This window comes from Geodermatophilus sp. URMC 62, assembly GCF_052931475.1.
Genome location: NZ_JBRFHY010000001.1, coordinates 1 through 57,671, shown reverse-complemented (window position 1 = coordinate 57,671; position 57,671 = coordinate 1). Strand labels below are relative to the sequence as shown.

The 57,671-nt window shown below is 75.7% G+C and carries 48 protein-coding genes, 1 tRNA gene and 1 pseudogene (1 of these 50 running past the window's edge); 24 read left to right on the top strand and 26 right to left on the bottom strand.

What is annotated here, in order from left to right; all coding sequences use genetic code 11:
* On the top strand, positions 1-543 hold the 3' end of the coding sequence (locus ACU616_RS00250) for a M23 family metallopeptidase (RefSeq protein ID WP_446756494.1). The gene continues 687 nt to the left of window position 1, outside the view; the window shows 543 of its 1,230 coding nt (coding positions 688-1,230); its start codon lies beyond the left edge, outside the window; the stop codon is at positions 541-543.
* 23 nt (positions 544-566) lie between these two features.
* Here the strand turns inward: ACU616_RS00250 and ACU616_RS00245 are convergent, their stop codons facing one another.
* On the bottom strand, positions 567-1,484 hold the full coding sequence (locus ACU616_RS00245; protein ID WP_446756493.1) for a maleylpyruvate isomerase family mycothiol-dependent enzyme: 918 nt from the start codon (positions 1,482-1,484) through the stop codon (positions 567-569).
* 579 nt (positions 1,485-2,063) lie between these two features.
* Between ACU616_RS00245 and ACU616_RS00240 the strand changes: the two genes are divergently transcribed.
* Positions 2,064-2,564 carry a DUF3145 domain-containing protein gene (locus ACU616_RS00240; protein ID WP_446756492.1) on the top strand — a complete coding sequence of 167 codons (501 nt, stop codon included), beginning with the start codon at positions 2,064-2,066 and terminating at the stop codon, positions 2,562-2,564.
* A gap of 295 nt (positions 2,565-2,859) precedes the next feature.
* On the opposite strand, the gene ACU616_RS00235 is transcribed toward ACU616_RS00240, so the two are convergent.
* The 8 genes from ACU616_RS00235 to ACU616_RS00200 all read right to left on the bottom strand — a co-directional run bounded on the left by ACU616_RS00235 (position 2,860) and on the right by ACU616_RS00200 (position 10,613).
* On the bottom strand, positions 2,860-3,453 hold the full coding sequence (locus ACU616_RS00235; protein WP_446761437.1) for an IS630 family transposase: 594 nt from the start codon (positions 3,451-3,453) through the stop codon (positions 2,860-2,862).
* The gene (locus tag ACU616_RS00230) at positions 3,450-3,842 is read right to left on the bottom strand and encodes a hypothetical protein (protein WP_446761436.1); all 393 of its coding nucleotides are present in this window, start codon (positions 3,840-3,842) and stop codon (positions 3,450-3,452) included. The genes ACU616_RS00235 and ACU616_RS00230 overlap by 4 nt, the downstream gene beginning before the upstream one ends.
* A 54-nt stretch (positions 3,843-3,896) precedes the next feature.
* A complete protein-coding gene (locus ACU616_RS00225) occupies positions 3,897-5,309 on the bottom strand; it encodes an acyl-CoA carboxylase subunit beta (RefSeq protein ID WP_446756491.1) in 1,413 nt (470 codons plus the stop codon).
* An 83-nt stretch (positions 5,310-5,392) separates the two neighbouring features.
* Complete coding sequence (locus ACU616_RS00220; RefSeq protein WP_446756490.1) at positions 5,393-6,622, bottom strand: beta-ketoacyl-[acyl-carrier-protein] synthase family protein; 1,230 nt, start codon at positions 6,620-6,622, stop codon at positions 5,393-5,395.
* A gap of 102 nt (positions 6,623-6,724) precedes the next feature.
* The gene (locus ACU616_RS00215; RefSeq protein ID WP_446756489.1) at positions 6,725-6,964 is read right to left on the bottom strand and encodes an acyl carrier protein; all 240 of its coding nucleotides are present in this window, start codon (positions 6,962-6,964) and stop codon (positions 6,725-6,727) included.
* An 87-nt stretch (positions 6,965-7,051) separates the two neighbouring features.
* Positions 7,052-8,017: a beta-ketoacyl-ACP synthase III gene (locus tag ACU616_RS00210; protein ID WP_446756488.1), complete on the bottom strand. Its 966-nt coding sequence runs from the start codon at positions 8,015-8,017 to the stop codon at positions 7,052-7,054.
* Positions 8,014-9,216 (bottom strand): acyltransferase domain-containing protein, encoded by a 1,203-nt coding sequence (locus ACU616_RS00205; RefSeq protein WP_446756487.1) that lies wholly within the window; start codon positions 9,214-9,216, stop codon positions 8,014-8,016. The genes ACU616_RS00210 and ACU616_RS00205 overlap by 4 nt, the downstream gene beginning before the upstream one ends.
* 218 nt (positions 9,217-9,434) lie before the next feature.
* Positions 9,435-10,613 carry a PucR family transcriptional regulator gene (locus tag ACU616_RS00200; protein WP_446756486.1) on the bottom strand — a complete coding sequence of 393 codons (1,179 nt, stop codon included), beginning with the start codon at positions 10,611-10,613 and terminating at the stop codon, positions 9,435-9,437.
* 44 nt (positions 10,614-10,657) lie between these two features.
* Here ACU616_RS00200 and ACU616_RS00195 point away from each other — a divergent pair, with 44 nt between their 5' ends.
* Positions 10,658-11,362: a phosphatase PAP2 family protein gene (locus tag ACU616_RS00195; RefSeq protein WP_446756485.1), complete on the top strand. Its 705-nt coding sequence runs from the start codon at positions 10,658-10,660 to the stop codon at positions 11,360-11,362.
* A complete protein-coding gene (locus ACU616_RS00190; RefSeq protein ID WP_446756484.1) occupies positions 11,359-11,871 on the top strand; it encodes a pirin family protein in 513 nt (170 codons plus the stop codon). The genes ACU616_RS00195 and ACU616_RS00190 overlap by 4 nt, the downstream gene beginning before the upstream one ends.
* On the opposite strand, the gene ACU616_RS00185 is transcribed toward ACU616_RS00190, so the two are convergent.
* The 5 genes from ACU616_RS00185 to aceE all read right to left on the bottom strand — a co-directional run bounded on the left by ACU616_RS00185 (position 11,846) and on the right by aceE (position 18,232).
* On the bottom strand, positions 11,846-12,694 hold the full coding sequence (locus ACU616_RS00185; protein ID WP_446756483.1) for a hypothetical protein: 849 nt from the start codon (positions 12,692-12,694) through the stop codon (positions 11,846-11,848). The two genes, ACU616_RS00190 and ACU616_RS00185, sit on opposite strands and share 26 nt — an antisense overlap.
* Positions 12,682-13,089 (bottom strand): hypothetical protein, encoded by a 408-nt coding sequence (locus ACU616_RS00180; RefSeq protein WP_446756482.1) that lies wholly within the window; start codon positions 13,087-13,089, stop codon positions 12,682-12,684. The genes ACU616_RS00185 and ACU616_RS00180 overlap by 13 nt, the downstream gene beginning before the upstream one ends.
* Positions 13,086-13,445 (bottom strand): helix-turn-helix domain-containing protein, encoded by a 360-nt coding sequence (locus ACU616_RS00175; RefSeq protein WP_446756481.1) that lies wholly within the window; start codon positions 13,443-13,445, stop codon positions 13,086-13,088. Before ACU616_RS00175 ends, ACU616_RS00180 begins: the two co-directional genes overlap by 4 nt.
* 42 nt (positions 13,446-13,487) lie before the next feature.
* A complete protein-coding gene (locus ACU616_RS00170) occupies positions 13,488-15,257 on the bottom strand; it encodes a multicopper oxidase domain-containing protein (RefSeq protein ID WP_446756480.1) in 1,770 nt (589 codons plus the stop codon).
* Positions 15,258-15,430: 173 nt separating this feature from the next.
* The gene (gene aceE / locus ACU616_RS00165) at positions 15,431-18,232 is read right to left on the bottom strand and encodes a pyruvate dehydrogenase (acetyl-transferring), homodimeric type (protein ID WP_446756479.1); all 2,802 of its coding nucleotides are present in this window, start codon (positions 18,230-18,232) and stop codon (positions 15,431-15,433) included.
* Positions 18,233-18,569: 337 nt separating this feature from the next.
* Between aceE and ACU616_RS00160 the strand changes: the two genes are divergently transcribed.
* From ACU616_RS00160 to ACU616_RS00150, 3 genes are all read left to right on the top strand, one after another.
* On the top strand, positions 18,570-18,995 hold the full coding sequence (locus tag ACU616_RS00160; RefSeq protein WP_204690813.1) for a DUF3052 domain-containing protein: 426 nt from the start codon (positions 18,570-18,572) through the stop codon (positions 18,993-18,995).
* Positions 18,996-19,091: 96 nt separating this feature from the next.
* The gene (locus ACU616_RS00155) at positions 19,092-19,553 is read left to right on the top strand and encodes a peroxiredoxin (RefSeq protein WP_446756478.1); all 462 of its coding nucleotides are present in this window, start codon (positions 19,092-19,094) and stop codon (positions 19,551-19,553) included.
* Positions 19,554-19,683: 130 nt separating this feature from the next.
* Positions 19,684-19,755, top strand: a tRNA-Val gene (locus ACU616_RS00150).
* A gap of 97 nt (positions 19,756-19,852) precedes the next feature.
* On the opposite strand, the gene ACU616_RS00145 is transcribed toward ACU616_RS00150, so the two are convergent.
* Complete coding sequence (locus tag ACU616_RS00145) at positions 19,853-22,621, bottom strand: LuxR C-terminal-related transcriptional regulator (RefSeq protein WP_446756477.1); 2,769 nt, start codon at positions 22,619-22,621, stop codon at positions 19,853-19,855.
* A gap of 770 nt (positions 22,622-23,391) precedes the next feature.
* Here ACU616_RS00145 and ACU616_RS00140 point away from each other — a divergent pair.
* From ACU616_RS00140 to ACU616_RS00110, 7 genes are all read left to right on the top strand, one after another.
* Entirely contained in the window at positions 23,392-23,688 is a 297-nt protein-coding gene (locus ACU616_RS00140; protein WP_446756476.1) for a hypothetical protein, read from the top strand.
* 119 nt (positions 23,689-23,807) lie between these two features.
* Positions 23,808-24,101, top strand: coding sequence for a hypothetical protein (locus ACU616_RS00135; protein WP_446756475.1), 294 nt, complete (start codon positions 23,808-23,810; stop codon positions 24,099-24,101).
* A gap of 119 nt (positions 24,102-24,220) precedes the next feature.
* The gene (locus ACU616_RS00130; protein ID WP_446756474.1) at positions 24,221-24,514 is read left to right on the top strand and encodes a hypothetical protein; all 294 of its coding nucleotides are present in this window, start codon (positions 24,221-24,223) and stop codon (positions 24,512-24,514) included.
* A 119-nt stretch (positions 24,515-24,633) separates the two neighbouring features.
* On the top strand, positions 24,634-24,927 hold the full coding sequence (locus ACU616_RS00125) for a hypothetical protein (RefSeq protein ID WP_446756474.1): 294 nt from the start codon (positions 24,634-24,636) through the stop codon (positions 24,925-24,927).
* 128 nt (positions 24,928-25,055) lie between these two features.
* Positions 25,056-25,346, top strand: coding sequence for a hypothetical protein (locus tag ACU616_RS00120; RefSeq protein WP_446756473.1), 291 nt, complete (start codon positions 25,056-25,058; stop codon positions 25,344-25,346).
* A 152-nt stretch (positions 25,347-25,498) separates the two neighbouring features.
* Positions 25,499-28,666, top strand: coding sequence for a glutaminyl-peptide cyclotransferase (locus ACU616_RS00115; RefSeq protein WP_446756472.1), 3,168 nt, complete (start codon positions 25,499-25,501; stop codon positions 28,664-28,666).
* 431 nt (positions 28,667-29,097) lie between these two features.
* Complete coding sequence (locus ACU616_RS00110; RefSeq protein ID WP_446756471.1) at positions 29,098-29,304, top strand: hypothetical protein; 207 nt, start codon at positions 29,098-29,100, stop codon at positions 29,302-29,304.
* A gap of 18 nt (positions 29,305-29,322) precedes the next feature.
* Here ACU616_RS00110 and ACU616_RS00105 read toward each other — a convergent pair whose 3' ends face one another.
* A complete protein-coding gene (locus ACU616_RS00105) occupies positions 29,323-31,788 on the bottom strand; it encodes an Hsp70 family protein (protein WP_446756470.1) in 2,466 nt (821 codons plus the stop codon).
* A gap of 544 nt (positions 31,789-32,332) precedes the next feature.
* On the opposite strand from ACU616_RS00105, the gene ACU616_RS00100 reads away from it, so the two are divergent.
* Positions 32,333-33,025 carry a hypothetical protein gene (locus tag ACU616_RS00100; RefSeq protein ID WP_446756469.1) on the top strand — a complete coding sequence of 231 codons (693 nt, stop codon included), beginning with the start codon at positions 32,333-32,335 and terminating at the stop codon, positions 33,023-33,025.
* 279 nt (positions 33,026-33,304) lie between these two features.
* Here ACU616_RS00100 and ACU616_RS00095 read toward each other — a convergent pair whose 3' ends face one another.
* Positions 33,305-34,105, bottom strand: coding sequence for an esterase/lipase family protein (locus ACU616_RS00095; protein WP_446756468.1), 801 nt, complete (start codon positions 34,103-34,105; stop codon positions 33,305-33,307).
* Positions 34,106-34,328: 223 nt separating this feature from the next.
* Here ACU616_RS00095 and ACU616_RS00090 point away from each other — a divergent pair, with 223 nt between their 5' ends.
* Positions 34,329-35,252 carry an alpha/beta fold hydrolase gene (locus ACU616_RS00090; protein ID WP_446756467.1) on the top strand — a complete coding sequence of 308 codons (924 nt, stop codon included), beginning with the start codon at positions 34,329-34,331 and terminating at the stop codon, positions 35,250-35,252.
* Positions 35,253-35,298: 46 nt separating this feature from the next.
* On the opposite strand, the gene ACU616_RS00085 is transcribed toward ACU616_RS00090, so the two are convergent.
* From ACU616_RS00085 to ACU616_RS00055, 7 genes are all read right to left on the bottom strand, one after another.
* The gene (locus tag ACU616_RS00085; RefSeq protein ID WP_446756466.1) at positions 35,299-36,831 is read right to left on the bottom strand and encodes a long-chain-fatty-acid--CoA ligase; all 1,533 of its coding nucleotides are present in this window, start codon (positions 36,829-36,831) and stop codon (positions 35,299-35,301) included.
* Between the two features lie 98 nt (positions 36,832-36,929).
* Complete coding sequence (locus tag ACU616_RS00080) at positions 36,930-39,884, bottom strand: wax ester/triacylglycerol synthase family O-acyltransferase (protein WP_446756465.1); 2,955 nt, start codon at positions 39,882-39,884, stop codon at positions 36,930-36,932.
* Positions 39,881-42,145, bottom strand: coding sequence for a glycerol-3-phosphate 1-O-acyltransferase (locus tag ACU616_RS00075; protein ID WP_446756464.1), 2,265 nt, complete (start codon positions 42,143-42,145; stop codon positions 39,881-39,883). Before ACU616_RS00075 ends, ACU616_RS00080 begins: the two co-directional genes overlap by 4 nt.
* Positions 42,146-42,275: 130 nt before the next feature.
* A complete protein-coding gene (locus tag ACU616_RS00070; protein ID WP_446756463.1) occupies positions 42,276-43,283 on the bottom strand; it encodes an NAD-dependent epimerase/dehydratase family protein in 1,008 nt (335 codons plus the stop codon).
* Positions 43,284-43,345: 62 nt separating this feature from the next.
* Positions 43,346-44,749: a WS/DGAT/MGAT family O-acyltransferase gene (locus ACU616_RS00065; protein ID WP_446756462.1), complete on the bottom strand. Its 1,404-nt coding sequence runs from the start codon at positions 44,747-44,749 to the stop codon at positions 43,346-43,348.
* A gap of 94 nt (positions 44,750-44,843) precedes the next feature.
* On the bottom strand, positions 44,844-45,821 hold the full coding sequence (locus ACU616_RS00060) for an alpha/beta fold hydrolase (RefSeq protein ID WP_446756461.1): 978 nt from the start codon (positions 45,819-45,821) through the stop codon (positions 44,844-44,846).
* Between the two features lie 93 nt (positions 45,822-45,914).
* Positions 45,915-47,867, bottom strand: coding sequence for an FUSC family protein (locus ACU616_RS00055; RefSeq protein ID WP_446756460.1), 1,953 nt, complete (start codon positions 47,865-47,867; stop codon positions 45,915-45,917).
* 226 nt (positions 47,868-48,093) lie between these two features.
* Here ACU616_RS00055 and ACU616_RS00050 point away from each other — a divergent pair, with 226 nt between their 5' ends.
* The 7 genes from ACU616_RS00050 (at position 48,094) to ACU616_RS00020 (ending at position 54,829) form a co-directional block, all read left to right on the top strand.
* A complete protein-coding gene (locus tag ACU616_RS00050; RefSeq protein ID WP_446756459.1) occupies positions 48,094-49,479 on the top strand; it encodes an FAD-dependent oxidoreductase in 1,386 nt (461 codons plus the stop codon).
* Between the two features lie 63 nt (positions 49,480-49,542).
* A complete protein-coding gene (locus tag ACU616_RS00045) occupies positions 49,543-50,019 on the top strand; it encodes a GNAT family N-acetyltransferase (RefSeq protein ID WP_446756458.1) in 477 nt (158 codons plus the stop codon).
* Between the two features lie 11 nt (positions 50,020-50,030).
* Positions 50,031-50,876 (top strand): Nif3-like dinuclear metal center hexameric protein, encoded by an 846-nt coding sequence (locus tag ACU616_RS00040; protein ID WP_446756457.1) that lies wholly within the window; start codon positions 50,031-50,033, stop codon positions 50,874-50,876.
* 90 nt (positions 50,877-50,966) lie between these two features.
* The gene (locus tag ACU616_RS00035) at positions 50,967-51,263 is read left to right on the top strand and encodes a DUF3311 domain-containing protein (protein ID WP_446756456.1); all 297 of its coding nucleotides are present in this window, start codon (positions 50,967-50,969) and stop codon (positions 51,261-51,263) included.
* 3 nt (positions 51,264-51,266) lie between these two features.
* On the top strand, positions 51,267-52,907 hold the full coding sequence (gene mctP / locus ACU616_RS00030) for a monocarboxylate uptake permease MctP (protein WP_446756455.1): 1,641 nt from the start codon (positions 51,267-51,269) through the stop codon (positions 52,905-52,907).
* Between the two features lie 90 nt (positions 52,908-52,997).
* Positions 52,998-53,738, top strand: a complete 741-nt coding sequence (locus ACU616_RS00025; RefSeq protein WP_446756454.1) for a zinc ribbon domain-containing protein — start codon at positions 52,998-53,000, stop codon at positions 53,736-53,738.
* A complete protein-coding gene (locus ACU616_RS00020) occupies positions 53,735-54,829 on the top strand; it encodes a bifunctional RNase H/acid phosphatase (protein ID WP_446756453.1) in 1,095 nt (364 codons plus the stop codon). The genes ACU616_RS00025 and ACU616_RS00020 overlap by 4 nt, the downstream gene beginning before the upstream one ends.
* Before the next feature lie 27 nt (positions 54,830-54,856).
* Here ACU616_RS00020 and ACU616_RS00015 read toward each other — a convergent pair whose 3' ends face one another.
* Entirely contained in the window at positions 54,857-56,203 is a 1,347-nt protein-coding gene (locus tag ACU616_RS00015) for an aspartate aminotransferase family protein (RefSeq protein ID WP_446756452.1), read from the bottom strand.
* 86 nt (positions 56,204-56,289) lie between these two features.
* Here ACU616_RS00015 and ACU616_RS00010 point away from each other — a divergent pair, with 86 nt between their 5' ends.
* On the top strand, positions 56,290-57,336 hold the full coding sequence (locus ACU616_RS00010; protein ID WP_446756451.1) for a phosphotransferase: 1,047 nt from the start codon (positions 56,290-56,292) through the stop codon (positions 57,334-57,336).
* A gap of 38 nt (positions 57,337-57,374) precedes the next feature.
* Here ACU616_RS00010 and ACU616_RS00005 read toward each other — a convergent pair.
* A pseudogene (locus ACU616_RS00005) lies at positions 57,375-57,671 on the bottom strand (ectoine/hydroxyectoine ABC transporter ATP-binding protein EhuA); the annotation flags it as partial.

The following is a 57,671-nucleotide window of genomic DNA, read 5'->3' as shown; positions in this document are numbered from 1 at the left end:
CAGAAGGCGGCGCTCGACGAGCGGCTGCGCGTCGCCGAGACCGAGCTGCTCCGGCTGCGCGGCATCGCCGACGCCGAGGCCGCCTGGGCCGCCCAGCAGCAGGCCGAGCAGCAGGCCGCGCTGACCGTGCAGTCCAGCGGCGGCGGCATCGCCCCGACCTCGGGCCGGGTGACCTCCTGCTACGGCGCGCGGTGGGGGACCATGCACTACGGCGTCGACATCGCCGCCCCCATCGGGACGCCGATCGTCGCCCCCGCCGGCGGCGTCGTCCTGCAGGCCGGCCCGGCCAGTGGCTTCGGCCAGGCCGTCTACCTCCAGCACGACGACGGCACGATCACCCTCTACGGCCACGTCAACCGGTTCTTCGTCTCCGCCGGGCAGGTGGTCGGCCCCGGCCAGCAGATCGCCGAGGTCGGCAACAAGGGCCAGTCCACCGGCCCGCACCTGCACTTCGAGGTGCACCAGGGCGGCCTCTACGCGAGCCGCGTGAACCCCGTGCCCTGGCTGAGCGCGTACGGCGTCTCCCTCGGCGGCGGCTGCTAGCAGCTCCCGTCCGGGCGGGCCGGTCAGCGGCGCCCGCGCAGCCGGCCGAGCAGATCGCCGGCCCCGCCGACGGTGCGTGCGGCCAGCGCCAGGATCGGCCCGCCCGGGATGCCCGGCGCCGACTCCACGATCGGCGCGAGCTGCATCAGCCCCGCGAGGTCGTGCACCCGCAGTCGCCGGCGCACGAGTGCGGCGGCCGGGTTGGTGCGCCCCGACGCGGCCTCCAGCAGCACGTCGGCGCGGGCCTCGACGGCGGCGCCGCGGGGCCGGGCGTCGCCGTCGAGCCGCCGGACGGTCCAGCCGCCGTCCGCGGCGGCGAACGCCCAGCCGCCGTCCGGGGTGACCAGCGCCGCGCCGCCGGTGATCCCCGAGGACGAGGCCAGCGCGCCGGTGACGTCGGCGAGCGCGGCCAGGCCGGCCTGCAGCACCTCCGGCGGCGGTGGGGGAGCGCCCAGCGGTACGAGGTCCAGGCCGTGGACGGCGAGCTCGTAGGCCTGCCCGAGGACCACCGACAGCATCGGCAGCCGGCCCACCGTCGACACCACCGGCGCGGTGTCGAGCCAGGCCGGCTCGTCGGCGAGGTAGCCGACGGTGGCCTCCCGGTTGCGCCGCAGGGCAGCCAGCACCTCCGCCCGCGAGGCGTCCCGGTGGGCGGCGGTCACCCGCGCGTTGGTCGCGTCGACGTCGGGCGGCGTGCCCGTGCCTCCGGCGCGCGCCGAGGCGACCAGGCCGGCCAGCGCCGCGTGGTCGGGCCAGACCCCCAGGTGCACGCAGACCTCGTGCGCCCGCCAGCCGGGCAGGCGGGTCGGCCGGTCGAGGTCGACGGCGGCGGCCTGCTCGAGGAAGGCGTCCCAGGCGCCGAGCACCATCGGCCCCACGACGTCGCGGCCGGCGTCGGCCAGCCCCTGCCGTTGGGTGTGGCTGCGGTCGTCCTCGGTCATGCCGGGCCCCTACCCACCGCAGCCGGACTCCTCGCCGCCCCACGCCCTCACCTCGCCGACCCGGGGCCGGGGCCGACGGGAGGTGCGGGCCGAGGACGAAGGTGCTGGCCGAGGACGAGCCGCCGGCCGACGACGGCGGCGGTCGGGTGCCGCGGCGGGCCCGGGCTGCCTCCCCACCGGGCCGGGACGGCGGGCGGAGAACGGGTGGGCGACCCCGCACGGTGACGACCCCGCCGGTGTGGCGATGACTCACCGTGACGCTGGAACGATCGTGTCCGGCCGCGACACGTCCTGCGGCGACCACCCGTGGCGGCAGCTCCGGTGTACGGTCAGGCCGACCCGCACCCTGGATGGACGGCTGGGTCGCCCTCATGGTATGGCGCTGACCAGCACTTCCGTGACGCCCGAGGTCCCGTCGGTCACATCCGGCACAGCTGTCTCATCCGCACTGGCGCGACGGGCACCTCATCGTGCACACTGTCACCGGAGCCCCTGGTCCGCCGCCACTGACCACAGCCTGTCACCGAATCGATCGTCCGTTGGGGAAGACGAGACCGATCGAGTCGATGGAGGTGCCTCGTGCAGCGACGGTCTACCCAGGGTGTCGTCTTCGTGCACTCCTGCCCGAAGGCGCTCTGCCAGCACGTCGAGTGGGCGCTCGAACGCGTCGTCGGCGCGCCGGTCTCCCTGTCGTGGGCCGACCAGCCCGCGGCGCACGGTGCCTACCGTGCCGAGGTCGCCTGGACCGGTGCCCCCGGGACGGGCGCCAAGCTGGTCGCCGCGCTGCGCGCGTGGCCCATGCTGCGCTTCGAGGTCACCGAGGAAGCCAGCCACGGCAACGACGGCGAGCGCATGTCCTACGTGCCCGGGTACGGCGTCTACCGCGCGCCCACGAGCGCCAACGGCGACCTCGTCGTCACCGAGCAGCAGCTGCGCCACCTGGCCGCCACGGCGACCTCCATCGAGGCGTTCCGCCACGGCGTCGACGAGCTGCTGGGTGCGGCCTGGGACGCCGATCTCGAGGTCTACCGGCACGCCGGGGACGGCAGCCCGGTCACGTGGCTGCACCAGGTCGTGTGAGCCGCCGGAATCGAATCCGCAGGTCACGATCCGGGCACACGAGATGAGGTCCTGCGGGAACTCGTCGTAGGCTCCAGACCAGGTCGGCCGGACGCCGTCGGGGAAGCGGCGTCCGGCCGGCCTCAGGACGAGAGGCCCGTCACCGCTGCAGCGGTGGCGGGCCTCTCGGTCGTCCACGTCCGTCGGGCGCGGACGTCCTCCCTCACCGGAGCGGGTCCTCCCTCACCGTCCACCGTGGGGGAGGACGCGCCACGATCAGGTCACCTGATCGTGGCGCCGCCCCTCACAGCGGTGATCAGGCTGCTTGTCGGGTCAGGTAGCCGGCATGGGCAAACCAGCCGGCGGCGTCAGCGGCGGTGACCGCCGCCAGCGCGGCGGCAATCGCCGCGTCGAGAGCCGCCCGGGTCCGGGCAGCGGCCGCCCGGATGAAGGTCTTGAGTTTGCTGAACGCCTCCTCGACCGGCGAGAGGTCGGGTGAGTAGGCCGGCAGGAACACCAGCAGGCAGCCGGCCGCCTCGACCAGCGCGCGGATCCGGTCGGGCTTGTGCGCACCGACGTTGTCCACCACCACGACCTGGCCCGGGTGCAGCGACGGCAGCAGAAAGTGTTCGAGATAGGTGGCGAACACCGCGGTGTCGGTGCCGCCTTCCACGGTCATCGCCGGGGCCATGCCGGTCAGGCTCAGCCCGGCCAGCAGGGTGGTCACCGGCCCACGGTTGCGCGGCACTCGTCCGCGGGCCCGCTGCCCACGCGCCGCTCGAGCCCGGCGGCGGGTCATCGAGGTGTGCGTGCCGCACTCATCGACGAACACCAACCGCGCCGGATCGACCGGGCTCATGTCGGTGCGCCACTGGGCGCGCGCGGTCTCATCGCGCTCGGTGGCGCTCAGGCTTTTCCCTTCAACGGCCGACCCGGCCGCCGCTGCCGGCCGCCCGCGGTCACCGCCTGCGCCGGGTCATCGGCCGGCAGGGTGGCGATCGCCCGCGACATCGTCGCCAGCGACACCGCACCGCCGACCTCGGCGGTGAAGGCGGCCGCGTGCTCGGCCAGGGTGGCATCCGCGGCCTGCCGCAGCCGGGCCGGCAGCCACGCCTGCACCCGGTCCTGCTTCGCCGGCACCGACCCGTGCCGCTGCTCGGTCGGCGCCAGACTGCCGGTGACTCGCCGCCGAGCCACATACCGCTCCACGGTCCGCACCGACACATCGAATCGGGCCGCCGCCTCCCCGGGTCTCATTCCCGCATCGACCGCGGCCACCACGCGCTCACGCAGATCCATCGAGTACGCCCGCATGCATCAGGCCTACTCCGACAAGCAAGCAGCACACCGCTGTCAGAGCGGGATGTTGCCGTGCGCGCCGCGGCCGGCCGGGGCGCCCGTCAGCGCCGCCACCAGCGCCCGCCTGGTGCGGCTGGGCTCGACCACCTCGTCGACGACGCCGATCTGCAGCGCCCGGTCGACGCCGCCGGCGATCCGCTCGTGCTCGGCCGCCAGCCGCGCGTGCAGCGCCTCGCGCTCGGCGTGCGGCACCGCGGCCAGCTGCTTGCGGTGCAGGATGCCGACGGCGGCCTTGGCGCCCATGACGGCCACCTCCGCGCCCGGCCAGGCGAAGACGGCGGTGGCGCCGAGCGAGCGGGCGTTCATGGCGATGTAGGCCCCGCCGTAGGCCTTGCGGGTCACCAGGGTCACCCGCGGGATGACGGCCTCGGCGAAGGCGTGCAGCAGCTTCGCGCCGCGCCGCACCACGCCGTCCCACTCCTGGCCGACGCCGGGCAGGTACCCGGGGACGTCGACGAGCACCACCAGCGGCACGCCGAACGCGTCGCACATCCGCACGAAGCGCGCCGCCTTCTCCGCCGAGGCGGAGTCCAGGCAGCCGCCCAGCCGCAGCGGGTTGTTGGCGACCACGCCGACCGTCCGCCCGGCGAGCCGGCCGAGGGTGGTGACGACGTTGGGGGCCCACCGCGGGTGCAGCTCCAGGCCGGGCCCGTCGAGCACGGCGGCGACCAGCGGCCGGACGTCGTAGGCGCGGTTGGCCCGCTCGGGCAGCAGCGCCCGCAGGTCGACGTCGGGCTCCTCGGCGGCGGGGGCGAACCGGCCCTGGGCGGCCAGCAGGTCGACCGCCTGGCGGGCGGTCCGCAGCGCGGCGTCCTCGGAGTCGGTGACCAGGTGCACGACCCCGCTGCGCCGGCCGTGCGTGTCGGGGCCGCCGAGGCTCTCCATGTCGACGTCCTCGCCGGTGACGGAGCGGACGACGTCGGGGCCGGTGACGAACACCCGCCCGGCCGGGCCCATCACCACCAGGTCGGTGAGCGCCGGCCCGTAGGCGGCGCCGCCGGCGGCCGGGCCGAGGACGACGGAGACCTGCGGCACCCGCCCGGAGGCGCGCACCATCGCGGCGAACACCTCGCCCACGGCGTGCAGCGCGGTGACGCCCTCGGCCAGCCGGGCGCCGCCGGAGTGCCAGACGCCGACGACCGGCACCCGCTCGCGCAGCGCCGTGTCGATGGTGTCGACGACGTGCCGGCAGCCGTCGACCCCCATGGCGCCGCCCATCACCGTCGCGTCGGTGCAGTAGGCCACCACCGGGCTGCCCGCGACCGTGCCGCGGGCCGCCACGACCCCCGAGGTGTCCCGCGGCGTCATCAGCGTCACGGAGCCGGGGTCGAACAGGCGGTGCAGGCGGTCCTCGGGGTCGCGCGGGTCCAGGGCGGGGGGAGCGGGAGCGGCGTGCAGCGTGGTCACGGGACCTCCACGGGCCGGACGTGGGCGTGCTGGGGCGGCCCGGGCGGCACGGGCCGCCCGGGCCGGGGTGCTGCGCGCGTCGCCTACGCGGTGGTGAAGACCAGGGCGATGTTGTGGCCGCCGAAGCCGAAGGAGTCGTTCACCGCGGCGGTCAGCGTGGCCTTGCGCGGCTCGCGGCGGACGATGTCGAGGGCCTGCACGGCCGCGTCGTCGTCCGGGTCGTCGAGGTTGGCCGTCGCCGGGACGACCTGGTCGCGCAGCGCGAGGATGGTGAACACCGACTCCAGCGCCCCGGCGGCGCCCAGGAGGTGGCCGGTCTGGCTCTTGGTGGCGCTGACGAGCACGTGCTCGCCGATCGAGCTGCGGATGGCCGCGGCCTCGGCGGTGTCGCCGACCGGCGTGGAGGTGGCGTGGGCGTTGACGTGGCCGATGTCGGCCGGGGTCAGCCCGGCGTCGCGGATGGCCGCGGCGATCGCCCGCCCGGCGCCCTCGCCCTCGGGGTGGGGGGCGACGAGGTCGTAGCCGTCGGCGGTGGCGCCGGCGCCGGCGACCCGGGCGTGCACGTGCGCGCCCCGCGCCCGCGCCGCGTCGGCCCGCTCGAGCACGAGCGCGGCGGCGCCCTCGCCGAGCACGAAGCCGTCGCGGGCCTTGTCGAAGGGCCGCGAGGCGCGCTCGGGCTCGTCGTTGCGGGTGCTCATCGCGCGCATCGAGGAGAACCCGGCCATGGGCAGCGGGTGGATGCAGGCCTCGGTCCCGCCGACGAGGACGACGTCCGCGCGGTCGAAGCGCAGCAGGTCCAGGCCCCAGCGGATGGCCTCCGCGCCGGAGGCGCAGGCGCTGACCGGCGCGTGCACGCCGCCCCTGGCGCCGATCGACAGGCCGACCGCGGCGGCCGGGCCGTTCGGCATGAGCATGGGGATGGTGAAGGGGGAGACCCGCTTGGGGCCCTTCTCCTCCAGGATGTCGTCCTGGCCGAGCAGGGTCAGCGCGCCGCCGATCCCCGTGCCGAAGACGACGGCGATGCGCAGCGGGTCGACCCCGGCGTCCGCCGCGCCGGACTCCGCCCAGGCCTGCTCGGCGGCGATGACCGCGACCTGCTGGCTGCGGTCGAGCCGCCGGGCGCGCACCCGGTCGAGCTGCTCGGCGGGCTCGGTGGCCAGGCGGGCGACGAGCTGGGCGGGGAACTCCTTCGCCCAGTCGTCGGTGATGCGGCTGACCCCCGACCGCCCGGCCAGCAGCGCGTCCCAGGAGCTGGCGACGTCGCTGCCGAGCGGCGTGGTGGCACCGAGGCCGGTGACGACGACATCGGTCATGACGGGTTCCTCCTGGGGACGGGTGCGGCCGGGTGGCCGGGTGCCCCCCCCCTGCAGGGTCCCGCTGCGAGCTCGCGAGCGGTGGGGCAGGGGGGTCCTTCTTCAGCCGCGGTTCTTCTGGATGTAGTCCATGGCGTCGCCGACGGTCTTGATGTTGCCCAGCTCGTCGTCGGGGATGGCCACCCCGAACTTGTCCTCGACGGCCGTGGCGATCTCGACCATCGACAGCGAGTCGACGTCGAGGTCCTCGGTGAACGACTTCTCCGGGGTGGCGTCGGCGGGGGCGACCCCGGCGACCTCCTCCAGGATCTCTGCCAGACCTGCCTGGATGTCCTCGCTCACGAGGGGTCCTCTCTCTCGGTGGAGGCGGGGCGTGCCCGCCGTCGGGCCCGGGGAGTCCGGGTGTCTGTGGGGCGCCGGCGGCCCTGCTCAGGGCAGGGTGAGCACCTGGCCGGCGAAGGTCAGGCCCGCGCCGTACCCGAGGACGAGGGCGACGTCGCCGCTCCTGGCCTCACCGGACTCCAGCAGCGCGGTGAGCGCCAGCGGGACCGACGCCGCCGAGGTGTTGCCCGAGTGCACGATGTCGCGGGCGACGACGGTGTCCTCGCCGAAGCCGAGCTTCCTGGTCATCGACTCGACGATGCGCAGGTTGGCCTGGTGCGGCGCGAAGACGTCGATGTCGGCCGGGCCGACGCCGGCGGCCTCCATCGCCTCCTCCAGCGTCTCGGTGAGCCGGGTGGTGGCCCAGCGGTAGACCGCCTGCCCGGCCATGGTCATCGTGCCGGTGCCGGCGGCGATCTCGATGGCGTTGTACTGGTCGCCGTCGCTGCCCCACACGACCGGGCCGATGCCCGGCTGCTCGGCCGCGCCCACCACCGCGGCGCCGGCGCCGTCGGCGAAGATCACCGCGGTGGAGCGGTCGGCGAGGTCGGTGACGTCGGTGAGCCGCTCGACGCCGACCACCAGGGCGTTGCGCGCCGACCCGGCCCGGATCGCGTCGGAGACGACGCCCAGGGCGTAGCAGAACCCGGCGCACCCGGCGTTGAGGTCGAACGCGCCGGGCCGCGGGATGCCCAGGCGGTGGGCGACCTGCGGGCCGATCCCGGGGATGGGGTCGCGCAGGCTGGCGCTGGCGAGGACCACCAGGTCGACCTCGTCGGGGTCCAGGCCGCTGGCGGCGAGGGCCTTGCCGCCGGCGGCGACGGCCATCTCCACCAGGGTCTCGTCCTTCTCGGCCCAGCGGCGCTCGACGATGCCGACGCGGGTCCGGATCCACTCGTCGTTGGTGTCCATGACCTGCGCGAGCTCGTCGTTGGTCACCCGGCGGCGGGGCCGGTAGGCGCCCAGGCCGAGGATCCGTGCGCCGGGGGCGCCCTGCCTGATCTGGATGCTCACGCGGAGACCTCCGGGTAGAGACGGGCCAGCGGGTCCCCGGCGTCGACGAGGTCGCCGTCCTGGACCAGCCACTCGGCGAGGACGCCGTCGTAGCCGGCGGTGACGTCGGCCTCCCCGCGGCGGCTGCGGACGCGGCCCAGGGGGGTGCCGGCGGGCAGCCGGGTGCCCTCGGCGACGTCGGCGGGGCTGACCGTCCCGCGGACGGGGGAGACGACGACCCGCCAGTCGGGCAGGTGCTGGGCCTCGGGTCGGGTGCGGGCGGCGTCGATGAGCGCGCGGGCCCGGTCGAGGTCGCCGGGGCCCGACAGCGCCAGCACCTCGACGCCGTCGTTGCTCCACTCCCGCTTGGCCAGACCGGCCAGCGCGCCGGCCGGCGGGAGCTCGAGGGCGGCGGTCACGCCGAGCTCGCGCAGGGTGGCCAGGCAGGCGTCGAAGTGCACCGGGCTGGTGACCTGGGTGACCAGGCGGGACAGCGCCTCGGCACCGGAGTCGACCGCGGCGCCGTCGGCGTTGGACAGCAGCAGGCGGCTCGGGTCGGCCGGCCGCAGCCCGCCGACGAGGCCCTCGAGCTCCTCGCGGGCGGGGGCCATGTAGGCGGTGTGGAACGCGCCGGCCACCGACAGCGGCACGACGCGCGCCTTGGCCGGCGGTGCGGCCTTCAGCGCGGCCAGGCCCTCGAGCGGCCCGGCGACGACGACCTGGCCGCCGCCGTTGAGGTTGGCCGCGCTCAGCCCGTGCTGCTCCAGCGCCGCGGCCAGCTCGTCGGGGTCGCCGCCCAGGACGGCGGACATGCCGGTCGGGGTGAGCGCGCACGCGCGGGCCATCGCCCGGCCGCGGACGGCGGTCAGCGCGATGGCGGCCTCGACGCTCAGCACGCCGGCCAGCGCGGCGGCGGTGAGCTCGCCGACGCTGTGCCCGGCGATGGCGACGTCGCGGCCGGTCTGCGGGGTGTGCGCGACCGGGCCGGGCAGGCCGTCGAGCTCGCGGGCGACGAACAGGCTCATCGCGACGACCAGCGGCTGGGTGACCGCGGTGTCCTTGATGGCCTCGGCGTCGCCGGTGGTGCCCAGGGTCAGCAGGTCGGCGTCGGCGATCGCGCCGGCCCAGCGGAAGAAGGACTCCGCGCCCGGGAGCTCCAGCCAGGGGGTGAGCATGCCGGGCTTCTGGGCACCCTGACCGGGGGCGAGGACGGCGAGCACCCATTCACCGTGCCAGGCGTTCCGGTGCCCTGCGGTGGTGTCCGGAACGAAAGGTCACCACCGCCCTTTGGAGGGTCTCCACAATCCGGAGGCCGTGGAAGGCTGCCGAGGCGCCTTTCCGTGGTGGATACCACACGGTCCGCGTGCGGTCCGCGGGGTGGCCCTCCGGCAGGGGCCCGCCGCGAGCTGGCGAGCGGTGGGGGCAGGAGGGTCCTTCCTCAGTGCCAGAGCGAGCGGCCGCCATCGAGGTCGGCGAGGGCCAGCGCGACCTGCAGCGTCCACGCGCCGCGGGGATCGGTCGCCACCTGCCCGGTCAGCTCCGCGGCCCGCTTGAGCCGGTACCGGACGGTGTTGGGGTGCACGAACAGCGCCCGGGCGCTCGCCTCCAGGTTGCCGCCGCCGGCCAGGACGGCGCGCACCGTCTCGAGCACCCCGCCGCCGGCGGTCCGCAGCGGCCGCACGACGCGCTCGGTCAGCGCCGCCCGGGCCAGCGGGTCACCGTCGAGGGCCCGCTCGGGCAGCAGGGCGTCGGAGGGAACCGGGCGCGGGGCGCCGGCCCAGGCCCGGGCGGCCCGCCACCCGGCCAGCGCGGCCGCCGCCGACCCGCCGGCGGCGCTGAGCCGGTCGACCACCGGGCCGCGCACCACCGGGCCGGGCCCGAACTCCTCGGCCACCCGGTCGGTCGCCGTCGTCACGTCATCGGCACCGCCGAGGACGACGACGAGCTGGTCGGCGTGCACCCCGACCAGCACCTCGCAGTGGTGGGCGCGCGCGGCCCGGCGGACGGCGGCGTGCGTGTCGCCGTCACCGGGGGCCGCGCCGACCAGGACGACGACGGGGCTGGTGGCCGCCCAGCCGAGGGCGGCCGCCCGGCCGGGCAGCTCCTCGGAGTGCTCGCCGCGCACCAGCGCGTCGACGACGAGCGCCTCCAGCCGGGCGTCCCACGCGCCGCGGTTCTCGGCGAAGGTGGCGTAGACGTGCGCGGTGGCGAAGGCGACCTCGCGGCTGAACTGCAGCACGGCCATGCGGAGCACGTCGGCGTCCCCGGGCTCGGCGACGGACTCGACGTGGTCGTCCATGACCTCGACGGTGACCTTGACCAGGTCGACGGTCTGCTTGAGCGGCACGGCCCGGACGAGGTCGCGGGGGGCGGCGCCGAACACCTCGCCGGTCAGCCGGGGCGGACGGTCGGGGGAGCGGCACCACTCGACCAGCGAGGCGATGCCGGCCTGCGCGACCAGCATGACCCAGGAGCGCTGGTCGGCGGGCATGGTGCGGAACCAGGGGAGGTCCTCGTCCATGCGGGCCACGGCCCGGGTCGCGATCGCCCCGGAGGCACGCTCCAGCCGCCGCAGCGTCGCCGCCGACGGCGGGCGGTCGCTCACCCGGTGGGCCACGCCGTCAGCGTGTCACGGGTGGGGGCGTCGGGGAGAGTGGGGGCGTGGAGCCCGCCCTGCACCCCGCCGTGCCGTCCTCGCCGACCCGGACGCGCCGGCGCGCGCTGACCGCCGCCGGCGCCGGCGCCGCCGTCCTCGGGGTGCTCGGCGCCGGGGTGCTCACCGGCTTCGCGCCGCAGGTCCGCCTCGACGACGCAGTGAGCCAGCAGCTCTACGCCGGCGACGACCGCTCCGCACTCGTGAGCGGGCTGCTGGAGGTCCTCACCACGCCGGGGGTCACCTGGTTCCGCGTGCTGGTCTTCCTGCCCGTGCTCGTCGGACTGGCCGGGCGCCGCGCGTGGCGGACGCTGGCCTGGGTGGCCGTGGCGATCCTCGGGATCGGCCCGCTCACCACGGCGCTCAAGGAGCTGGTCGGCCGCGCGCGCCCGGCGTTCGAGAACGGCGGCCTGGCCTACGACACGCTGAGCTACCCGAGCGGGCACTCGTCGGGCATCGCCACCCTGGTCACCGTCGCGCTGGTGCTCGCCTGGCCCCGGTTGTCCGCGCGCGGCCGCCGGGTCGCCGTCGTCGCCGGCGCCGCGCTCGCCGTGCTGGTCGGGCTGACCCGGATGTGGCTGGGCGTGCACTTCCTGTCCGACGTCGTCGGCGGGCTGTCCCTCGGGGTGGCCTGGTCGCTGACGGTGGCCCTGGTGGCCGGCGGCCTGCCCGGCGGCCCGGGGGCGCTGCCGGCCCGCGGGACGGCGACGTGACCGGTCTGGTCGGCCGCACCCTGCTCGAGCCCGGCGACGGGTCGCTGGGCCCGCTGCTGCGGATCACCGACGACCGGCTCGCGCCCGGCGCCGGCTACGGCCGCCACGAGCACCGCGCGGTCGACGTCGTCGCGGTCGTGCTGGCCGGCTCGCTCACCCACGCCTGGGGCGACGGCGCCCCGATGGCCGCCGGGGACGTCGGCGTGCTGCGCGCCGGGACCGGTCTGGCGCACGACGAGGTCGCGGGCCCGGACGGTGCGCGCGTCGTCCAGACCCACCTGCGGTCCGCCGACCCCGCCGCGGCGCCGTCGCACGCGGTGCACCGGGCCGTGCGCGGCTGGGTGGACCTGCACCGGCCCGACGCGCGGCTCTGGATCGGGGACGCCGAGGACGCCCCCGACGGCGTCGTCCTCTCCCTCGACCCGGAACCGGCCCGCGTCGGCGGGGTGCCGCGCGGGCCGGTCCTCGTGTGGCAGCCGGACCTCAGCCGGCCGGACTGGGCGGACTGAGCGAGGGCCCCGCCGCGACGCCGGCCCGGATCGCCGCGACCGCCGCGGCCGGGTCGTCGGCGGCGAACCGGACCGCCGAGACGACGTGCGCCCGGCGCCCGTCGGTCAGCTCCGTCGGCCCGGTGAGCGTGACGTCGACGGTGGTGCCGCCGCCGACGCCCATGGTCAGGACACCGTCCCCGACCGCGACGGTGCGGTCGGGGGCCGCGCGCCGCCGGACGCTCGCGCCGGTCACCCGCTCGAGCGGGACGCCGACGTCGGCCCAGGCGCCCGACCGCAGCCGCAGCGTGGTCGCCGTGACCACGTGCGGCCGGACGACGTTGCCCGCGGCGACGCCGGCCACCAGCAGCAGCGAGTAGACGCTGACGACGAGCAGCGCGATGCGGACCGCCGGCCACGGGACGGCCAGCTCGACGACGGCCAGCTCGACGACCATGAGCACCAGGAGGGTGACCGCCATCGGCCGCAGCGCCCGCTCGTAGCCGATCGGCACCGCGCCCTCGCCGACGCCGTGCCGCCGGCGCCGCAGGAGCAGGACGAGCGACCCGGCGGTGCGGGCCTCGTGCAGCAGCGCGGCGGCCACCGGGCCGGGCAGCACCGCGCGGAGCGCGGCCGCCAGCGCCTCCTCCCGGTCGGCGCCGCCGGCCCGCTCCCGGCGGAACCGGCGCGTGCCGGTCGCCAGCTGCCCAGCCACCAGCAGGGCCAGCGCCGCCTCGACGGCGACGAACACCAGCGCGGCGGAGCCGAGCGACAGCCGGCCGGTGACCACCAGCACCGCCTCGACGGCCAGCAGCACCGGCCCGGCCCACCTCAGCGCGCGCACGCCGCCCACTCCCGACCGGCCAGCTCCACGCACCGCCGCTGGGCGGGGGCGAGGCCGGCGAGGAAGGCCTCCCACGCGGTGGGGTCGCCCCCGTCCGGCCCGCCACCCGCGCCGGCGAACCACTCCCGGCCGGCGGCGGCGAGCTCGGCGGCCAGCTCGGCCACCGCGGGATCGGCCGGCCGCACGGTGGCCAGTGCCTCGAAGCGGGCCGCCCAGGCGGTCATCGCCGCGACGGCCGCGGGGTCGGCCAGCGCGGCGCGGTAGGCGTCGGCCACCGCGTCGAAGCGCTCGGGCCCGGTCGCGGCCAGCACCTCGAGGAGCTCCCGGTCACGGACGACGGCGTCGGCGGGCGCCCCGGGGGCGGCGCCGGTGAGGGCCTCCAGCAGCTCGGTCACCTGCGGGGAGCGGCCGGGTCACCGTTGCGGGCGAGCAGCCCCGCCAGCTCGCGGCGCCGGGCGCGGATCGCGTCCTCCTGCCGGGCCAGCTCCCCGTCCAGCGCCTGCAGGACCTCCCTCAGCCCGGCCGCGTCGGCAGCCGCGGTCTGCCCGAGCGCGGCTGCCACCTCGGGCAGCGACAGGCCGAGCCCGGTCAGCCGGCGGATCCGCAGCAGCCGGACGGCGTCGCCGAGGTCGTAGTCGCGGTAGCCGTTGGGCCGCCGTCGCGGCTCGGGCAGCAGGCCCACCTCGTGGTAGTGCCGGAACGCCCGCGCCGTCGTCCCCGCCAGCCGCGCCAGCGCCCCGATGCTCACCACGGGGAGAGCATCGACCCTGCCGCTGCGGCAAGGTCAAGACCGCTACCGGACGACGAAGCGCTGCATCATCTCGTTGTCCTCGTGCTCGAGCAGGTGGCAGTGCCAGACGTACTCCCCGCGGAAGGTGCTCCCCATGGCCAGGGGTGCACCCCCGGCGGCGCCGGCCCCGAAGGGCACCCGGATGCGGGTGACCTCGCCCGGCAGCGCCACCACGGTGTCCTTCCAGCCGCGCTCCTCCGCCGCCGGTGGACGCGGCCGGCCCAGCAGGTACGGCGTGGCCGGGGGCGGCGGGTAGGGGCCGGTGTCCGGCATCGGCTGGCCCGGCCCGTAGGTGTCCGCGGAGTAGGACCGCACGTCGGCCTGCTGCCGGTCGAGCACCTGGAACTGGGTGTAGTGCAGGTGGATCGGGTGGGCGACGCCGGTGCCGTTGACGAACTCCCACTGCTCGACGGTGTCCGCGGCCACCGGCGCGGTCGTGTAGTCGGCAGAGGCGAAGGTCCGGTTGTTGAGCAGCGCCATCATCGGGCCGCCGGCCATGTCCATGGCGTGCACCAGCGTCATCGTCCGCGTGGCCGCCACCGGCAGGCCCTCGAGGCGGGTGACGGGGACGGCGCGCAGCCGGGCCGGCAGCGCGGGTGCCGTGCCGACCTGCTCTCCCACGGTGAACCGCATGACCTCCGGAAGTGCCGGACCGCCGGTGTCACCGGGAGCGCCGCTGCGGTACGGCGCCGGCGCGTCGTTGCCCAGGACGACGTCGGTGCCCGGGGGCAGGTCGGAGAAGTCGACCACCAGGTCGGCGCGCTCGCCGGGGCCCAGCGTCACGACGTCCAGCGGCACGGGGGCGTCGAGCAGGCCGCCGTCGGTGCCGATCTGCCAGAAGGGCAGGGCAGCGGCGTCGCGGAGGAAGCGCAGCCGGTAGAAGCGGCTGTTCGCGGCGTTGACGATCCGGAAGCGGTACCGGCCTCGGTCGACGCCGAGCGTCGGCCAGGCGCGCCCGTTCACCGTCGAGACGTCGCCGAAGAACTCCGGCACCCAGGTGCGCGGGCTGCCCGGGACCGAGGCCACCGGGTAGGCGAGGGACCCGTCGTCGGCGAAGGACCGGTCCTGCAGCAGCAGCGGCACCTCGTAGGGCCCGCCGGGCAGCCGCGAGCCGTCGCCGGGGTCGTCGTCGTCCCGGAGCAGGTAGAGCCCGGCCAGCCCGGCGAGCACGTTGAGCCGGCCCGTCGCCATGGCGTGGTCGTGGTACCAGAGCGCCGTGGCGGCCTGGGCGTTGTCGTAGTGGTGCGTGCGGGCGCCGCCGTGCGGGACGGTGTCGAGCGGGCCGCCGTCGGAGTCCGCCGCGGTGTTGCCCCCGTGCAGGTGCAGGGCGGTCCGCGGAGCGGTGCGGTCCTGGTCGGCCGGCCCGGGCAGCAGCCCGGCGGAGATCGCGTCCTGGACCAGCGAGGTGTCGATCGCGCCGGCCAGCGGGTGGCCGGTCAGCCCGTCGACGACGGTGAGGTCGAAGGGGACGCCGCGGCGCGCGACCACGACCGGGCCCAGGCAGGTCTGCCCGCCGGCGCCCTGGTAGGCCAGCGACGGCGTGGGCGGGAGGTCGGCGTGGTAGCGGTGCAGGGTGCCGGCCGTGCGCAGGGTCGCGGCCCCCGCGGTGGCGTCGAGCACGCCCAGGTCGGCCATCGTGGGCAGCGGCTCGGTGAACCGGCTCAGCCCGGCCGGCGTGGCCGCCCGGGCCGGTGTCGTGGCCCCTGCGGGAAAGGCCAGGACCGCGGCCGAGGCCGCGCCCAGGCGGAACAGCTGTCTCCGGTTCAGCTCCACCGACGTGTCCCCCTCGGTCGTCTGCTGCGGACACCGAGCGTAGGGGGACGAGATGGTCTCGGTCACCCCCCCCGGGACGCTGGTGGAGGCCGGGTCGAACGACCCGGCCCCCACCAGCACGACCCCGGCCCCGCGCCCCGCCGCGAGCGGTGGGGCGCGGGGCCGTCCTCACCTCACGTCGCCGGGCTCGGGTCCGTCCGCTCCTCCGCCGGCGCCTTGCGGACGTCGCGGATCTGGTACTTCTCCACCGCCTCGCGGACCTTCGACCGGTCGAGCTCACCCCGGTCGGCTAACGACGCGAGCGTCCGCACCACGACCGACTCGGCGTCGACGTGGAAGTGCCGCCGCAGCGCCGGGCGGGTGTCGGACAGGCCGAACCCGTCGGTGCCCAGCGTCGACATGCCGCCCGGGACGAACGGCGCGATCAGGTCGGGCACCGCCCTCATCCAGTCCGACACCGCCACGACCGGACCGGCGGCGTCCTGCAGCCGCTGCGTCACGTAGGGCACCCGCGGCTCGTCCTCCGGGTACAGCAGGTTGTGCTCGCTGACCTCGTCGGCCTGCCGCCGCAGCTCGGTCCACGACGTCACCGACCACACGTCGGCCGACACACCCCAGTCCTGTGCGAGCAGCTCCTGGGCGCGCAGCGCCCACGGCACCGCCACGCCCGAGGCCAGCACCTGCGCCTTCGGCCCGCCGGTCTCCGGACCGGGCGCGTAGCGGTACATGCCGGCCAGCAGGCCCTGGACGTCGAGGCCCTCGGGCTCGGCCGGCTGGTGGAACGGCTCGTTGTAGACCGTCAGGTAGTACATGACGTCGGGGCTGCGGTGCCCGCCGAGCGGGGACCCGGGGTCCTCGCCGTACATGCGCAGCAGGGCGTCCCTGGTGATGTGCCCGACCTCGAAGGAGAAGGCCGGGTCGTAGGAGACGACCCCCGGGTTGGTGTGCGCCAGCAGCAACGAGTGGCCGTCCTCGTGCTGGAGGCCCTCGCCGTTGAGCGTCGTCCGCCCGGCGGTGGCGCCCAGCAGGAAGCCCCGCGTCATCTGGTCGGCGGCGGCCCACAGGCCGTCACCGGTCCGCTGGAACCCGAACATCGAGTAGAAGATGTAGATCGGGATCATCGGCTCGCCGTGCGTGGCGTACGACGTGCCGACGGCGGTGAACGACGCCGTGGAACCGGCCTCGTTGATGCCCTCGTGCAGGATCACGCCCTGCTCGGACTCCTTGTAGGCGAGCATGAGCTCGCGGTCGACCGAGGTGTAGCGCTGGCCGGCCGGGTTGTAGATCTTCTGCGACGGGAACAGCGAGTCCATCCCGAAGGTGCGCGCCTCGTCGGGGATGACCGGCACGAACCGCGGGCCGAGCTCCTTGTCCTTCAGCAGCTCCTTGAGCAGGCGGACGAACGCCATCGTCGTCGCCACCTCCTGCTTGCCCGAGCCGCGGCGCAGGACGTCGAGTGCCTTGTCGTCGGGCGCCTTGAGCTGCTTGAACTCCGAGCGCCTCCGCGGCACCGCCCCGCCCAGGGCCCGGCGCCGCTCGAGCATGTACTGCATCTCGTCGGAGTCCGGCTCGGGCCTGTAGTAGGGCGGCAGCGTCTTGTCGAGCTGCTCGTCGGGGATGGGCAGGTAGAGCCGGTCGCGGAAGGCGGCGAGGTCCTCGGCGGTCAGCTTCTTCATCTGGTGGGTGGAGTTGCGGCCCTCGAAGTGGCTGCCCAGCGTCCAGCCCTTGATGGTCTTGGCGAGGATGACCGTCGGCTGGCCCTTGTGCTCCACGGCCGCCTTGAACGCCGCGTAGACCTTGCGGTAGTCGTGCCCGCCGCGGGAGAGGTCCCAGACCTCCTTGTCGCTCATGTGCTCGACGAGCTTGCGGGTGCGCGGGTCACGGCCGAAGAAGTGCTCGCGGACGAAGGCGCCGTCCTCGGCCTTGTAGGTCTGGTAGTCGCCGTCGGGCGTCTGGTTCATGAGGTTGACCAGCGCGCCGTCGCGGTCGGCGGCCAGCAGCGGGTCCCACTCGCGGCCCCAGATCACCTTGATCACGTTCCAGCCGGCGCCGCGGAAGAAGGACTCCAGCTCCTGGATGACCTTGCCGTTGCCGCGGACCGGGCCGTCGAGCCGCTGCAGGTTGCAGTTGATGACGAAGGTGAGGTTGTCCAGCTCCTCGCGCGCGGCCAGGCCGATCACGCCCAGCGACTCCGGCTCGTCCATCTCGCCGTCGCCGAGGAACGCCCACACGTGCTGGTCGGAGGTGTCCTTGATGCCCCGGTCGTGCAGGTAGCGGTTGAACCGCGCCTGGTAGATCGCGTTCATCGGGCCCAGGCCCATGGAGACGCTGGGGAACTCCCAGAAGTCGGGCATCAGCCGCGGGTGCGGGTAGGACGACAGGCCGCCGCCGGGGTGGCTGACCTCCTGCCGGAACCCGTCGAGCTGCTCCTCGGTGAGCCGGCCCTCGAGGAAGGCGCGGGCGTAGATGCCGGGGGAGGCGTGGCCCTGGAACCAGATCTGGTCGCCACCGCCGGGGTGGTCCTTGCCGCGGAAGAAGTGGTTGAAGCCCACCTCGTAGAGCGAGGCGGAGCTGGCGTAGGAGGAGATGTGCCCGCCGACACCGATCCCGGGCCGCTGCGCGCGGTGGACCATGATCGCGGCGTTCCACCGGATGTAGGCGCGGATGCGCCGCTCGGTCTCCTCGTCGCCGGGGAAGTACGGCTCGCGCTCGGGCGGGATCGTGTTGATGTAGTCGGTGCTGCGGAGGGCCGGGACGCCGACCTGCTGCTCGCGGCTGCGCTGCAGCATCTTGAGCATGAGGTAGCGGGCCCGCCCGCGGCCCGCGTGCTCGACGACGCTGTCAAGCGACTCCACCCACTCCTGGGTCTCGTCGGGGTCGGTGTCGACCAGCTGGCTGGGGAGTCCGTCGGTGATGACCGCGCGGGGCTGGCCGGCGTCGCGGGTGGGGTCGCCACCCTGCTGCGGTGCGCTCATGCCCTCATCGTCGCGCGTCCGGGCGGTCCGCGTCACGCGAGGACCCCGGGGCGGTCGCGTACTCCCCGGTACCGGCTCGCCGGCGGCGGAGGAGTGCGGTCCCTCCGCGGAGCGCTTGCACCTGACCAGGCATGCCCTACGCTCCTGCCCACGCGGACCGACGCCGTCGGCACCGTGTGTCCGGGCAGGAGAGGGGTGACATGACCAGGCAGCGGGTTGCCTCCCCGCCGGTCGTGTCCGCCGTCGGCCCCCGGCACCCCCACGCGCCCGTGAGCCGGCGCGCCGTGCCCGCCGACCTCGGGTCGGGGGCCATCGAGCCTCTGGAGGAACAGCAGGGATGAGCGTCGACTCGGGCAGCGCCAGCATGGCGGCCCGGCTGGGCATCAAGCCGGGCATGGTCGTGCAGGAGCTCGGCTGGGACGAGGACGCCGACGAGGACCTGCGCGACTCCATCGCCGAGGTCTCCGGGAGCGACATGGTCGACGAGGACACCGACGAGGTGGCCGACGTCGTCCTGCTGTGGTGGCGCGAGGACGACGGCGACCTGGTCGACGCCCTGGTGGACGCGATCGCCTCGCTGGCCGACGACGGCGTCGTCTGGCTGCTGGTGCCGAAGTCCGGCCGGCCCGGCCACGTCGCCCCCGGTGACGTCACCGAGGCCGCGCCCACCGCCGGGCTGGCGCAGACCAGCAGCATCTCGGCGGCCAAGGACTGGTCGGGCATCCGGCTGGTGACCCCGAAGACGGCGCGCACCCGCCGCTGATCGACGGCCCCTCGCCCCCCACCGCTCGCAGTCTCGCGGCGGGCCCCTGCGAGGGGGCCGTTCGAGCACGTGACCGCGTGGGGCACGATCGGGTGCATGAGCCTCTCCGTCGGCGACGCCGCCCCCGAGTTCAGCCTCCCCGACCAGGACCGGCAGGTCGTCTCCCTCGCCGACCTGCGCGGGACCCCGGTGCTGGTCGTCTTCTACCCGTTCGCCTTCTCCGGGATCTGCACCGGTGAGCTGTGCCAGCTGCGCGACGAGCTGGCCACCTATACCGACGCGGGCGTGCGGGTCGTCGCGATCAGCACCGACCCGGTGTTCAGCCTCAAGGCGTTCAAGGCGCAGGAGGGCTTCGACTTCCCGCTGCTGTCGGACTTCTGGCCGCACGGCGCCACCGCGCAGGCCTACGGCGTCTTCAACGACAAGGCCGGCATGGCGGTGCGCGGCACCTTCCTCGTCGACGCCCAGGGGACGATCGCCTTCGCCGAGGTGAACGAGCCCGGCGACGCCCGCGAGCAGTCCGGCTGGAAGGACGCCGTCGCGAAGCTCGCCGCCTGAACCGGTGCGATCCGGCGTGAGGCGCCGGTCCCCGTCTCCGGGCAGGCGTCGAGGGCCCGGGGGAGGTCGGCCCGACGTTCGAGGACGCCGTGGAGGGGCCCGGGTCCCGGGGCACCTACCCTGGGCAGGCGGGCGCGTAGCTCAGCGGGAGAGCTCTCGCCTTACAAGCGAGCGGTCGCAGGTTCGATCCCTGCCGCGCCCACCCTCCGTCCGTTCGTCGGCACGCTCGGCGCGCATCGCCGTGGGGTGTGAGCGTCGTGCCCGCAGTCCGGCGTCCTGGGCGACGGCGGGACCCTCGATCAGGAGGTACGAGGACCCCAGCTGCTCCGGGTGGTCCGACCGACGGACCGGGCACCCTCGCGGGGCTGCGGGACCCATCCGCGGTCTGCCGTCACCAGCGCGACCGTGAGCGCGGCCCGGGTGCTGATGCCGAGCTTGGCGTAGGCGTTCGCGAGGTGCGTCTCGACCGTACGGACCGACAGCTGCAGCTCCTGCGCGATGCCGAGGTTGGTCAGCCCGTCGGCGGCCAGCGCCGCCACCTGTCGTTCCCGTGCGGTGAGCGGCCGGACGCCCACCCGCTGCAGGGCGGGGGAGTGCGCCCCGCCTGCCGCTCGCGCGAGCGTGCCGGCCCGCGCGGCGGAGGTCGCCGCCCGGCGTCGCCGGCCGGAGGCCGCGTGCGCCTCCGCCGCCTGCGCGGCGGCGTCGGCGGCGAGGGCGCCGGCACCCATCGACTCGAACTCGGTGGCGACCTCGTCCAGCCGGTCCCCGTGCCCGTCGGCGAGGGCGCCGGCGTGGGCGGCACAGGTGCGGACCAGTGGGCCGGCGACGAACGCCGCCAGCTCCTGCAGCCGTCCGGCTGCCGCGCCGGTCCCGCCGAGACGGACGACGACGTGCAGAGCACGGGCCTCCACCGCCGGCTGACCCATCCGCGCTGCGGACGAGGCCGCCTCCAGCGCGGCCGTGAGCGCCTCCTCGGGGCGGTTCCCGAGGGCCGCCGTCCACGCGTGGGCGAGCTGGGTCTCCGGCGCGAACGCGGCGACCGGGAGGGGGCTGGGCACCTCCAGGACCTGCCGGGCACGGACCTCGTCCCCGACGAGGGCGTGGGCCTGGGCCAGCTGCGCCCGGCACAGCGGGAGCAGGCCGATGGGGTCGCGGTCGGCCAGCCCTGCGGCCGCCTCGGCCAGCCACCGGACCGCCTCGGCCGGTCGGCCCGCCGCCAGCGTCGCCGAGCCGACGCCGAGCGCCGACACCGCGTCACCGGCCCAGGCGGGCCGGGTCAGGGACGCCTGGTGCAGCTCGTGGGCCCGTCGCACGGCCTGCCCGAACCGCCCGGACAGCTCCAGCGCGAGCACCTCGCCGTGGGTGAGCGCGGCGCGTGCGGTCGACGACTCCACCGTCGCCCCGGACTCCTCGAGTGCCGTCCACCCCTGGCCGGCGGTGGCGATCGCCTCGTCGGTGCGGCCCAGGACGGCGAGGGCAGCCGTTCGCGCTGCACACGTCCACAGCCGGGTCTGCGGATCGCTCCGGGCGCCCTCGGTCAGGTCGAGCGCCTCCCGCGGTCGTCCGGCGGCGAACAGCAGCAGGCCGCGCACCGCGGACACCAGGTCCTGCCGCGTCTCCGGGGAGGCGGCGTAGGCCTCCTCGACCGAGCCGAGGCCGTAGAAGCGGTTGAGGGTCCTCGTGACGGTGAGCTGCTCCCGCTCGGTGACCGTGACCGGTTCGGCCCGCTGCGCCGCGCTCTCGGCCTCTGCCGGGCGGCCCTGCCAGCGCAGCGCCTCCGCGAGGACCACCGAGGCCGCGGTGCCCGCCCCCCGTTCCAGGGCGACCCGTGCCAGCCGTTCGGCGGTGCGGTGGTCCGCCGACGCGCCGGCCTGCCGGGCGGCGCGGACCAGCACGTCGGCCGGAACGGTCGGGTCACCGGTGGACAGGAGGAGCTCCACGGCGCGTACGGGGTCCTCCTCGATCCACCGTCGCGCCGAGGCGGTCCCGGCCAGGCGCAGCTGGAAGCCTCGTGCGGTCGCGTGCGGCAGCTGGGCGCGCAGGCCGATCTCGTGCAGGGGTTCGGTCAGGCGCGCGGTCGGCCCGTGGCGCGTCCGCTCCACGGTGACCGTCCCCCGGCGTTCCAGGGAGGCGACGACCTCGGACGAGGTCAGGTCCACCAGGTCGCTGAGGTCCAGCGGGCCGCCGACGGCGAGGAGCTCCGCCGCTGCCCGCTCGTCGGGACTGAGCTCGCCGGTGTCGACCTGCAGCACGTCGAGGAGCCGCTGCGTCGGCTCGACGTCGCCGTCCCAGCGCCAGACACCACCCACCTCGGAGAGGCAGCCGGTCTCGTGGCCGGCCGCGACGAGCTCCCGCAGGTGGGCCACGCTCCCGGCGCTGGTGCGCCAGAGGAACTCCGCCGTGCGACTGGCCACCGTCCCGTGCACCACCCCGGTGAGCAGGCGGTCGACCTCACCGCGGGACCACGGCGGGAGCTCGACCCGCGTGCCCAGCCCGTCCTTCCAGAGGGCGGCGACGACGTCGGGTGGCTGGGCGCCGCCGCGGACGGTGAGGAGCACGCTGGCCTTCCGCGTGAGGACCAGCTTGTGCACCAGGGTGGCCGACAGGTCGTCGAGCAGGTGGGCGTCGTCGATCCCCACGACCACGCGCCCGTGCTGTTCCCGACGGGCGTCGAGGGCGGCGGCCATGGCGTGCCAGGCCGCCGTCGGGTCCGACGACGCGGCCCCGACGGGCACGAGGTGGGTCAGTGCCCCTAGCGGGATGGTCTCGGTGCTCCGCGTGCAGGTCGCCCACTCGGTGCCGTGTCGCCGGGCGCGCAGGATCCTGATCGCTTCCTGGGCCAGCCGGGTCCGGCCGACTCCGGGCCGGCCGGACACCACCACGGCGGCGGGCTCGGTGCCGTCGACACCCTCGAGGAGCGCGCGCAGCTCGCCACCGCGTTCGACGAAGGCCCACTCCGCCTGGGGTCGTGCCGTCCGCTGGAGCCGGTGGGCGAGGAGATCGACGCTCCCGGAGTCGGACCCGTCGTCCGGCGGACCGCTCCCGTCGAATCGCGTCGTCTCCCCCACGGCGCCGTACTTTATGGGCCGCCCGATCCACGACGGGGTCCGTCGCGGCGGGCTCCCCCGGCCTTCACGACCGTTCTGCACCCAGGGGTTGCATTTCCGACCCGCCTCCCGGCTCGAAGCGTCGGCCGACCGAGGACGAGAGGGAACCCGCAGGTCACCGCGTCGGAGCCGTGGTCCTGCTGCCGTCGAGGGTGCCCCCCAGTGCGCTGCCGGCCGGGCACCGGGGGGCAGCAGCAGGCGTCAGCGTGGCCGGCCGTGCGTGTCCCCTCTGTTCCCCTGTTGTTTCACAGCCGACCGCGTGGCGCGTGCAAGTACGTAGCGGTAACTACACGTTCCGTCATACTTGCTGATGAGGACTGCGAAGCGCCCATCGTGGTCTTCGCCGCGCGACGTGCACTGCTGGAGGCGTCCCAGCGATGGGAGCGTTCCTGACCCAGCCGACACAGACGACCTGTTCAGCGGGGGATACCAGGTTCTGGCCTCGGTGGTGACGTCGGCTCGCCTACGTAGTAGAAGCCAACATCTCAGTAGGAACTCGATTTGACATGCGGGTGAAATGGCGCGTACATCGGTACCGACAATCTGACTATCTGTCATTCTCGGGTTGCGCCCCGCAGGCGTCCGGTGAAATGGTCGGGCCCGCCGACGCCCTTAGGGTGATCGGCGACCGGTCGAGGCTGGGGGAACGTCGGGCGGACCATTTCGCGGCCGTTTTCCACGGTCTCCGACTGCTGTCCGAAGACCGTCACACGGGACGACCAGGAGGACTCATGTTCGAGGACCAGTACGTCGAGCTGCTTCCCGCCCGCACCACCATGCAGGTGGCCATCGAGGTCACCGGCATCGGCGGCCCGGGCGGCGCGGGCGGCAACGGCGGCTTCGCTGCCGCGCTCTCGGCTGCAGCGAACGTCGTGTTCGCCGACCAGACGGCGACTGCCGGCTCGGTGTTCGGCGACGCGACCGCCGCGAACGCCGTCGTCACCGGCGACGCGACCGCCGGTGACGCCGCCGCCGAGGGCGGCGCGGGTGGCGCCGGTGGCGCCGGTGGCGCCGGCATCACCGGCTGACCTGACGCGGACGGCCGGGGAAGCACCGGGCAGATGACGTCCGTGACGTCGTCCTGGTGCCTCCCGGCCGTCCCGGCACGACCGTGAACACCACTCACACAGAGCACTCAGGAGGAACCATGTTCGAAGACCAGTACGTCGAGCTGCTGCCGGCGCGCACCACCATGCAGACCGTCACCATCGACGGTACGGGCGGCAATGGCGGCGCCGGCGGGGCCGGCGGCTTCGCCGCCGCCATCTCGGCTGCCTTCAACCTCGTGGAGGCCGACCAGACGGCGGAGGCCTTCTCGGTGTTCGGCGACGCGACCGCCGCGAACGCCGTCGTCACCGGCGACGCGACCGCCGGTGACGCCGCCGCCGAGGGCGGCGCGGGTGGCGCCGGTGGCGCCGGTGGCGCCGGCATCACCGGCTGACCTGACGCGGACGGCCGGGGAAGCACCGGGCAGATGACGTCCGTGACGTCGTCCTGGTGCCTCCCGGCCGTCCCGGCACGACCGTGAACACCACTCACACAGAGCACTCAGGAGGAACCATGTTCGAAGACCAGTACGTCGAGCTGCTGCCGGCGCGCACCACCATGCAGACCGTCACGGTCATCGGTGCCGGCGGTGCCGGCGGCAACGGCGGCAACGGCGGCTTCGCCGCCGCGCTCTCGGCTGCGGCGAACGTCGTGTTCGCCAACCAGACGGCGACTGCCGGCTCGGTGTTCGGCGACGCGACCGCCGCGAACGCCGTCGTCACCGGCGACGCGACCGCCGGTGACGCCGCCGCCGAGGGCGGCGCGGGTGGCGCCGGTGGCGCCGGTGGCGCCGGCATCACCGGCTGACCTGACGCGGACGGCCGGGGAAGCACCGGGCAGATGACGTCCGTGACGTCGTCCTGGTGCCTCCCGGCCGTCCCGGCACGACCGTGAACACCACTCACACAGAGCACTCAGGAGGAACCATGTTCGAAGACCAGTACGTCGAGCTGCTGCCGGCGCGCACCACCATGCAGACCGTCACGGTCATCGGTGCCGGCGGTGCCGGCGGCAACGGCGGCAACGGCGGCTTCGCCGCCGCGCTCTCGGCTGCGGCGAACGTCGTGTTCGCCAACCAGACGGCGACTGCCGGCTCGGTGTTCGGCGACGCGACCGCCGCGAACGCCGTCGTCACCGGCGACGCGACCGCCGGTGACGCCGCCGCCGAGGGCGGCGCGGGTGGCGCCGGTGGCGCCGGCGGCGCCGGCATCACCGGCTGACCTGGCGCGGCTGACCTGACGCGGCTGGCCGGCGTGACGCCGGGGAGGCGATGGACGTGACGTCTCCCCGGCGCCGCCGGCCGGGCACGACCACGAGCACCAACCACACGGACCACTCAGGAGGAACCATGTTCGAGGACCAGTACGTCGAGCTGCTGCCTGCACGCACCACCATGCAGGTCACCGTCGGAGGTTTCGGCGGTGCCGGCGGTGCCGGCGGCGCCGGCGGCGGCGGCCTGGCGCTGTCGCTCGCGGCCAACGTCGCGGTGGTCACGCAGAACTCGACCGCCATCTCCCTGTTCGGCGACGCCGTCGCGACCAACGAGGTCACCACGGGCGACGCCACCTCGGGTGCCGCCGATGCTGCCGGTGGCGCCGGCGGTGACGGTGGCCTCGGCGGCGGCGGCATCGAAGGCTGACCTGCACGCCTGAACGGCGGTCCCTGTCCACCGCCAGACGGGACGGGACCGCACGGACGAGGAGGGGGGCGACCGGGACCGGTCGCCCCCCTTCCGTCGACACCGGCCGCCAACGCGCGAGCGCACGGCCCGAGAGAGGACGAGAGCACCAGGTGACGCAAACAGTGCAGCCGAGCAGCCTGGTCGACGCGCCGGCACTCCCGGTCGACGACCAGGTCCGTCGCCTCGCCGAGGGCACCGAGTTGCACGGTGCGTACGCCGACTCCGGCTACCAGGAGCCGAAGTACCTCGTGTGCCGCGCCGACGGCCAGGTCATGCAGTTGCCGGAGCTCCTGTTCCGGGTGGCGGAGTCCCTGGACGGCCGCACCGCCGGGGAGGTCGCCGCCGACCTGAGCGCACGGCTGGGCCGGGAGCTCACCGCCGAGCAGGTGCTCTACCTCGTCGACGAGCGCCTGCGCCCGGTGGGGGTCATCGCCCCGGAAGCCGCCCAGGCAGGCAATGCGGAGGCAGCGCCCCCTCCGGTGCGTGCCGACCCGCTGCTGGGGCTGCGGTACCGGGTGGACCTCGTCCCGGAACGGGTCGCCCGGCGCATCGCCGTGCTGTTCCGCCCCCTCTTCCTGCGCCCGGTGTGGATGGCGGCGGTCGCCGCGTTCGTGGCCGTCGACGTCGCGATCCTCGCCCAGGGCGACCTCGTCGGCCGGCTCGCGGCGAGCGCGACGCAGTTCGTCCACCACCCCACGCTCACCCTCCTGCTGCTCGCCCTCGTCCTCCTCTCCGGTGGCTTCCACGAGTGCGGCCACACCGCTGCCTGCCGGTTCGGCGGCGCGCGCCCGGGCGCCATGGGAGTCGGGATCTACCTGGTCTGGCCGGCCTTCTACAGCACGGTCACCGACTCCTACCGCCTCAGCCGGGTCGGCCGCCTGCGCACCGACCTGGGCGGCGTCTACTTCAACGCCATCGTCATGACCGCGGTGGGCCTGGCCTACCTCGGCACCGGGCAGGCCTGGTTGCTGCTGGCGGTCTTCGCCATGCACCTGGAGACCACCCGCCAGTTCCTCCCCCTGCTCCGGTTCGACGGCTACTACATGCTCGCCGACCTGGTCGGGGTGCCGGACCTCTTCGGTTACGTCGGGCCGGTGCTCAAGAGCCTCGTGCCCGGCCGCCCGGCGGACCTGCGGCTGCGGGCGCTGCGGCCCCGGGCGCGTCGGCTGATCGCCCTGTGGGTGGCCGTCGCCGTCCCGGTGCTCGCGTACTACCTGGTCGTGCTCCTCCTCGTCCTCCCCCGGGTGCTGCCGGTGGTCTGGCAGGCCGCGCTCGCGTACGGCGACGGGATGCAGCGCGCCCTGGGTGAGGGGGACCTCCCCCGGGTCGTCCTGGGCGTGTTCCAGCTCGTCCTGTTCCTCGTGCCCTGGGTGGGCATGGTCCTGATCCTCGGCATGTTCTGGACCCTGCTGCGCCGCATCGTCGTGTCGTGGGGGTGGACGTGGGCGGCACCCGGCCAGTGGACGGCGGCTCGCCGCTACCTCGTGCCCGTGGGGCTCGGCCTGCTCGGGGCCGCCCTGGTCCTGCGCGTGACGGCGGTGGCCCTGTCGGCCCCGCTGTCCCCGGCCGAGGCCCGGATCGGTGCGAGTGCGGCGGGCGTGCTGGACGCAGGACGCGCGGCCGCTCCGGCCGTGGGGCCGGGTGAGGCGGTCGTGCGGGACCAGCTGGCCGCCTACGCCGGGCTGACCGGCGCCTTCGACCGGCACGCCGACGTCCTCGGCGGCGGGCGCGAGCTGGCCGTCCTGGCCGTCCTCGTCCTGGTCACCTGCCTGCTCCTCGTCGCCGTCGTCCACCACTGGCGGCCGATGGCCGTCGCCGTCCCCCTGGCGGCGGTGACCGCCATGGGCCCCGCCGTGTCGGCCCTGGCCACCGTGGGGCCGGCGGTCGTGGGGGCGGCCTGGGTGGCGGCGGGTGGCACCGCCCTGGCGCTGGCCGCCCGCGGCCGGCGGGACGACGGCGACCGGCGGGTGCTGCTCCTGCAGCGGCTCCTCGGCGGGGTGGGCGCGGTGGCGGTGGCGGTGGGGATCGCGACGGCGCCGCTGCTGGGCGTGCCCCTGTCCGTCGCCGCCGTCCTGGTGGTGGTGCGCCGGGGCGCGCGCCCGGGGCCCGTGCCCTGGTGGACGCCCCTCGTCGTCGCCGCCTTCGGGGTCACCGCCCTGACCGCGCTGATCGCGCCGGCGCTGCTGCGCGCGCCCGCGGGGTCCGTGCTGTCCGACCCGGAGCGGCAGGTGCTCCTGCTCGCCGCGCTCCTGGTCGTCGGCGCGGTGGCGGCCATGCGGGAGCTGCGGTGGGCGGCGGTGGTGCTCGGGTCCCTGGTGGTGCTGGCGCTCGTTCCCGCGCCGGGTGCCGTGGCGGTCCTCCCGCTGGCCGTCTGCGCCGCGGCCGTGCTCGCCGCTCTGGCCGTCCACGCGCTGGTGCGGCGACCCGCGGCGCAGCGGCCGCACCCGCTGGTGCGCACGGGTCTCGTGGCGCCCGCCTTCCTGCTCGTGCTCGTCGGCACGCTGTTCGTTCCCGCGGCGCTCCCCCAGGCCGCGGAGCAGTACCTGACCAGCCGGTCGACCTCGGCGTCGGCGTCCGCCCCGGAGGTGCCGCTGCTGCGGGCGGAGGTGGTGGCCGAGGTGCCGCACGACCCGACGGCGTTCACGCAGGGCCTGCAACTGGACGGCGACGTGCTCTACGAGGGCACGGGACTCGAGGGGCGGTCCCAGCTGCGCGAGCTCGACCCGGAGACGGGCGAGGTGCGGCGGGCCGTTCCGCTGCCCGGGCAGATGTTCGGTGAGGGCATCACGGTGGCGGGGGACAGCGTCTGGCAGCTCACCTGGCGCGACGGCGTGGTGCTCGAGTGGGACCGCGCCACCCTCACGCTGCGTCGGCAGCTGCCGCTGACCGGTGAGGGCTGGGGACTGTGTTCCGACGGCGCGCGGCTGGTGCGCAGCGACGGCAGCGACCGGCTGTACTTCCACGACCCGGAGACCTTCGCCGAGACGGGCAGCGTCGCCGTGACCCTGCGGGGGACGCCGGTGACCCGGCTCAACGAGCTCGAGTGCGTCGGCGGTCAGGTGTGGGCCAACGTGTGGCAGACCGACGAGCTGGTCCGCATCGACCCGGGCACCGGAGCGGTGACCGCGGTGGTCAACGCGGCCGGCCTGCTGGACCCGCAGCGACGCGCCGGCCCGGACGCCGTGCTCAACGGGATCGCGGCGCTGGGGGACGACGAGTACCTGCTCACCGGCAAGCTCTGGCCGGTCTCCTTCCGGGTCCGGCTCACCCCAATGTGACCGCGGAGCGGTCGCGTCCGATCCCCGTGGAGGTGGAGCGTGTGATCCCCGATCCTGTTCCGTGGCCGCGTCGGCGGCGGGCGGGAGGACGTCCCGCCCTGCGCCCCTACGGCGCGGCCCTCGCCGGCATGCTCCTGCTCGTCCTGCTGACCGCCTGCTCGAACTCCTCCGGCGGGGCCGGTGGCGCCGGCGGCTCCGGTGGATCGGGTGGCGCCGGCGCGTCCGGTTCCCCCGGCTCTCCAGGATCGGCCGGCGCGTCCGGCTCTGCCGGAGCGTCCGGTTCCCCTGGAGCGCCCGGTTCCCCTGGAGCGCCCGGTTCCCCTGGAGCGCCCGGTTCTCCCGGCGCGAGTGCTTCGGCCGCGGCCACGGCGACGGCATTCGCCGGCTCCTCCTCCGTGAGCCGCGTGTCCTGCTCCGGGACATCGTGCTCCGTGACGCTGGCGGGCACCGGTTCGCGAGCGACCGTCTTCGACACGGCGATCTCCATCCTCGCGGTCCGGGACGGCCGGGCGGACCTCCGCGTGGGGGAGGATGACGTCTCCTGCGTGCCCGGGCAGCGCGTCTCGTCGGGCCGGCTCGACCTCGAGTGCCGGGCCGTCGGCAGCGACAGCGTGGACCTCACCGTCTCCCAGCGGTGACGGGACGGTCCGCGGGGGTCACCCGGTGAGGTCCAGGACGGTCAGTGTGCCGCTGTCGAGGTCGCTGACGTACCCCTTGCGCCCGTCGGGCAGCACGGTGACCGACGTCGGCGAGGTCCCGGTCGGGAGGGTCGCGGTGACCGTGAAGTCCTCGGCGCTGAGGACCGACAGCGTGCTGTCACGGACGTTGGTGACGTAGGCGAAGCGGCCGTCGGCCGACCAGGTGACGTCCTGCGGCCCCTCGCCGACCGGGACGGTGGCCAGGACCTCGTTGCTGTCGGTGTCGATGACCGAGACCGACGCGGCGTCGTAGTTCACGTTGGCGACCAGCGGCCGGGACCGGTGCACCGCCACGCTGTGCGGGCTCGTCCCGACCGGTACCTCGTCGACGACGGCGTCGGTCGCCGTGTCCACGACCGCGACCACGTTCGAGTCGTGGTCGGCGACGTAGGCGCGCGTGCCGTCGGGGGTCAGCTCCACCCAGTGCGGATTGGGTGGCACCTCGATCTCGGCGACCAGCGCCGCCGTCCGCGTGTCGAGGACCGAGAGGACGTCGGAGTCGTGGTTGGGGACGTAGAGCCTGGTCCCGTCCGGGCTGACCGCGGACACGTACGGCCGGCTGCGCATCGGGACGGTGGCCCCGAACTCGCCGGTGCTCGTGTCGAGCACGCTGACCGCCGCGACGGTCCGGTCGTCGTCCCACACGCTCACGTAGGCCCGGGTGCCGTCCGGTGAGAGCGTCACGTACTGCGGCGGGCCGGACGGTACGTCGATGGTCGCGACCACCTGGTCGACGGCGGTGTCGACCACGGAGACGGTCCCGGCCGCGCGCTGGGCGACGTAGAGCCGGCGGCCGTCGGGGGAGGCGACGACGTACCCCGGTGTCTCGCCGATCGGGATGGTGCCCGTCGTCGACGGGACCGGGACGCTCGCGGCCACCGGGGCGATCGCGGGGACCTCCGGGGCCGGGACCGCGGCTGCACTCGGCGGCGCTGCGGCCGCGCTGCCGTCGTCCTGACCGCTGGGCGAGCCCCGGCCGGTGAGCAGCACCGTCACCCCGAGCAGCGCGACGAGCAGCAGGACCGCGACCGCCAGGAGGGCGGGTGGACCCTTGGGCCCGTCCGCGCCGCCGGGAGTGCCCTCCCCGGGGGGGCCGGGCGCCGGGACGCCGGCCGTCGGGTGCGCCGCAGCCGACGAGGACGGAGCGCCCGGTCCGGACGACGGGGACCCGGGTGGCGGTCCCGCGGGCCCGGCCGGCGGCGATCCCGCCCGCGAGGCCGCCGCCACCGGCCGGCTCGGCGGCTCGGTCGAGGTGGGCGGAGCGGCGACGGTGGCGGTGGCGGCGCCGGTGGCCGTGGCGGCGACGGTGGCCGGAGCGGCCTCCTGCAGGCGCGGGACGGGGACCCTGGTGAGGCCCGTCCGGGCCCGGCGTCGGCCGAGGACGGCGGCCCCGAGGGCCACCGCGTGCTTCGGGTGGGCGTCCACGACCGCGGGACAGCCGAACTCCTGGGACACCATCTCGGCGATCAGCGGGATCTGCGAGGAACCGCCGACCAGCAGCACCGCCGACAGGTCGCCCGGCGCCACAGCGGCCGTCCGCAGCGTCCGTCCCAGGGCGTGGAGCGTGGACTCCACGGGAACCCGGATCAGGGCCTCGAACTCCTCGCGGGTGAGCCGGACCTCCAGCTGCCGGCCGGGGAGGAACACCGGGACGGTCGCCTCCGTGTCGAAGGAGAGAGCCTCCTTCGCGGCGGTGCAGTCCTGGCGCAACCGGGCGAGGGCCACGGCGGTGCGGGCGTCGCCCAGGTCGAGCCGGTGCAGGAGGCCGCCGGCGACGGCGTCCACGTGGGCGAGGACGGCGTCGTCGAAGTCGGAGCCGCCGAGGCGCTCGATGCCGTCCGGTGCCCCCACGACCTCGGTCCCGTCCGCTGTCCGGCGCAGGACGGTCGCGTCGAAGGTGCCGCCCCCGAGGTCGTAGACGGCGACGACCTCGCCGGTCTCGAGGTGCCGGGTGGTCCCGTGGTACGCCGCGGCGGCCTCGGGCTCGGTGACGGTCGAGTACCGGGTCAGGCCCGCGGCGGCGGCGACGTCGGCGAAGGCCCGGCACCGCAGCGGCCCCCAGTTGGCCGGGTGGGTGAGCACGACGGTGTCGGGCTCCCTCCCCGAGGCCTCGACCACACGGTCGAGCACGCCCCGCAGCACCGTGCCCAGCAGCGTGGTCACCAGGAACGGCACGCCGCCGAGTACCACCGGTGTCGGGTCCCCGAGTCGGCGCTTGAGGTCGTGGGCGACCCGGTCCGGATCGCTGACGGCCCGGCGGGCGGCGGCGTCACCGGTGGTGACCGAGCCGCTCTCGCCGACGTGCACCGCGGCGTGCGCCACCACCGACGCGTCCCCGAGAGGGACCATCTCGGCGTGGCCGTCCTCCGCGACGGCGGCAGCGACGAACGTCGTCCCGAGGTCGATCCCGAGGCTGTGACTCACCGGCACTCCCCCCTGCGGGAGCGGGTGCTCCCCAGAAGGGTCCAGACCCTAGCGAGGGATCGCGGTATCTCGGAAACGGGAACCGCTGTCGGCCACGAGAACGTGCTGACAACGACGTCGTGTGTTCACGTCGATCCATACCCAGGTATGAGACCGAGCTCCCGTGAGGATGCGCGGACAATCGTCGAGTGCCATTCCCGGGCGGGCTCGGTGCCCCGTGGCGGCGCCATCGGCCGAGATTTTTCAGCACGATAAGTGCAGGTCCGACCCCGAAGAGTGAACCCGAGGCTCCGGTGCTCGATCGGCGGAATGGGTGTCACAGCGCACCGGCCGGAACCCGGAGTCGAAGTGTCCGCAGCGATCACTCGCCCTTCACCCAAGCGTGACTTGCCGATTGCCGTACCGCCTGAGAATGTCAGGCCACCGGAGCGGGTACGGGGGACGGAGAATGGCCGGAGATCGCCCGTCGTCTCTTTCTGCGCTCCTTCACGGAGCGTTTCCCGCGCCCGCCGCAATCGTCGAGACCGGCCACCAGGAGGCGCTCGTGTTCGAGGACCAGTACGTGGAACTGCTACCCGCACGCACCACCATGCAGACCGTCGGCACCGGCGGTCTCGGCGGGGACGGTGGGGGCGGCGGGGGTGCAGTCGCCACCGCGATCTCGGGCACCGTGGTCGTCCTCGCCAACTCCACCGTCGACACGCTGACCATCGTCAACATCGGCTCCGGCGCCGTGACGGCCGATGCGTCTGGCGGCGACGGTGGAGCCGCAGGCGCTGGGGGTGCGGGAGTCGTCGTCCTCGACCCCGCGACGGTGGAAGCACTGCTCGGTGCGGAGGTCGTTCCGGCGGCCTCGGGTGCGGAGGTCGTGCCGGTCGCTCCCGGTGCCGAGGTCGTTCCGGTCGCCTCCGGTGCAGAGGTCGCTCCTCCTGCGGAGGTCGCTCCTGCTGCGGAGACTGCTCCGGCTGCCGAGGTCGCCCCGGTCGCCTCCGGTGCGGAGGTCGCTGCGGAGGCTCCGGCCGCGGAGGTCGCCCCCGCCGCGGAGGCCGCCCCGGCGCCGGTTGCCGAGGCCGTTCCGGCCGTGGAGGTCGCCCCGGCCGCGGAGGTCGCCGCGGTGGCCCCGGCTGCAGAGGCCGCTCCGGTCGCCTCCGGCACCGGTGGCTGGGAGCACCACGGTCACGGTGACGCCGGCGGTCACGGGCACTGGAACGGCTCCGGGTGGAGGGACTGCCGCTGACTGACCCGGGAAGGGCCGTCGAGGTCTTCCCACGTCGAGGTGCGGCCCGGCGACGTCATCCACGCGCGATGACGACGCCGGGCCGCATCTCGGTCCGCCCGGGAACCCCTCCGGGCCGAGCCCGACGGAGCCTCTCACAGCGGTTCTCGGGTTGGCTGACGGAGGTGGTCAACTGACGAGATCGCGTGATCTCGCACGCCTCGGGGCGTTCAGCTGTGCGAGATCACGCGATCTCGCTGCCACGACAGCACGACCCGTCAACCGACCGGCACAGCGCCCTCAGGCTGCGGCGGCCACGGCGAACGAGGGCTGTGGGACGTCGGCGCGCGGGAAGGCGGGACGCAGCGCGAGCGGGGGCCGGAACGGCCGCCACGTGCCCTCGGGCTGGGCGAGCCGGTCGGCCACCGCGTAGATGACCGCCGGGTGGTGGCCCATGCCCAGGTGGCTGGCGTAGACGGCGATGTTCTCCGCCTGCGGCGAGAGCCGGTCCAGGCAGGCCTGCCAGGCGACGATGCCGTCGTGGTGGGAGTAGATCGAGGTGGCCGGCACGGGCAGCGGCGTGGCCTCGCTCGCCAGCGGCAGCGTGCGCGGCTCCACGTGCAGGTGCGAGAACCGCTCGAAGGCCCGGTTCGCGCGGGTCTGGCTGTCGCGCTGCAGGGCGAACGGGCTGCCGAGGGTGATCACCTGGCGGACCGAGTCCGGCGTCTTGCGGGCCAGGTCGCGGGCGAAGATGCCGCCCAGGCTCCAGCCGACCAGGCTGATCGGCCGGCCGTAGCGGTCGCTGAGGTCGTCGATGCGCCGGCTCATGCCCTCGACGCACTCGGCGGTCGGACCGATGTTGCGGCCCAGGCGCCAGCCGTGCACGCGGTAGCCCAGCCGGCGCAGCACCCGCCGCAGGGTGCGGGTGGACACGTCGTCGGCCAGCAGGCCGGGGAGGACGAGCACCGGGTGACCGTCGCCGACGGGGAGCCGGTTCAGCAGCGGCCTGGCCGCCAGGTAGAGGCCGTAGTCGGCCATCGCCCGGTTCATCTCGGTGAGGTACAGCGGCAGGCTGGGCCCGTCGGTGTCCTGTCGCGCCACGTCGTCCTCCTCACCGGCGGGCCGTCCCGCCGTAGCTACTGGCGGGTACCACGGTGACGCCCCGCCCACACCTGTCCGAGTCGGCGCGCGGCGGCCTGATACGCGGACGTGTGGTCCGCGCCACACCCGCCGCACCGGCCCCACTGCGCGCGACCGGCGGGAGGGCGTGGAACCGTACGGAGGGCACCGCACCGGTGCCGGCCGCAGGGCGAGGAGGAGCACGGTGGACCGGGAGGCGGAGGGCGCACGGGCGCCCGGCACGAGCAGGACGGTGGACCTCGGCGGTCCGGTGCATGTGGTCGACTACGGCGGCCGCGACGACGGGCCGGCCGTCGTCCTGGTGCACGGCCTGGGCGGTTCGCACGGCAACTGGGACCTGCTCGCGCCCCTGCTGACGCCCTCGGTCCGGGTGTGGGCCCTGGACCTGCCCGGCTTCGGCCGCAGCGAGCCCGGGCAGCGGCGCACCACCGTGCAGGCCAACGCCGGGGTCCTGCAGGACTTCCTGCGCGAGGTCGTCGGGGAGCCGGCCGTGCTGGTGGGCAACTCGATGGGCGGGATGATCTCGCTGCTCACCGCCGCCGCCACCCCGGACCTCGTCGCCGGCCTGGTGCTCCTCGACCCCGCGCTGCCGGGCGGGCGCCGCCGGCTGGACCGGGTGGTCGCGCTGACCTTCGCCCTGTACGCCGTCCCCGGGCTGGGGGAGCGCGTCCTGCGGCTGCGGCGCTCCCGGCAGACGCCGCTGACGCGGGTGCGCGAGATGCTCCGGCTGGTCGGCGTCGACCCCGACGAGCTGCCGGCCCCGGTGGTCGACCGCGCGGTGACGCTGCTCGAGCAGCGCGAGGACACCGCCGGCATGGACCGGGCGTTCCTCTCGGCGGCCCGCTCGCTGCTGGGCATCCTGCTCGACCCGCGCCGGTACCGGTCGGCGATGACGCGGATCACCAGCCCGGTCCTGCTGGTGCACGGCGACCGCGACCGCCTGGTGCCGGTGGACGCCGCCCGCGAGGCGGCCCGCCGGCAGCCGGAGTGGCGCTACGAGGAGCTCGCCGGCGTCGGCCACGTGCCGCAGCTGCAGGTGCCCGACCGGCTGGCCGCCCTCGTCCTCGAGTGGCTGGACCAGGCCGTCGTGACCCCCTCCCGCGCCTGACCCCGCCCGTTCCGCCTCCCGTGCGTGGGAGGCGGAACGGCCGCGGTCAGCGGGTGCGGAGCTCGGTCTTGAGCACCTTCCCGCTCGGCCCCTTGGGCAGCTCCTCGATGACGACGACCTCGCGCGGGTACTTGTAGGCCGCCAGCCGCTCCTTGCAGAACGCGATGATCTCGCCGGGCTCGGCCGAGTCCCCCGGGCGCAGGCTGACGTAGGCCACGACCTCCTCGCCGAGCCGCTCGTCCGGCTTGCCGATGACGGCGGCCTCGCGCACCGCCGGGTGGGCGTGCAGGACCTCCTCGATCTCGCGCGGGTAGACGTTGAAGCCGCCGCGGATGACCAGGTCCTTCTTGCGGTCGACGATGTAGAAGAAGCCGTCCTCGTCGCGGTGGCCGAGGTCGCCGGTGTGGAACCAGCCGCCCCGCATCGCCTCGGCGGTGGCCTCCGGCCGGCCGAGGTAGCCCTTCATGATGTTGTGCCCGCGCAGCACGATCTCCCCGACGTGCTCCGGGCCGGGGGGCAGCTCCTCGTCCTGCGGGTCGACGACGCGCACCTCGCAGCCCCACAGCCGCTTGCCGATCGACATGACCCGCCGGTCCTGCGCGCCGCGGTTGAACGTGGCCAGCGCGCAGGTCTCCGACAGGCCGTAGCCCTCGAGGATCGTCGTCCCGGAGAAGGCGGCCTCGAAGCCGCGGATGACCTCACCGGGGATGGACGCGCCGCCGGAGACGCAGATCCGCAGCGCGCCGACGTCGCGGCCGGTCAGGTCGGCGTGCATGAGCGCGACGAACATCGTCGGCACCCCGCAGAACACCGTGACCCCGTGCTGCTCGAACGCGTCGAGGACGGCGCCGACCTCGAACCGTGGCACCAGCACCAGCGTGGCGCCGGCGCGGATGGCGCTGTTCATCACGCTGGAGAGGCCGAAGACGTGGAACAGCGGCAGCACGGCCATGGTGACGTCGTCGTCGCGGTAGCCGAAGGTCTCCGAGGCGACGGAGGCGGCCATGTAGGTCTGGAAGTGGGTGAGCTCGGCACCCTTGGGCCGGCCGGTCGTGCCGCTGGTGTAGATGATCACCGCGGTGTCGTCGGGGGACATCTGCTCGACGTCGGAGGGGTCGGCGCCGGCGCCGTCGGCGACCAGCGCGTCGAACGGCGTGGTGTCCGGGGGCAGCTCGTCGGAGCCCGGTCCCGAGGCGACGTAGACCCGGACGTCGCCGGCCTCGGCCGCGCCCTTGACCGCCTCGTCGGCGAACGCGTCGAAGGTGATCAGCGCCCGCGCGCCGCTGTCGGACAGGTGGTAGGCCACCTCCGGCGCCTTGAGCAGCGGGTTGAGCGGCACCAGCGTCATCCCGGCCTTGAGCGCGCCGAAGTAGGCGAGGACGAACTGCGGCACGTTGGGCAGCTGCAGCGCCACGGTGTCGCCGCGCCGCAGCCCCGCCGACCGCAGGCCGGCCGCCACCTGGGCGGAGAGCTGGTCGACCTGTCCGTAGCTGAGCGTCGTGGACCCGAGGCGCAGCATCGGCTTGTCGGGGTGGGCGAGGGTGGACTCGCGCAGGATCGTGGCGAGGTTGAAGCTCATGGACGCTCCTGGGCTGTGGCACGGGTCACCCCGGTCCAGTACCGCAGGAGCGCCGGGGTACACCCGCTGGACGCCGCGGGACGGCGTCCAGCGGGTGGTCAGCGGCCGAGCGCGACCACCTCGTCGAGGCCGGCCTGCAGGTCGGCCACCAGGCCGGCGGGGTCGGTGATGGCGGCCGCGTCGACGTTGACGCCGATGCAGCACTGCCCCTCGTGCGAGAGCAGGGTGATCATCGCCGCGCAGCCGGGCAGCGGGCCGAAGGGGTACATCCGCTCGATCCGCGAGCCGGCGATGTAGACGGGGTGGGTCACCCCCGGCACATTGGAGATCTGGACGTCGTTCGCGCTGGTCAGCTGCCCGGAGACGGCGCCGATCACCGGCGCGGGCAGCCAGCTGAGCGTCGGCGCGAGCAGGTCGCTGACCACGCCGGCGCCGCCGCCGTCACCGCGGACGGACAGCACGAACTCGCGGATCGTGCGGATGCGGACGGCGGGGTCGGCCTCGTCGAGCGGTGCGGGGAAGCGGGCGCCGGTGAACCGGTTGCCGCCCTCCGGGGCGTCCTGGGCCCGCAGGCTGATCGGGATGCCGACGGTGAGCGTGCCCAGCGGCGCCCCGTGCCGCTGGTGGTAGCGGCGGAAGCCGCCGACCATCGCGGCGAGGAACCCGTCGTTGAGCGACCCGCCGACCGCCTTGGCGCCGGCCTTGAGGTCGGCCAGCGGCACCTCGAGGACCTCCAGGTGCCAGCCGCCGCCGCGGGGCGTGAGCAGCGCGGAGCCCGGCCCCGGCGGGGCGAGGGTGCGGCCGGCGGCCCTCGCCGTTCCCAGCGCCGAGCTGACGGCGTCCCACGGGTGCGCGGCGCTGCCCAGCGCGCCGGCGCCGCGGCGCAGCAGCGCCAGCGGCGCCGAGCGCGCCGTCCCGACCAGCTGCTCGGCGAGCAGCGCGGTGCGGGAGACGTCGTCGTCCGGGGTGGGCACGGGGGGCTCGGGACGGGCGGGGTCGTGCTCGGCGGTGCGGCTGTGCAGCCGGCTCATCAGCTGCACCGCGCCCAGGCCGTCGGTGGTGCTGTGGTGGGTCTTGACCACGTAGCCGGCGCGGCCGTCGGACAGGCCCTCGACGAGCATCGCCTGCCAGAGCGGGCGGTCGCGGTCCAGGGGGGCGGAGACGAACTCGCCGACGACGTCGAGCAGCTGGCGCATCGAGCCCGGCTCCTCGAGGTGCACGTGCCGCACGTGGGCGTCGAGGTCGAGCTCGGCCACCGTCGCCCACCGCGGGGTGCCGATGCCCAGCGCCGGCTCGACGACGCGCTGGCGCATCCGCGGCACCATCCGCGAGGCCCACTCGTGGGCGGCGCGCAGCCGCTCCCAGTCCGGGGCCGGATCCAGCAGCTCGAGCAGCGCCACGTTGGCGCGCAGTCGCGGGTCGGCGGCCTCGGCGCGCCACATCGCCGTCTCCAGCGGGTTCATCTCCGGCGCGCTGCCCCAGTCCAGCGGCGGTGCGGGCACCGGCGGCCCGGCCTCGGCGGTGGGCTCCTCGGACACCACGGGCCGCTCGGCGCGCCCCGACCAGTTGGCCAGGGTGCGCAGGTAGGAGTCGTGCACCTCCGCCACGCGCGCGTCGAGGTCCTCGGCGGTCCAGCCGTCGGTGGGGACCGGCGGCAGCACGCGCACCTGGACGACGCCCGGGTGGATGGTCGTCGCGCCCCGCCACATGAGCTCGCCGGTGTTGCGCAGCACGATCGGCACGATCGGGACGCCGGCCTGCATCGCGACGTGGAACGCACCCTTCTTGAACGCACCCAGGGTCGGGGTGGCCGACCGGGTGCCCTCCGGCGCGATGACCAGGGAGATGCCCTCGCGGAGCCGCTCGACCGCGGGCTCCAGCGCCTTGCGGGCCTGGGCGGGGTCGCCGCGGTCGACGAAGGCGACGTCGGCCAGCCGGAACGCCAGCCCGAAGCCCGGCGTCTTCGCCAGCTCCTTCTTGGCCACGCCGGTGAAGCCGCCGCGCAGCAGCTTGGCGAGCACCAGGACGTCGAGCTGGCTCTGGTGGTTGAACAGGAAGACCGCCGGGCGGGTGGCCAGGTGCTCGGCGCCCTGGACGTCGAGCCGGACGCCGGCCAGGGCGCTGCCGAGCTCCCCGGCGAGGGTGATGCCGAGGTCGACCGCCTCCCGCCGCGAGCCGCTCAGCGCGCCGACGGCCAGGCCGGTGGCGAACCCGCCGAACAGGCCGCCGACCCCGGCCACGGTGCGGGCGAGGTCGACCGGGGAGGTCGTGCCGCGCCGCCGGAAGCGGGCGACCGGCCAGGAGTAGTGGCGGGCGGCGGCGGCCAGGCCGCGGCCGGGGTTGAGCGCCCGGGCCCGGCCCACGGTGCGCAGGAACGGGACGTCCTCGTCGCCGTTGGAGTAGGCGTAGCTCTGCAGCAGGTCGATGCCGTGCTCCTCGGCGAAGGACCGCACCGCCGCGGCCTTGCCCTGGCGCCACAGCAGCGGGCCGCCGGGGCGCCCGGTGCAGACGCCGTCGACGATCTCCACCGGCGACACGAGCACGTGCTCCACGCCGAGGGCGCGGGCGGCCGGCTCGACCTGGAAGCGGGTGGCCGAGGAGGCCAGGACGACGGTGTGCCCGGCCTGCAGGTGGGCGGTGACCAGGCGCCACGCCTCGGGGAACAGCGAGCCGGCGATGCCCTGGACGAACAACCGCTCCCCGAGCTCCACCAGCTCGTCCTCGCTGCGGCCGGCCCACGCGCGCATCCCGGCGACGGTGAACCGCTCGAAGTCCTCCTCGGAGGTGACCCCGCGCAGGCCGTTGAGGAGCAGCTGGCCCATCGCGGCCGGCGTCACCTCCAGCGAGCGCAGGTGGTGGCGGGCGAAGGCGGCCAGCGAGTAGCCGTCGATGACCGTGCCGTCGAAGTCGAAGAACGCGCCGACGCGGGGGCCGGGGGGAGCGGCGTCGACGTCGGCGACGAGCTGCTCCTCGGTCCACACGCCGGCGCGCGCCATCGCCGCGGCGTTGCCGCCCAGCCCGCCTCCGGGCGGGGTCTCCTGCTCGGCCGTCACGGCTCCACCCCCACGTTCTCCCGCCGCGCCGCGGCGTCCAGCTCGTCGATCACGGATACTCGGCCGACGACGTCCCGGACTTGAGCGGCCCACTCCTGCCGGCGGCGGGCCAGCTCCTCCCGGCCGGGGTCGACCAGGTCGAGGTTGGCGGCCAGCCGCAGGGCGCTGGCGAACAGCTCGCGCGACAGCGACTCGGGCCCGTGCAGCCGGCCCTGCAGCAGCATCTGCTGGCCCACGCCGCCGCACTCGGTCAGGAAGTCGGCCTCGACGACCGGCGTCCGCGGGTCGCGGGCGGCCAGCCGCTCGGCCACCACCAGCTGCGCGTCGACGAAGGACCGCAGCACCCGGTGGGCCACCAGCAGCGGCGCCCGGCACAGGACGTCGCGGCCGTCGGCGGTCTCCCAGTCCGGGTCCAGGCGCGCCAGCTCCGCCGAGAGCCGCTCGCGGTACGCCTCCCGCTCGGGGAAGAAGAACTCGAACTCCAGGAGCTTCCGCAGCCGGGCGGCCTCCTCCCAGCGGTCGACCGGGTCGCGCAGCATCACCAGCTCGGCGACCGCCCGGTCGACGAAGTGGTGGATCGCGTTGTTGCGGTAGAACGCCGCGACCAGGTGCTGGCCGCGCTCGATGGCGTAGACCGGCTCCTCCCCGCCCTCGTAGACGGTGACGACGCCCTGCTGGGCCAGCGCGCCGAGCACCCGCCGCACGCCGCCGGCGGTGTCCAGGGCCGCGCCGGAGGAGGGGAGCCGCCGCTCGGTGAGGTAGGCCAGCAGCGGCTGGAGCACCCGCTGCACCTGGGCCAGGGTGAGGGCCCGGTCGCGGACGCCGAGCAGCGCCAGGGTGACCAGCGCCGTCGCCGTGGCCGGGGTGACCGAGTTGATGCCGACGGCGACCTGGAAGGCCACCTTCTGCAGGGTCAGCCGGCGCGCGTCGGGATCGGCCGGGTCGGCGCCGCTGCGCAGCGCGGCGGCCAGCGACAGCGGCTCGGCGAACCCGACGTGCACCGTGCCCAGCGGCGTGCGCACCTGCTCGCGGATGTAGGAGGCCATCCACGACAGGCCCTCGCTGCGCTTGGCCGCCCCGCCCTGCTCGGCGGCCATGCCGGAGACCTCGCGGAGCTGGTCGTAGGTGATCGAGACGGGGACGAGGTAGGCGTCCTCCACGCGCCCGCGCTCGACGGCGTCGGCCACGTAGCCGAGCAGCCCGTGCCGGGGCGGGCGCAGCTTGCCCGTGCGCGATCGGCCGCCCTCCATGTACCACTCGAGGTTGAACCGCTTGGCCAGCAGGAAGGCGAAGTACTCGCGGACGGCGAGCTTGTAGACCTGGTCGCCGCCGAAGCTGCGGCGGATGAACACCAGCCCGGCGCGCTTGGCCAGCGGCCCGACCGGCCAGAACCGCAGGTTGTCCCCGCCGAGCACGTGGTTGCGCGGGAAGTCGTGCGCGGCGAGGACGTCGGCGAGCACCAGCGGGTCGACGTAGGAGCGGTGGCTGGGCAGGAAGACCAGCGGGTGCCGGCGGTTGAGCTCGCGCAGCACGTCGAGCCGGGCGGTGTCGGCCTGCACGTCCCAGGCGCGGGCGTGCACCGGCCGCAGCAGGCCGGTGAACACCTCGATGGCGACCGGGTCCATCGCGGCGACCAGGCTGTCGAGGTCCTGCACCGCCTCGGCGTGCACCTCCTCCTCCGGGCGCTCGAGCCGCTCGGCGAGCCGCGTGACCTCGCGCCGGAACTCGGGGCTGTGCCGGATCGCCTCGGTGACGTGCCGCGGCACCTTGGCCCGGTCGCCGACGATGGTCCGCTCGGCCCGGTCGAGGGCCAGGGCGGCCTGGTGGGCGACGAAGCCGGCGAGGGACCCGGTGCCGTCCCAGCGCCCCGACAGCTCGGCCACCGAGGCGGGCTCGGCGACCACCACGCGCGCCCGGTCCGGGTCGCGGCGCAGGGCGGCGGCCTGCAGCGCTCCCGGGGGACGGCGCAGCAGCGACGGGGCGGCGGCCTGCAGGCGCCCGCGCCGGGTCCGGCCGCGCCCGCGGCCGGTCGTGCGGCCGGTCGCGCGGCGGGGCGCCCAGGCCACGCGGACCGCCGTCACCACGGTGTCGGGCGCGGCGGAGGCCAGCGGCCCGGTCAGGGACCCGCCCCGCAGGGGCAGGACGGTGAGCGAGCCGCCGTCGCCGGGCGGCAGCGCCTCGGCCACGAGCCGCCGCTCGACCTCGCTGTCGACGTCGACCAGCACGATCAGCGGGACGTCGGTGTCCACCAGCTGCGACATGCGCACCTTCCCTCCGGGCTCCTCTGCCCGCCCATCGTCCGCCCGGCGGTGGCCCGCCCGGCCCTCGGTCTGCCGCCGTGGCCGGGGGAGGACCGAGCCTGCCGGGCCGGCGCCGTCCGCGGTAGCCGGGTCAGCCCGAGCGCAGCGTCGCGCGCAGCGCCTCCAGGCCGGTGTAGCGCGGCGTCCAGCCGAGCTCCTCGCGGGCCTTGGTGGTGTCCATGATCGCCGGGTGGCTGGCCGCCTCCACCCACTCGGCGACCGGCGGCAGGAAGGGCAGCCGGGACACCGCCCGGGCGGCGAGCTGGGCCGGGGCGGCGGGCAGCGGCAGCGGGATCGCGCCGTACTCGCGGGCGACGTCGGCGGCGGTGAGCACGCCGTCGCCGGCGATGTTGTACGCCCCGGGCGGGCCGGCGGCGACGACGCACTGCAGCAGCGCCTGGCCGACGTCGTCCTCGTGGATGAACTGCAGCGGCAGCGCGGGGACCGCCACGGGGACCGGCACCGGCAGCCGCCGGGTGCTCTGCTCGGCCAGCCGGCGGCCCAGCGGGGCGAGCGGGCCGGGGAGGACGTCCTTGGCGCCGACGGTGTGCGGGCCGAGCACCACCGGCGGCCGCAGCATGTACAGCGACAGCTCCGGGTGGCGGGCCGCCTCCGCCTCCAGCAGCTGCTCGAGCTCGGCCTTCTCCTGGGCGTAGAAGAGCCTCGATGCCGGACGCACCGGCCACTCCTCGGTCATGCCGACCGGGTTGTCCGGGTGGAAGCCGTAGGCGGCCACCGAGGAGGCGTAGACGAACCGGCGCGCGCCGGCCGCCGCCGCGGCGCGGAAGGCGTTGAGCGTCCCGTCGACGTTGATCGCGCGGGTGGTGTCCCGGGAGGCGTTGCCGGTGATCAGGAAGGCCAGGTGCACGACGACGTCGGCGCCGGCGAAGGCCTCGCGCAGCGCGTCGTCGTCGCGGACGTCACCGCGCCGGTACTCCATCTTCGTCCAGCCGCGGGCGGCGGGGTCGAAGGGACGGCGGGCGATGCCGACGACCCGCCGGATCCGGTCGTCGGCCTGCAGCAGCGGGACCAGGCCCTCGCCGAAGGTGCCGGTGGGGCCGGTGACGGCGACGGTCAGGTCGGTCTCGGGAGCGGTCACCCGCGTTCCGCTACCCGGCGCCCGCCGCGGTGAACCAGGTCACCGCGGCGGGCGCCGGGGGCTCAGCTGGTGGCCGCGGCCGGCTGCCTGCCGGCGGCCTCGACGAGCTCGTCGACGCCGCGGCGGATGCCCTCGGTGAGGACGTCGACGTCGGGGAAGGCGTCGAAGTCGGCGTTGATCCCGAAGGTCATCGAGTTGAGGTAGCTGAAGATGCCGATCGAGATGCGGGTGCCGCCGGCGATGGGCACGTAGGGGTGCGCGGAGACCATCCGCCTGCCGAGCACGTACAGCGGCACCCGCGGGCCGGGCACGTTCGTGGTCACCGCCTGGCACCACGTCTGGCCGGCCTGCACCGTGGCGCGGACGCCGAGGGCCAGCAGCGTCGGCGCCATGACGTCGCCCATCGCGATGATCGAGCGGGCGTCGACCGCCTGCATCGTCTTCTTGTAGTCGTCCATCTGCCGCCGGATCCTGGCCAGCCGGACCACCGGGTCGGGTTCGCCCACCGGGAGGTCGACGAAGACGGCGGTCACCCGGTTGTCCAGCGCGCCGCGCTCGCCCTCCTGGCGCACCGAGATCGGCACCATCGTGCGGACGACGGTGTCGGCGCCCAGCGCGCCGCGGCCCTTGAGCAGGTCGCGGAAGCCGCGGGTGATGGCGGTCAGGACGACGTCGTTGACCGTGCCGCCCAGCGCGGTGCGCGCGGTCTTGAACTCGGCGAACTCCGCGTCGGCCCAGGCCCAGCGGCGGTGCGGCCCGATCGGGCCGGTGAGGGTGCGGGCCGTGGGGGTCAGCGCCTGGCGGGCCAGCGCGGGCAGGGTCGTGGCCGCCGCGCGCAGGCTGCCCAGCGCGCCCTTCGCGCCCTCGGTGAGGGCGCTGGGGCCGTGGGTGAGCTGGCGCAGCGGGGCGGTGGCGGTCTCGGTGAGCGCGCCGGCCACCATCGAGAGGTTCGACGGGCTGCGCTGCGGCGTCCAGTCGCCCGGCGCCGCGTGCTCGGCGTTCGGGTCGAGGTCGAACACGACCTGCATCAGGTCGGTGCCGGCGATGCCGTCGACCATGCAGTGGTGGACCTTGGAGATGATCGCCCACCGGTCGTCCTCCAGGCCCTCGACCAGCCACACCTCCCACAGCGGCTTGGCCATGTCGAGGCGCTGGCCGAGCACCCGCCCGGCCACGTTGCGCAGCTGCTCGGGACCGCCGGGCCTGGGCACCGCGGTGTGCCGCACGTGGTAGAGGATCTGGAAGTGCGGGTCGTCCACCCACAGCGGCCGGCCCAGGTCCATCGGCACCCGGCGGACCCGCTGGCGGTAGCGGGGCACCTGCGGCAGCTTGCTCAGCAGCAGCCGCACGAGGTCCCCGTAGGACGGCGCCGGCCCCTCGAAGACCGCCACGGAGCCGACGTGCAGCGGCGCGTTCTCGCTCTCCGCGTAGTAGAAGCCGGCGTCGGTCGCGCTCAGGCGGTCCACGGTGGTCGCTCCTCTGCTCGTCGTCCGGAGGTCCCGTCGTCCCGCGGCCCCGGCCCCGCTGCTGTGGTGACGGCCACAGTAGGCACGGCGGGTGTCAGCCTGCCCGCCGGGCGGGCCCCAGGCCGGCCTCGACCCGGTCGAGCAGGTCGGTCAGGGCCCGGTCGACGACGGCGGTGCGGGTCAGGTTGACGCTGTGCCCCGCGCCCGGCACCACGACCAGCTCGGCGCTGGCACCGATCCCCTCGGCGAGCCGGCGGCCGTGGACGGCCGGGGTCAGCCGGTCGTACTCGGCGGCGACGACGGTGACCGGCACGCGGCCGAGCACCGGTAGGGACGCGGTCTCGTCGTGGTCGAGGAAGGTGCCGTAGAAGGCCATCGTGATCGGCAGCGGCGTCTCCTCGAGCATGTCCTGCACCAGCCGCACGGCCTCGGGCGTCGCGTCGTCCTTCCCGAACAGGTAGCGGCGCATGTAGTGCCGGCCGATCCGCGTGCCGCGGCGGCGGAAGCGCTCGAGCGTCGGCGCGAGCAGCCGCAGCCACCACAGGTAGAGCCGCAGCAGGTGCAGCCGGCGCAGGAGCCGGACGCCGGCGGCGAGCAGGCCGGTGGACACCAGCCCACCGGCGGAGGTGGCCAGCAGGAACGCGCCGACGACGCGGTCGCCGAACAGCTCCGGCCGCCGGCGGGCGAAGGCCATGACCGTCATGCCGCCCATGGAGTGGCCGGCCAGCACGACCGGCCCCTCGGGGACGACGGCGTCGAGCACCTGGTCGAGGTCGCGGGCGGTGCGGTCGATCGTCGCGCTGCGCGGATCGGCCCAGCCGGACCGGCCGTGGCCGCGCTGGTCCCACAGCACCACGCGGGCGCGGTCGCGGATCGCCTCGCGCTGCAGGTCGAACTCGCCGAGCCGGGCGGTGAAGCCGTGGCTGAAGACGACGGTCAGGGGCGCGTCCTCGCGGCCGTCGACCTCGACGTGCAGGTCGACGCCGTCGTCGGTGCGGACGGTGCGCGAGCCCGGCGGCGGGGGACCGGGCTGCTGCGGGACGGGGGAGGTCGAACCGGGGGCGGTCGGCATCCGTCCATGACAGCGCAGCCGCGGGGGACCGGCGACTCCGCCCCCGCCCGTCCGCCGCGCGCGGGGCCGGGTGGTGGGAGCCGCGGACCCGGGTCAGGTGCCGGGTGCCGTGGTCTCGGGGCGGCGTCCGGGCGCGGCGTCGCGGACCAGCCGGCGGGCGGCGTCGACCTCGCGGGCCACCGGCGCGAGCACCCCGTCGGCGAGGATCTCCGCGTCGTCCGGCGGTGTCGTCGCGTGCAGCTCGTCGGCCAGGCCGCGGACGGCCCGGCGCAGCGCCGCGACCTGCGCCGGGTCGGGGGCCGGCTCGCCGCCGCGGACGGCGATGACCGCCTCGGTGACCGCGTCGGAGGTCCGCTCCAGCTGCACGATGACCGGCCACCACGCGCCGGCCCGGGTGCTGATCGGCGGCGGCTCGGCCAGCCGCCGCTGCAGCTGGGTGTGCAGCTCGGTGAGTGCCCGGTAGCTGCGCCGCCGGGCCCGCCGGCGGGCGGTGTGGTCCTCGCCGAACGCCGCGCCGGCGAAGTCGTCGAGGGCGAGGACGGCCGCGTGCAGCGCCTCGTCCAGCGGCGCCCGCCAGGTCTGCGGCCACAGCAGGTACCCGGCCACCAGGACGATCCCGCAGCCGATCAGGGTGTCGACCAGCCGCGCGCCGACCAGCCCGGGTCCGCCGGGGACGGCGAGGTCGAGCAGCAGGATGATCACCGGCGTCTGGAAGACGGAGAACAGGCCGAAGTTCGCGCCCCGCGCCCACGGGAGCAGGCCGACGGCGACGACCATGGCGAGCACCACCCAGGCGTCGCCGGGCAGCACCGACAGCAGCAGCGAGCCGATGAGGACGCCGAGCAGCGTGCCCGCGCCGCGCTGGACCGCCCGGGTGAACACCGACCCGAAGTCGGGTTTGAGCACGATCGCCACGGTGAGCAGCACCCAGTAGGGCCGCTCGATGGGCAGCAGCTGCCGGGCCACCTCCGCGATGGTCATGCACAGCACCAGCCGCAGGGCGAAGTCGCGGGTGTCGGGGCTGCCGAAGGTGCGGTCGGCGACGTCGCGCAGGCGCTCGCGCCACGGCAGCCGCGGCGCCGGGACGGCGGCCCCGGCCCGCTCCTCGGGATCACCGACCACGGCCCACGCCAGCCGCACCCCGTGCCGCACCGCGCGGCGGACCGCAGGCCCGTCCTCCAGCGCGGGGGGCCGCTCGGCGGGCAGCTCGCGGGCGCCGGAGACGGCCGCGGCCAGCGCGTGCACCGCCGTCACGTCGTGCGGGTCGGCGGGCACCCCGGCGCGGACGGAGGCCACGGCGGCCTCGACCAGCGGCGCGGCCGCGTTCAGGATCCCGGCGAGCTCGGAGAGCTGCCGGTTGCGCCCGGCGGCGAGGCTGCGGGTGCGGATGACCCGGTCGTAGGCGGCGTTGAGCGCGGTGGTCAGCTCGCGGCGGGCGTCGTCGGTGCCCTCGGTGCCCACGGCGGTGAGCAGCGCGGCGATGCGGGTGAAGACGGCGGCGACCGAGGTGCGGTCGGGGTCGCTGGGCTCGGTCGCGGCCTGCAGCAGGGTGGTCAGCGTGGCCCAGGCGGCGCCGGCGAAGAAGAACGCCACCTCGGCCACCTCCGGCAGCGGGGTGACCAGCCCGGAGGCCAGCGCGGTGTACACCAGCAGCTGCAGCGCGCCCAGCGACATCGCGGAGTTGACCGCGCTGATGACGGCGGCCGCCGCCGACAGCACGGCGACGACGAGCACCGGCAGCCAGCCGCCGCCGCTGGCGTACTGCCCGGCGACCAGCCCGACGGCGCCGAAGCCGACCGCGGCGGCGGTGCGGCGGAGCCGGTCGCGCAGCGGCCCGGCCTGCGGGGCGAGGCTGGCGGCCAGCGCGCCGGTGGTGGCGAAGACCCCGGCGCCGAGCGCGGTCCCTCCGCCGACCAGCAGGGCGAGCGCCAGCGGTGCGGGCACGGTGACGGCGAACCGGACGACGTCGCGCCAGGGCACCGGCGGGGGGCTCGTGCGGACCAGCTCCTCCAGCCACGCCGGTGCCCGCAACCCCCGCTCTGCCACGGGTCCTGAGCTTTCCATCCACCCCGGGTCCCCGCGGCGACGATCAGGCGACCTGATCATGGCGTGTCCTCCCCGACCGCCCACCGTGGGGGAGGACGCGCTGCGGTGGGGGAGGACGCGCTGCGTGGGCCGGTGGGCAGCGAGGTCGGCGTATCAGGCGACGAGGGGCGGCCTCTGGTCGGTCAGGAGCCGCCCCGGGGAGGGGTGGCGCGACCGGGAGGTACCCATGACCGTTCCCACCACCGGCGAGGGCGGCACCGCCGTCGTCATCGGCGCGAGCATGGCCGGCCTGCTGGCGGCCCGCGTCCTCGCCGAGCACGTCGGCCGGGTCGTGGTGCTCGACCGCGACACGCTGCCCGACGACGCCGTCGCGCGCGGTGGCGCCCCGCAGTCCGCGCACGCGCACGGGCTGCTGGCGCGCGGCCGGCGGGCCCTGGAGGAGCTGCTGCCGGGGCTGACCGCGGACCTCGTCGCGCGGGGCGCCCTCTCCGGCGACATGCAGGCGGACTTCCGCTGGATCAGCCAGGGCCGGCCGATGGCCGCGGCCACGTCGGGGCTAGAGGGCCTGATGGTGAGCCGGCCGCTGCTCGAGCGGGAGGTGCGCCGCCGTGTGCTGGCCGACCCGCGGATCGGCGTCCGCGAGCGGGTCGACGTGCGGTCCCTGGTGCACGACGCCTCGGGCCGGGTGACCGGCGTCGCGGGGCTGGACCGGGACGACCCGCCCGGCGACGGGCTCCGCCGGTGGGACGCCGACCTCGTCGTCGACGCCTCCGGGCGGCAGTCCTGCGCGCCGGAGTGGCTGGCTGCCTCGGGCTTCGAGGCGCCGGAGGAGGAGCGGGTCGAGGTCGACGTCGCCTACGCCACCCGCCACTACCGCCGCGAGCCCGGCCACCTCGACGGGGCCCTCGGGCTGGCCCTGGCCGGCACGCCGGACAACCCGCGGGGCGGCGTCCTGCTCGCCCAGGAGGGGGACCGCTGGGTCTGCGGGCTCGGCGGGATCCTGGGGGACCGGCCGCCGCTGGACCACGCCGGTTTCGAGGCCTACGCGGCGAGCCTGCCGTCGCCGGCGCTGTACGAGGTCATCCGCTCCGCCGAGCCCCTCGACGAGCCGCGGCGCTTCCGGTTCCCGGCGTCGGTGCGCCGGCGCTACGAGCGGCTGGCGCGCTCGCCGCGGGGGCTGCTGGTCACCGGCGACGCCGTCTGCAGCTTCAACCCCGTCTACGGGCAGGGGATGGCCGTGGCCGCGCTGGAGGCGCTCGCGCTGCGCGACGTCCTCCGCGGCGGGCTGGACCGGCCCTCGCTGGCGCAGGAGTTCTGGCGGGCCTGCGCGCCGGTCGTCGACGTCCCGTGGCAGATCGCGGCCGGCGGGGACCGGCGCTATCCCGGCGTCCCCGGCCCGGTCGACCGGCGCACGCGACTGCTCAACGGCTACGTCGCCCGGGTGCAGCGCGCGGCCGCCGTCGACCCGGCGGTGGGGACGGCGTTCCTGCGGGTGGCCAACCTCGAGGCGCCGCCGCCCAGCCTGATGGCGCCGTCGGTGCTGGCCCGCGTCGTGCGCGCGTCGCGTCGCGTGCCGGCGGTGCCCCGGCCCCGGGTGCCGGCCGTGGTCTGAGGAGTGCCCGGCGGGCGTGCGCGGTGGCAGGCCACCGGCCCGCCGGGCTGGGAGGCTCCGCGCGTGAGCGGGATCGCCGTCCGGGTCGCCTCGGCCGCGGACCTGCGGGAGGTCCCCGCCGTCGAGGACGCCGCCGACGGGCTCTTCCGCGAGCGCGGGGTGCTGGACCTGCCCGCCGCCGCGCCGGCCGCGCTGCGGGCCGGCGCCTGGCGCGTCCTGGTCGCCGGGCGGCCGGTGGTCGGGTTCGCCGCGCTGGAGCGGGTGGACGGCGAGGTGCACCTCGAGCAGCTGTCGGTGCACCCGTCGGCCATGCGGCGGGGCGTCGGCGCTGCGCTGCTGGAGGCCGCGGTGTCGGCGGCACGGGGAGCCGGCGCACGGCGGGTCACCCTCACCACCTACGCCGACGGCCCCTGGTATGCCGCCCGCGGGTTCACCGAGGTGACCGACCCGGGGCCGGAGCTGGCCGCCCGGGTCGCGCACGAGGCCGCGCTGGGGCTGGAGGTGCACGGCCGGCGCGTCGTGATGGCGCGGTCCACCTAGGGTCGGCCGTCGTGACCGCCACCCTCGGCGAGGTCGTCGCCGCACTCGAGGCCCGCTACGACCCGGCGCTGGCCGAGAGCTGGGACGCCGTCGGGCTGGTGTGCGGCGACCCCGCGGAGCCGGTCGACCGGGTGCTCGTCGCCGTCGACCCGGTGGCCGCCGTCGTCGACGAGGCGGTCGAGACCGGCGCGGGCCTGCTGGTCACCCACCACCCGCTGTTCCTCACCCCGGTGCACGGCGTCCCGGCCGACGACCCGAAGGGGCGCCTGGTGCACCGGCTCGTGCGGGCCGGGTGCGGGCTGTTCGTGGCGCACACCAACGCCGACCGCGCCGCCGACGTCGGGGTCAACGACGCGCTGGCCGCCGTCCTCGGGCTCACCGCGACCCGGCCGCTGGAGCCGGTGGCCCCTGGCTCGCGCCAGGGCCTGGGCCGGGTCGGGGACCTCCCCGTGCCGACGACGCTGGCCGCCTTCGCTGCGCACGCCGCGGCCGTGCTGCCCGCAACCGCCGGGGGCGTGCGCGCGGCCGGCGACCCCGGCCGCCCGGTGCGCACCGTCGCGGTGTGCGGCGGCAGCGGGGGCTCGCTGCTGCAGGCCGCCGCGGCCGCCGGCGCCGACGTCCTCCTGACGAGTGACCTGCGGCACCACCCGGTGAGCGAGGCGCAAGAGGACGAGGGCCCTGGCCTGTGCGACGTGGCACACTTCGCCTCCGAGTGGCCCTGGGTGCCGGTGGCCGCGGAGGTGCTGGCCGCGGACCTGTCCGGCCGGGTCGAGGCGGTCGTCTCCCGGCGCCGCACCGACCCGTGGACGGTGCACGCAGGGGCAGACGGGGAGCCGGCCGCAGGGGCGGCCGGCTGAGGTCCGGGGCGGCGCCCCGGGAGGAGGCCGACGATGGCCAGCGCACCGACACCGCCCGTCGACGGTCGGGCGCGGACCGGAGGGGTACCCGTGCGCAGCGACCGCAGCCCCTGGAACTGGCTGCTGCTCCTGCCGGTCGTGGTGCCGCTGATCGTCCCGCTGTACAACCACGTCGAGCCGACCCTGTTCGGCTGGCCGCTCTTCTACTGGCTGCAGCTGGCGTTCGTCGCGCTCGGCGTCCTGACCACGGTGCTCGTCTACCGGGCCACCCGGCGCAGCCCGGCCGAGCAGGCCGCCGCCCGCGCCGCCGTCGCGCGGGACGCCGGCCGCACCACCACGACCCGGGACACCACGACCCGGGACACCACCCGAGACCAGGAGCGCTGAGCCGTGGACGGGGTCAACGTCGTCGAGCTGACGATCGTCATCGTCCTGTTCCTCGTCGTCACCGTGATGGGGTTCGTCGCCGCCCGCTGGCGGCGCGCGGAGGACCTCATGCACCTCGACGAGTGGGGCCTGGGCGGGCGCAGCTTCGGCACCTGGATCACCTGGTTCCTGCTGGGCGGTGACCTGTACACCGCCTACACCTTCGTCGCCGTCCCCGCGCTGATGTTCGGCGCCGGCGCCTCCGGGTTCTTCGCCGTCCCGTACACCGTCGTGATCTACCCGCTGGTCTTCCTCGTGGTGATCCGGCTGTGGTCGGTCAGCCACGTGCGCGGCTTCGTGACGCCGGCGGACTTCGTCCGCGCCCGGTTCGACAGCCCGGTGATGGCGCTGCTGGTCGCCCTCACCGGGATCGTGGCGACGATGCCCTACATCGCCCTCCAGCTGGTGGGCATCGAGGCGATCCTCAAGGCGATGGGCGTCGAGGGCGAGCTCCCGCTCATCGTCGCCTTCGTGATCCTGGCGCTCTACACCTACAACTCCGGCCTGCGGGCGCCGGCGCTGATCGCCTTCGTCAAGGACACGCTGATCTACCTGACGATCATCGTGGCGGTCATCGTGATCCCGGCGAAGCTCGGCGGCTGGGAGGCGATCTTCGGCGCGGCCGAGGAGAAGTTCTCCGCCGGGACGGGCGCCGGGGTGCTGCTCCCGGCCACCGGTCAGCTGGGCTACGCGACCCTGGCCCTGGGCTCGGCGCTGGCGCTGTTCCTCTACCCGCACTCGATCACCGGCATCCTGGCGGCCAGCAACCGCGACGTGCTCAAGCGCAACATGAGCGCCCTGCCGGTCTACAGCCTCGCGCTCGGGTTCATCGCGCTGCTGGGCTTCATGGCCATCGCCGCCGGGGTCACGCCGATCGGCGAGGACGGCAACACGATCGTCCCGGTGCTGTTCCAGGAGATGTTCCCGAGCTGGTTCGCCGGCATCGCCTTCGCCGCCATCGGCATCGGCGCGCTGGTCCCCGCGGCGATCATGTCGATCGCCGCGGCGAACCTGTTCACCCGCAACATCTACAAGGAGTTCCTCAAGCGGGACGCCACGCCCAAGCAGGAGGCCCAGGTCGCGAAGATCACCTCGCTGGTGGTCAAGGTGGGCGCGGTCGCGGCCATCCTGTTCATCGACCCGCAGTTCTCGATCGACCTGCAGCTCATCGGCGGGGTGATCATCCTGCAGACGCTGCCGGCGGTCGCGCTGGGGCTCTACACCCGCTGGCTGCACCGCGGCGGGCTGGTCGCCGGCTGGGTGGCCGGGATGGCCGCGGGCCTGCTGATGCTCTACAACATCCCGCGGGTCGGCCCGGACGGCAGCGTCGTCCGCGAGCACTTCGGCGGGTCGTCGTTCCCGCTGGCCAAGCTCGGCCTGGACGTGCAGTCCAGCGTGTACGCCGGCTTCCTGGCGCTGCTGGTCAACCTCGTCGTCACCGTGCTGGTGACCGTGGCGCTGCGGGCGGCCCGGGTGCCCGAGGGCGTGGACGGCACGGCGGAGGCCGACTACACCGCCGAGCGCGAGGACCCGACCTTCCGCGACCTGCCCGACCCGCTGGAGTCGGCCCCGCCGGGGACGGGGGACGCCGGCGCCCGCAGGTGAAGGACCCCCGTGCCCCCCACCGCTCGCAGGCTCGCGTCGGGACCCTGCACGGGGGCCGGGGAAGCCGTCAGCCGCAGGTAGGTTGGACGGGTGAAGGCCGACCACTTCGAGCAGCAGAAGCTGCTGGCCCTGGCCGACGAGGACGTCGCGCTCACCCAGCTGGCCCACCGGCGGCGCACGCTGCCGGAGGTCGCCGCGGTCGAGGCCGCGACGGAGGCCGAGCGCACGTTCGCCGAGGCGGTGGTCCGCGCCGAGACCGAGGTGAGCGACCTCGACCGCGAGCAGAAGCGGCTCGAGGCCGACGTCGACACCGTGCGACAGCGGGCGGCCCGCGACCAGTCGCGCATCGACTCCGGGGCGGCGACGCCGAAGGAGATCACCTCGCTGCAGTCGGAGCTGCAGTCGCTCGCGCGGCGGCAGTCGGACCTGGAGGACCAGGTGCTCGAGCTGATGGAGCGCCGGGAGACCGCCGACGCCGCGCTGGGAGCCGCGCAGGAGGGCCGCGCCTCGGCCGTCGCCGACCGGGAGCGGGCCGAGCAGCTGCGCGACGACGCGCTGGCCGACATCGCCGACGCCACCGCGCGGCACGAGGCCGCCCGCGCCGAGGTCGCCGCCGGCATCTCCGACCCGCTGCGGACGCTCTACGACCGCATCCGCGCCCAGACCGGCACCACCGGCGCGGCGGTGCTGAAGGCCCGCCAGTGCCAGGGCTGCCGGATCGAGCTGAACGGGCGCGAGCTGGCCGCCGTCCGCAACGCCGACCCGCACGAGGTGGTCCGCTGCGAGAACTGCGGCCGGATCCTCGTCCGCACCGCCGAGTCCGGGCTGTGACGCGCCGGCTCGTCGTCGAGGCCGACGGCGGGTCACGGGGCAACCCGGGCCCGGCCGGCTACGGCGCGCTCGTCCGCGACGCGACCAGCGGGCGGGTGCTCGCCGAGCGGGCCGCCTCGGTGGGCCGGGCGACCAACAATGTCGCCGAGTACGGCGGGCTGGTCGCCGGGCTGCAGGCCGCGCTCGACCTCGACCCGGCCGCCGACGTCGAGGTCCGCATGGACTCCAAGCTCGTCGTCGAGCAGATGTCGGGCCGCTGGAAGGTCAAGCACCCGGACATGCAGAAGCTCGCCCTGCAGGCCCGCGACCTGGCCCGGCAGCTGGGCAGCGTCCGCTACACGTGGGTGCCGCGGGCGCAGAACGGTGCCGCCGACGTCCTGGCCAACAGCGCGATGGACGGGAAGCCGGTGCACCGCGACGCCGCGGCCGAGCCGAGCACCGTGGCCGACGACGTCCAGCCGGCCGCCGAGCCCCCGCCCGTCGTCACCACCGTCACCCACCTGCTGCGCCACGGGCGGACGGCGCACACCCCCGAGCGCCGCTACAGCGGGCGCAACGACCTGCCGCTGTCGCCGACCGGGCGCGCGGAGGCCGAGGCCGCCGCCGCGCGGGTGCGCGACCTGGGCATCGAGGTGGTCGTCGCCTCGCCGCTGCGGCGGACGCGGGAGACCGCCGAGACGGTGGCCGCCGCGCTGGGGCTGCCGGTCGAGGTCGACGAGGACCTGGTCGAGCTCGACTTCGGCGAGCTGGAGGGGCTGACCGCCGCGGAGGCGCGGGAGCGCTACCCGCTCGCCACCCGGCGCTTCGCCGCCGACGTCACCGTCGCCGCTCCGGGCGGGGAGTCGGTCGCCGACGTGAGCCGGCGCGTGGCCCGGGCCCGCGCGCGCATCCTGCGCGAGCACCGGGGGCGGACGGTGCTGGTGGTCACCCACGTCACGCCGATCAAGCTGCTGCTGGCCGCCGGGCTCGACGTCGACGACGCGGTGGTCCACCGGGTGTTCCTGGAGGCCGCCTCGCTGTCCACGGTCGCCTGGGCCACCGACGGCCGGCACTCGGTGCGCCTGGTCAACGACACCGGCCACCTGCGCTGAGGTGCCGGACGGCGGGCCCGGCGCGGGTCAGCCGGACGACGGCAGGACCGACAGCGCCCCCCCGAACTCCGTGAGGAAGCGCTCGGCGTCCCGGTGGCCGAACACCAGCGGCGGCCTGATCTTGAGCACGTTGGCGTGCCGGCCGGACGCGCTGATCAGCACCCGACGCCGGCGCAGCTCGTTGACCAGGAACGCCGCCGCCGCCGCGTCCGGTGTCAGGCCGGCCCGGTCCCGCACCACCTCGACGGCGAGGAAGAGGCCGGCGCCGCGCACCTCGCCGATCCGCCCGTCGTCGGCGGTGAGCCGGCGCAGCTCGCCGAGGAGGTGCCGGCCGACCTCGGCCGCGTGCGGGACCAGGTCCCGGTCCTCGATCTCGTCGAGCACGGCGGCGGCCGCCGCGATGCTCACCGGGTTGCCGCCGAAGGTGTTGAAGTAGCGCACGTCGCGCCCGAAGCGGTCGAAGAGGTCCGCCCGGCCCACCACGGCCGAGATCGGCAGCCCGTTGCCCATCGGCTTGCCGAGCACCACCAGGTCGGGGACGACGCCGTGACGGGGGAACCCCCACCAGCCGGTGCCCAGGCGGCCGAACCCCGGCTGCACCTCGTCCGCGACGTACACGCCGCCGTGGCGGTGCACCAGGTCGACGGCCGGCCCCAGGAACCCGGCGGGGTCGAGCTGCAGCCCGTCGCTGGACAGGCAGGAGTCGACGAGCAGCCCGGCGAGGGCGTGGCCGCGCTGCCGGAGCGTCTCGATGCCCTCGGCGACCCGGGCGGCGAGGGCCCGGTCGGCCGTGGCGGGGTCCTCCCGCAGCTGGTCGGGGGCGTCGACGAGGACGACGTGCGCCGGGATCGGGTTGTTCGGGCCGAGGCTGGGGGAGACGGCGGCCGTCGCCCGGGTGGTGCCGTGGTAGGCGTGGCCGGTCACCAGCCACCCGCCGGCGCCGGTCCCGTACTCGGCGACCCGCAGCGCCAGGTCGACCGCCTCGCTGCCGCTGCAGCAGAACACGACCTGCTGCAGGTGCGGCGGGAACAGCGCGGTCAGCCGCTCGGCGTAGTCGACGATCCCGGAGGTCAGGTACCGGGTGTGGGTGTTGACCCGGCCGAGCTGGTCGGCCACCGCCTGCTGCACCCGCGGGTTGGAGTGCCCCACGGCCGGCACGTTGTTGTAGACGTCGAGGTGGTCGCGCCCCGCGGCGTCGAACAGCAGCGTCCCCTCCGCCCGCACCACCTCCAGGGGCTCCTCGTAGAACAGCCGGTAGGGGGCGCCCAGCACCCGCTCCCGCCGCCGCAGCAGCGCCGCGGTCGACGCCGGCAGCGCGTCCCGCGCGGTGGAGGGGTCGTGGCTGTTGGCCATGTGCATGCGCTGCGGCGTCACGGGCCCTCCGGGATTGCGCCCGCCCGTGCGGCGCGGGCAGGCTCGACGGGCACAGTGTGTCGGCTCGACCGGCGGGGGTCCGTGGGGTGGTCGTCAGTGGGCCCTCCCCGGAGCAGTCGGCCGGGCGCGTCCTCGACCTCGCCGTCGAGCAGGTGCGGGCCCTCGTCGCCGAGCTCCACGGGCTGCGGGCCCGCCGGATCGAGCGGGTCGAGGCCGAGCTGGCCACCGTCTGCCGCGTGGAGGACGACGCCGGCCGCGTCCTCGCGGTCAAGGTCGTCCACGACGAGGAGCAGCAGCGCGCCGCGCTGGAGTGGCGCACCGCGGTGGTGACCGGCCTCGCCGATCGGGGGCAGCCCGTGCCCGGGATCGTCCCCGACCGGAGCGGGGCGGCGGTGTCCGGAGCGGACGCCGGGGGGACCCCCGTCCTGGTGGTGGTCGAGGAGTGGCTGACCGGCGTCCCGCTGCACGCCGCCGAGGTGGACCGCGACCTGCTGCGCGAGGTCGGGGGCACCGCCGCCCGCCTCTCCGCGGCCCTCGCCACGGCGCCCCCGCCGCCACCGGGGCTGACCCACGTGTGGGAGGCCTCGCGCGGGCGGCGGACGATCCTGCAGGCCCTGCCCGACGTCCGGGACCCAGGAGTCGGCGAGCTCGCCGCCGCGGCCGCCGACGGGTTCGCCGCCGACGTGGCCCCGCACCTGGCCGAGCTGCCGCGTGCCGTCGTCCACCAGGACCTGCACGACGCCAACCTCCTCGTCGGGCGGGCCGGCGGCCGCCCCCGGGTGACCGGCGTCCTCGACTTCGGCGACATGCTCACCGGGCTGCGGGTGGCCGAGCTGGCGGTGGCGGCGGGCTACGCGGCCCGGCTCACCGACGACCCGCTGCGGGGGCTGCTCGACGTGGTCGCCGGCTGGGGCGAGCAGGCGTCCCTGGACGAGGTCGAGGCGCGGGTCGTCCTCCCGCTGGCCCGGACCCGGCTGGCGGTGAACGCCGCGGTGTGGGCCGCGCGCTCGTCCGGGACGCGGGCCGCCTACGCGGCCGCCCGGTCGGCGCGCTCGCTGCCCGCCCTGCGGGCGCTGCTGGCCGCCGACCGGGACGCCGTGGCCGCCGAGGTGCACCGGCTCACCCGCGCCTGACCCCGCCCGCCCGCCGGTGCAGCGGGCGGGCGGGACCGTCACAGCACCTTGCTGAGGAACGAGCGGGTGCGCTCGTGCTGCGGCCGGCCCAGGACGTCGGCGGGCGCGCCCTCCTCGACGACGACGCCGCCGTCGATGAACACGACCGTGTCGCCGACCTCGCGGGCGAAGCCGATCTCGTGCGTGACCACGACCATCGTCATCCCGCCCGCGGCCAGGCCGCGCATGACGTCGAGCACCTCCCCGACCAGCTCGGGGTCGAGGGCCGAGGTCGGCTCGTCGAAGAGCATCAGCTTGGGCTGCATCGCCAGCGCTCGGGCGATCGCGGCCTCCGG

What these genes read in the sequence shown, in the direction of transcription:
- aceE (WP_446756479.1), bottom strand. Translation starts at nt 18,232, where the DNA reads ATGAGCGCACCGCAGCAGGGTGGCGACCCCACCCGCGACGCCGGCCAG.
- ACU616_RS00230 (WP_446761436.1), bottom strand. Translation starts at nt 3,842, where the DNA reads ATGGATCTGCGTGAGCGCGTGGTGGCCGCGGTCGATGCGGGAATGAGA.
- ACU616_RS00075 (WP_446756464.1), bottom strand. Translation starts at nt 42,145, where the DNA reads ATGTCGCAGCTGGTGGACACCGACGTCCCGCTGATCGTGCTGGTCGAC.
- ACU616_RS00155 (WP_446756478.1), top strand. Translation starts at nt 19,092, where the DNA reads ATGAGCCTCTCCGTCGGCGACGCCGCCCCCGAGTTCAGCCTCCCCGAC.
- ACU616_RS00130 (WP_446756474.1), top strand. Translation starts at nt 24,221, where the DNA reads ATGTTCGAAGACCAGTACGTCGAGCTGCTGCCGGCGCGCACCACCATG.
- ACU616_RS00085 (WP_446756466.1), bottom strand. Translation starts at nt 36,831, where the DNA reads ATGAGCTTCAACCTCGCCACGATCCTGCGCGAGTCCACCCTCGCCCAC.
- ACU616_RS00245 (WP_446756493.1), bottom strand. Translation starts at nt 1,484, where the DNA reads ATGACCGAGGACGACCGCAGCCACACCCAACGGCAGGGGCTGGCCGAC.
- ACU616_RS00140 (WP_446756476.1), top strand. Translation starts at nt 23,392, where the DNA reads ATGTTCGAGGACCAGTACGTCGAGCTGCTTCCCGCCCGCACCACCATG.
- ACU616_RS00120 (WP_446756473.1), top strand. Translation starts at nt 25,056, where the DNA reads ATGTTCGAGGACCAGTACGTCGAGCTGCTGCCTGCACGCACCACCATG.
- ACU616_RS00220 (WP_446756490.1), bottom strand. Translation starts at nt 6,622, where the DNA reads ATGACCGATGTCGTCGTCACCGGCCTCGGTGCCACCACGCCGCTCGGC.
- ACU616_RS00160 (WP_204690813.1), top strand. Translation starts at nt 18,570, where the DNA reads ATGAGCGTCGACTCGGGCAGCGCCAGCATGGCGGCCCGGCTGGGCATC.
- ACU616_RS00135 (WP_446756475.1), top strand. Translation starts at nt 23,808, where the DNA reads ATGTTCGAAGACCAGTACGTCGAGCTGCTGCCGGCGCGCACCACCATG.
- ACU616_RS00060 (WP_446756461.1), bottom strand. Translation starts at nt 45,821, where the DNA reads ATGCCGACCGCCCCCGGTTCGACCTCCCCCGTCCCGCAGCAGCCCGGT.
- ACU616_RS00125 (WP_446756474.1), top strand. Translation starts at nt 24,634, where the DNA reads ATGTTCGAAGACCAGTACGTCGAGCTGCTGCCGGCGCGCACCACCATG.
- ACU616_RS00050 (WP_446756459.1), top strand. Translation starts at nt 48,094, where the DNA reads ATGACCGTTCCCACCACCGGCGAGGGCGGCACCGCCGTCGTCATCGGC.